Raw genomic sequence first — 57671 nt, 5'->3', positions numbered from 1 at the left:
CCTGCTCGAGGACGCACCGCTCGGCTGGCTGCTGGAGCTCGGCTTCCCGACCATCTACCGCTGCAACGTCAACAATCTGGTGACCTCGGCCGTGGGCGTCAACGACGGCTTCAAGGACGCCTGGATCGCCGACTGAGCCAAAAAAGGCGATACGGCGCGGCCCACCACGGGCCGCGCCAGCCCTGATTTTGCTGCTGCCATCACCACAGGCTTACTGCCCGGGACCTCACCATGCTCTACGCCCGCCTGATCATTTCACGACTGTTGAAGGCCGCCATCGTGCTGCTGCTGATCGTCGTGTTCAATTTCGTGCTGATCCAGCTCGCCCCCGGCGACCCGGCGGCCATCCTGGCCGGGGAAGCCGGCGCCGCCGATGAAGCCTTCATCGCCCAGCTGCGCGAGCAGTTCGGGCTGGACCAGCCCATGTATGTCCAGCTGTGGCACTACGTGTCCGGCATCCTGACCCTGGACTTCGGCTACTCCTACCGCCAGCAGATGCCGGTGCTGGACCTCATTCTCGACCGCCTGCCCGCCACCCTGCTGCTGACCGGCACCGCCTTCGTGCTGTCGCTGGTGCTCGGCATCCTCGCCGGCTCCATGGCCGCGATGCGCGTCAAGAAGGCCTCTGGCTCGCTGATCATGGCGCTGGCCCTGCTGTTCTACGCCACTCCGCTGTTCTGGGTGGCGCTGATGGCGGTGGTGCTGTTCTCGGTGTACCTGGACTGGCTGCCCGCCTACGGCATGTTTACCGTCGGCGCCAACCTGGAAGGCCTGGCCTACGCCCTGGACGTGGCCAAGCACCTGGTACTGCCGGCCACCACCCTGGGCCTGTTCTTCATGGCCATCTATACGCGCATGACCCGCGCCTCGATGCTCGACGCCGCCCAGCAGGACTTCGTCAAGACCGCCAAGGCCAAGGGCCTGGCGCCGAGGGTCATCCAGCGCCGCCACATCCTGCGCAACGCCCTGTTGCCGATCATCACCCTGGCGGGTCTGCAGGCCGGCCAGATGGTCGGCGGCGCCATCCTCACCGAGACGGTGTTCGCCTGGCCGGGCATCGGCCGGCTGATGTACGAGGCGCTGATGCAGCGAGACTACAACCTGCTGCTCGGCATCTTCTTCTTCTCCGCCGCCCTGGTGATCCTGTTCAACATCGCCACCGACCTGGTCTATCGCCTGGCCGATCCACGCATCAAGGGGGCCGCCGCATGAGTTTCTTCGCCCGTTTCGCCCAGAACCGAGGCGCCCTGGTGGGACTGATCATCCTGTGGGCGATCATCCTGATGGCCGTGCTGGCCCCGGTGCTGTTCCCCGAATCCCCCTGGCGCATGGTGCAGCGCCCCTTCCTGCCACCGCTGGCCCAGGACGGCTTCTGGCTCGGCACCGACACCATGGGCCGCAACGTCGCCGCCGGGCTGATGCACGGCGCCTGGGTGTCGCTGCTGATCGGTCTGGTATCCACCGCCGTGGCGCTGGCCATCGGCGTGCCTTTGGGCGCCATCGCCGGCTACTACGGTGGCCTGGTGGACGACGCTCTGATGCGCTTCACCGAGTTCTTCCAGACCATCCCCAACTTCGCCCTGGCCATCGTGCTGGTGGCGATCATGCAGCCCAGCGTGACCTCCATCGTGCTGGCCATCGCGATCGTCAGCTGGCCGCCGGTGGCCCGCCTGGTGCGCGCCGAGTTCATGTCGCTGCGCCATCGCGAATACGTCGAGGCGGCGCGCCTGGTCGGCCAGACCAACACCCAGATCATCCTGCGCCAGATCCTGCCCAATACCCTGTCGCCGATCATCGTGCTGGCCTCGCTGATGGTGGCCACCGCCATCCTGCTGGAGTCGGCGCTGTCGTTTCTCGGCCTCGGTGATCCCAACGTGATGTCCTGGGGCTACATGATCGGCGCTGCACGCACCGTGATCCGCCAGGCCTGGTGGCTGTCGTTCTTCCCGGGCCTTGCGATCCTGTTGACCGTGCTGGCGTTGAACCTGGTCGGCGAAGGGCTCGATGACGCCCTCAACCCCAAACTCGCACGGGAGCGCTGAGCCATGAACACCTTTGACAACAGCACCAGCGGCACCAGCGCTTCCACTGCATCGCGCAGCGAACCGGTGAAGGTGCCGAAGGGCGCCACCGCCGGCGATCTCTGTGGCGATCACAGCGGCGATCCCGCCCCGGAACCGATCCTGCGCATCGAGGGCCTGAGCGTCGCGCTGCCCGCCGGCGCCGATCGCGAATACGCCGTGGAAGAGCTGTCCTACGAAGTCAGCCCCGGCGAGATCCTGTGCGTGGTGGGCGAATCCGGGTCCGGCAAGTCCATGGCCGCCAACACCGTCATGGGCCTTCTGCCCAAGGGCGTGCGCCCGGTGGCCGGGCGGGTGATGTTCGAGGGCGAGGACGTGCTGACCCTCGACGAGAAGCGCCACCGGGCGCTGCGCGGCAAGAAGATCGGCATGATCTTCCAGGAGCCGATGACCGCCCTCAACCCACTGATGCGCATCGGCGACCAGATCGCCGAGGTGTTCGAGGCCCACGGCGAGCTCAAGGGCGCCGAGCGTCAGGCCCGGGCGCTGGAGCTACTCAAGGAAGTCCGCCTGCCCCAGCCCGAGCGGGCCATCCGCGCCTACCCCTTCGAGCTCTCCGGCGGCCAGCGCCAGCGGGTGATGATCGCCATGGCGCTGGCGCTGGAACCGAAGCTGTTGATCGCCGATGAGCCCACCACCGCGCTGGACGTCACCACCCAGGCGCAGATCCTCGAGCTGATCGCCGACCTGCAACGTCGCCACCATATGGCGGTGATGTTCATCACCCACGACTTCGGCGTGGTCGCCGAGATCGCCAACCGGGTGTGCGTGATGCGCCACGGCCGGATCGTCGAGATCGGTCGCCGTGACGAGGTGCTCGACAACCCCCGTCACGACTATACCCGGGCGCTGATCGAGGCCATTCCCAGCGACGCCGCACCGCCCGAGCGCGAGCCGATGGCGCCGACGCCGATCCTCGAGGTACGCGATCTGAATCGGGTATTCCGTTCCCGCGGCGGGCTGTTCAAGCCCTCCCGTGAGGTACGCGCCCTGGACGAGGTCAGCTTCACCCTGTCACGCGGCGAGACCATCGGCATCGTCGGCGAGTCGGGCTCCGGCAAGTCGACCCTGGGGCGCTGCGTCGTGCGCCTGGAGCGTCCCGACAGCGGCGAGATCCTGCTCGGCGGCGAAGACCTGTCCGCGCTCAAGGGCGACGCCCTGCGGCGCCAGCGCCACCGGGTGCAGATGGTGTTCCAGGACCCCTACGCCTCACTCAACCCGCGCACCCGGGTGGGCATGGCCATCGCCCAGGGCCCCATCGCCAACGGCGTGCCCCGCGACCAGGCATTGGCCAAGGCCGACGAGCTGCTCGAACTGGTGGGGCTTGGCGGCAGCGCCGACCGCTTCCCTCATGAGTTCTCCGGCGGTCAGCGCCAGCGCATCGGCATCGCCCGCGCCCTGGCACTGGACCCGGAGTTGATCGTCGCCGATGAAGCGGTGTCGGCGCTGGACGTATCGATCCAGGCCCAGGTGCTGGAGCTGCTCGAGGATCTGAAGCAACGCTTCTCGCTGTCGCTTCTGTTCATCACCCACGACCTGCGCGTCGCCGCCCAGATCTGCGATCGCATCATCGTCATGCAGAAGGGCCGCATCGTCGAACAGGGCAGCGCCCAGGAAGTCTTCACCCGGCCTCAGGCCGACTACACCCGCGAACTGCTTGCGGCCATTCCCGGCCGCGACAAGACCACCGATAACAAGACCAGCAAAGAGGAGACCACCCTCTGATGGCCGTCACCTCCCAGCAATTATCGCCTTCGCTTGCCACCCTGATCGAGACACTGCGCGAGCGCCTGGGCGCCGCCCAGGTGCTGACCGGCGACGACGTGGCAAGCCGCCAGGTGGACTGGCTGAGCGGGGCGCCCTGTCGCGCCGCGGCCATCGTGCGGCCCGGCACCCCCGAGCAGGTAGCAGAGGTGCTCGCCCTGTGTCACCAGGCCCGCCAGCCCATCGTCACCCACGGCGGCCTGACCGGGCTGGTCCACGGCGCCGAAACTGCCCCGGACGAGCTGGCGCTGTCACTCGAGCGTCTTGCCGCCATCGAGGAGATCGATCCGGTGGCCGGCACCATCACCGTGCAGGCCGGCGCGCCGCTGCAGAAGGTCCAGGAGGCCGCCCGCGAGGTCGGCATGCAGTTTGCGCTCGACCTGGGCGCCCGGGGCAGCTGCAGCATCGGTGGCAATATCGCCACCAACGCCGGCGGCAACCGGGTGATCCGCTACGGCATGATGCGCCAGCAGGTGCTGGGGCTCGAGGCGGTCCTGGCCGATGGCCAGGTGATCAGCGCCATGAGCCCGATGCTCAAGAACAACGCCGGCTACGACCTCAAGCAGCTGTTCATCGGCAGCGAAGGCACCCTGGGCGTGGTCACCCGGGCGGTGCTCAAGCTGCAGCCGGCGCTTGGCGACACCCGCACCGCGCTGGTGGCCTGTCCCGACTTCACCTCGATGACATCCCTGCTGGCGCGCCTGCGTGACAGCCTTGGCGGAAGCCTGGCCGCCTTCGAGGCCATGTGGCAGAACCACTTCGCCCTGATCACCGAACAAGAACGTCATCAGCCGCCGCTGGACACCGACGCGCCCTACTACGCCCTGGTCGAGTCCCTGGCCAACGATGAGGACCACCACCGCCAGCAGTTCGAGGCAGCACTGGAAGCGTCCGTCGAACAGGGCTGGGTGGTCGACGCCGTGATCGCCCAGTCGGAAAGCCAGCGCGACAAGCTATGGGCTATTCGCGATGATATCGAAGGCCTGGTGGAGGCACTCTCGCCAATCATGGCCTTCGACGTCAGCCTGCCGATCGGCGAAATGCAGGACTATGTCGCCGAGGTTCAGGCACGCCTCGAGGCCCGTTGGCCCCAAGTACGCCTGGCGGTGTTCGGCCATCTGGGCGACGGCAACCTGCACCTGTCGGTGGGTGTGGGCAGCGATGATCCGGACACCCGCCACGAGGTCGAGGCCTGCCTCTACGAGCCGCTGGCCCGGGTCATGGGATCGATCTCCGCCGAGCACGGCATCGGCCTGGAAAAGCGCGACTGGCTGTCGATCTCGCGAAGCCCCGAAGAACTCGCGCTGATGGCGACGCTCAAGCGCACCCTCGACCCCCATGGCCTGCTCAACCGCCACAAGGTGGTGCCCTGGTCCACCCCGCTGACATGACCGGACCTGACCTGACCTGACCTATTAGCATAAGCCGCTGTCGTAACGCTCTCGGAGTACCCTCTGACACGCCTTCGCCCCCTTCAAGCCAACTCCCACAGGACATCCCATGGCATCCGACACCCCCACCTTCGCCGACCACCTCTACTCCCCGGGACCGGACAACCCCTTCCCTGGCATCTGGGTGCTGAAGCGCCGTATCGGCAAGGAGATCCCCCACCGTCTGGGCTCCAACGAAGGCCTGGACATGCCCCATCGCGCCCTGCGCGAGCACTTCGGTGACGCCATGGTCGAGCACGTCTACTGCTACGGTGACTCCGAGGCCCTGGGCGTACGCGAACGCCTCGTCCGGCTGCACGGCTTCGACCTGGACACCCTGCTGGTGGACGCCGGCTGCGACAGCCTGCTGGCGCTGGTGCTGCGGGCCACCGCCCCCGCCGGTACCAGCGTGGTCAGCTCCGCCGGCACCTACCCGACCTTCGGCTACTTCGCCAAGGGCCAGGGCTGCCGCCTGATCGAGGTCGACTACGAGGAGACCGCCGACCACCTGGCGCCGGACATCGACGCCCTGATCGACGCCGCCCACCGCCACCACGCTCGGCTCGTCTACCTGGCCAACCCGGACAACCCCACTGGCTTCGTCCACGACGAGGCTACGGTCGCGCGGTTGCGTGACGCCTTGCCTGATGACTGCTGGCTGCTGCTGGACGAGGCCTACCACGACTTCCGCGACGACGCCGCCAAGCCGAGCTTTACTCGCGCTCTGCCTGGGGTGATTCGCTGTCGCACCCTGTCCAAGGCCCACGGCCTGGCCGGGCTGCGCGTCGGCTACGCCATCGCCGAGCCCGACACCCTGGCGCTGCTGATGAAGGTGCGCATCCACTACGCGGTGTCGACCCTGAGCCTGGCCGCCGCCGAGGTGGTGCTCGACCACCAGGACGAGACCGACGCCCACATCCAGGCGGTGCTGGAGCGCCGGGCGCGCCTCGCCGAGCACTTCAAGGCGCTGGGCGCCGACGTGCTGCAGAGCGGTACCAACTTTATCGGCATTCGTCTGGCCGACGCGGATCTGGCCAAGCGGGTCAACGCCGACCTGTTGGACGAAGGCAAGCTGATCGCACGCCCGGCTCATCCGGCCCTCGGCCATGTGCTGCGCATCACCGCTGTGGCCGATGCCCTCGAGCCTGGGCGGCTTGCCCGTCTGGAGCAGGCGGTGCGTGAAGGAGTCTGAGGCCTAGGCTGAGGCGATGGAGAAGTCAGTTTCCAGGCAAGGTTTCGATGACAGACGAGGTTTCCAAAGAAAGTACCGCCAGGCGACCGAAGCCGCCTGGCGGTAATGCTGGGGTGATGTAAGCGCCGTAGGCCCTATCGCATGCCAGCATAGCAAGCGGCTGGCCCGGGCCCTCGCCCCGGACCTCGCCACGGACCCTCAAGGTCGGTGAAACGCCACCGACGCCATCTTGCCAGGTGGACGCCGGCCTTCAGCTGGCGCTCTCCAGTATCGCTTCGTTCAACACCGCCTGGGGGAAGTGGCGGCGCAACATGCGATTCTGGAACTCGTCCACGAAGCAGGCGTTGATGATGATGATAAAGCGCTCGAAAGGGGCGCTTGGCTCGCATTGGGTAATCGCATCGACGCTATGGAACAGGCGATCGTCACGCAGATGCAGCACCTCCCCTGGCGCCAGCGTGACCCGGCCGACTTCCTGCTGGCCGGCCTTGTCCCGATACAGGGTGTTCACCGCCCCGCTCACGTTGTCGCGATTGAGCACCACGATGCTCAGGTACTTGCAGCCGTCGGCGTGGATGCCCTGCCCCTGCAAAGGATCCACGGTGCCGTCACCACGTACACCGGTGATCTGCATCAGAATGGGCGCGCGGCGCTCGAGCCCCCATAGCTCCGCCCAGGCCTTGACGAACGCCTTGACGTCCTCGCGCTCGGTAAACTCGGGCAACAGCGGCTCGTAGTAGCGCAGCCGATCCGCCATGCTGGCGGCGTCATTGAAGCGTCCCCCCTGGGCCATGGGGCACTCCCCCAGGGTTTCGACCTCACCCTCCTCGTTCAGGTGCAGCCAGGACATGCGCTTCCAGCGGCGATTGACGTAGGGGTCCCGCGGCAGGTCGCCGAGAAATGACTGCCAGGCGGACAGATCAATATGCGCCAGGCGCGTCTTGCTCCAGGACTGAGAAGCGACCTCCTCAAGGACAGAAAAATCCCAGTACCCGGATTCAGGAATCCAGTGCTCGACGTTGATCGCCTCGATGGCGGAAAGATGCCGACCTTGTGCGACCTTCTGCGCTGTATTCATGTCATTAACCTCGGTTTTGTGCATAAACATGTGCACTTCATGGATGTTGCATATGCAACACCGAGGATCATGTGGAGCGCCCACACAATGGTCAAACACCGCGAACGAAGAAACTTCGTTGACCAACTTGCTGCCAAAAGAGAGTATTTGCGAAGTTCGGTCCGATAATGAAATATCTCATTACGACGTTTCGCACTCGCTGCTAGCGACAATTTGTACGACACTGCCGATACATGCGGATTCGTTACTTCTGTTCGGGCACACCCTCTGGCACACCTCGCTGTCGCTACTCAGGAATTGACGCCATTGCACATCGGTGACAGATTCCACACACCGCGCTCGACCGCTGCCGATGCCGGCAGCGGCGGAGAGAACGCCCTCCCGCTGCCGTCCCTGACGCTCAGCGACTGGCGCTTTCGTGAACTGCTGATGAGCCTTTCGCGGGTCGCGGTGCAGGGGTATGACAGGGACAGGCGCGTCATCTACTGGAATGGCGCCAGTCAGGCGCTGTATGGCTACAGCGAGCAGGAAGCCCTGGGCAAGCGCCTGGAACAGCTGTTGATACCGGAGGCCATGGTGGACGCGGTGATCGATGCTCACCAGGCGTGGGTCCACCGCGGCGTGGAGATCCCCGCCGAAGAGCTCGAGCTCAAGCACCGTTCCGGCGCCAGCGTACCGGTCTTCTCCCACCACGTGATGCTGGGCCGGGAAACCGACAATCCGCTGATGTTCTGTATCGACATCGACCTGGCTGGTGAGCGCAAGGCGCGTCGCGATCTGGACTACATGACGCGCTTCGACCGCTTGACCGGCCTGCCCAACCGCCACGCCTTCGAAATCGAGCTCAAGCGGACCCTGGCAGAGTGTCGGCGCCACAACGACAGCCTGTTGATCCTGTTTGTCGACCTCGACCACTTCAACGAGATCAATGACACCCATGGCTACGACTGCGGCGACAAGGTCATCCGCCAGGCGGCCAACCGCCTGCAGGCCTTCCGGCGCAGCGATGACCTGCTCTGCCGCTTCGGTACCGATGAGTTCGTGCTGGCCCTGCCCCAGGTGGACGTGGCCACCGACGCCATACAGGTGGCAGAGCGCCTGCTGGAAAGCCTCTCCCGCCCGATGCGGGTGGACGGCCGCGAACTGAGAATCCACGCCTCGATCGGCATCAGCACCTTTCCCGACAATGGCAGCGAGGTGCAGGAACTGGTGGGCAGTGCCGATGCCGCCAAGACCCGGGCCAAACTCACCGGCCGCAACACCTACCAGTTCTTCAGCCCCGAGGCCCACGCGGCGATGGTGCGCCAGCACACCATCGCCGAACGCCTACAGCGCCTGCTCGACCGGGACGGCGGCGGCGAACTTGGCCTGGTCTACCAACCCCAGGTGGCTGCCGCCAGCGGGCATATCGACTCCCTCGAGGCGCTGCTACGCTGGACGACCCGGGACGGTGAAGCCATCTCCCCCGCGGAGTTCATCCCGGTAGCCGAGCGCAGCGAACTGATCAAACGCCTGGAGAACTGGGTGCTGCACAAGGTGTGCGAGCAGCAGCGCCAATGGCGCGCCGAGGGCAGCCGCCGAGTGCGCGTGGACGTCAACGTCTCCGGGCGTCACGCGGTCATGCCCGGCATGTTCGAGGCCTTCGCCTCCTGCGTTGCGTCGTACGGACTGGGGCCTTGCGAGATCGGCATCGAACTCACCGAGAATGTGCTGATCGAGGCCGGCCAGGACGTGCTGGACAGCCTGCGCCGCCTCTACGACCAGGGTTACAAGATCGCCATCGACGACTTCGGTACCGGCTTCTCATCGATGAGCTACCTCAAGGTGCTGCCGATCACCGCGCTCAAGATCGACCGCACCTTCGTCGCCGAGTGCACACATGACCCCAGGGACAGGGCAATCATGGAAGCCAGCATCTTCCTTGGCCACCGCCTCGGTCTCGAGGTCGTCGCCGAAGGCGTCGAAACCGATGAGCAGCAGGCGCTACTGCAGGAAATGCGCTGCGACCTGCTCCAGGGCTTCTACTACCACCGCCCCATGGATGCCGAACTGGCGGCGAGGCTGTTGCGTTCCGGAGGCTGCAGCCTCGCAGGTGCAGGGGCAAAGAGCCATTGACCCAGACTCTTTACCTGGGCCAATAAACAATACGCCCCGGGGGGCATATACCCTCGGGGCGCATCGTTTAGTGGGACGGCTCTTGCGCGACACTTGGTTAGCTTAGCTACCCGCGACCAGAGAATCACCGCGGCCCACGGCAAAGTACATCAGCCCGGCCTGGCGCACGCTCTCGGGGTCGTAGAGATTGCGGCCATCCACCACCACCGGCATCGATAGCTGTCCCTTGAGCCAGACAAAGTCCAGCGAGCGAAACTCCTTCCACTCGGTACAGATGACCAGAGCATCGGCCCCCTTGACGGCCTGAATGCGATCGCCCGCCAGCATGAGGTCTTCACGCTCACCATAGATGCGGCGAGTCTCGCGCATGGCTTCAGGGTCATAGGCCTGGACCTTGGCGCCGGCCTCCCACAAGGCTTCCATCAAGGTACGGCTGGGAGCGTCACGCATGTCGTCAGTATTGGGCTTGAACGACAGCCCCCAGATCGCAATGGTACGCCCCTTGAGGTCACCGTCGAAGGCGTTGGCGAGCTTGGTGAACAGTGTCTGCTTCTGACGCTGGTTCACTGCCTCTACGGCTCCCAACAGCTCGGCCTCGTAGTTCACCTCGCTGGCAGTGCGAGCGAGCGCCTGGACATCCTTGGGGAAGCAGGAGCCGCCGTAGCCGCAGCCAGGATAGATGAAGTGGTACCCAATCCGTGGGTCGCTGCCGATTCCGCGGCGTACCTGTTCCACGTCGGCGCCAAGGCGCTCGGCAAGATTGGCAACCTCGTTCATGAAGCTGATCTTGGTGGCCAGCATGGCATTGGCGGCATACTTGGTCAGCTCCGCCGCTCGCACATCCATGAACATCAGTTTTTCCTGCAGACGGATGTAAGGCGCGTAGCACTCCCTCATCAGCTGCTTCACCTTGTCGGAGTCGGTACCGACCACGATGCGCGCACCATGAGAAAAGTCCTCGATGGCCGCGCCTTCCTTGAGGAACTCAGGATTCGAGCAGACGTCCACGTTCAGGCTGACACTACGCTGCTCGAGCTGGGACTCCACCATCGCCTTGACCCGATCGGCGGTACCCACCGGCACGGTGGACTTGTCGACCACCACCTTGTCGTCCTGCATATGCTCACCGATGGCCTTGGCCACCGCCAGCACGTACTGCAGGTCTGCGCTGCCGTCCTCATCCGGCGGCGTGCCTACGGCGATAAATTGCAGCACACCGTGGTTGACCGCCTTGGCTGCATCAGTGGTGAACTTGAGCCGGCCCGCCGACACGTTGGTCTTGACCATAGGTTCAAGCCCCGGCTCGAATATCGGGATCTCACCGCCCTCCAGTCGAGCAATCTTTTCCTCGTCCACATCCATGCAGACGACATCGTGGCCAACATCCGCCAAGCACGCCCCAGTGACCAGGCCCACGTAGCCGGTACCAAAAATGGTGATCTTCATCCCTTGTCACTCACTCGCTGGAAGTTTTGATCGACCAAGAATAGCAACCCCGTCTTGTAAATGGCATGACCACACCACTGCCTGGATCAATTTGTAAGACCGAACTCCGCCAAGTGCACAACAATAGACAGCCGACGAGGAGCCAGGAGCCCATCCAGAGTTCGCTAGACGTCATAGAATCGGCGATACCAGTCAACAAAGCGGTTCACACTCTCTTCCACCGGCATCTGTGGGCGATAACCCCTCGCCTGGTAAATCTCATCAGTATCCGCCCAGGTACGCGACACATTACCCGGCTGCATATCCTTGTAGGGCCAGATGGCATAGCGCCTCCCTCCTGGCCCCACCTGAGCACTCGCCACGCCGGCTATGGTAGGATTCGCGACGATACCATCTCGCCAGCCCAGCAGGAGTCGCCGTGAAACATCAGCGTATTGCCTTTGTCATTGAAGACCTCTACGGCGGCGGCGCTCAAAAGTCGCTGCTGTACACGGCGGACCAACTGCGCCAGCGTGGACACGATGTCAAGGTGTTCACCCTTCGCGACAAGGTGGAACATCGCCTGCCTGAGGGGCTCGAGATAGAAAACCTGGATGTTGTCACGCGTCTGACCAAGGCGACATCCACCACACTGACAGAGAAGTGGCAGGCTAGAAAGATCGACAAGGCACTATCGGGCTGGCACCCGGAAGTCGTGATCTCCTGCTCCTGTGACAAGATTACTCGACACCTGGACTGGCCCAACCTTTACTTCTGGATCAAGTCCGACGTCAGCGCCAAGTTCAGCGACCAGGCAGCCCAAGCCAAGGCATTTGCCAAGGTGCGCCGTTTCTACAAGGGTCGCAAGGTGATCGCGGTGTCCCAGGGCGTCAAGGAAAACCTTGAACAAGTAGTAGGCCTCGAGGCCGAGACGGTCATCCCGATCTACAACCCTTACGAGCGGGAACCCTTTGTCGCGATGGCGGACGAGACCCTGAGCCTGCCTGCCGGAGTCGAAAAACACCGCTATCTGTTGTCGGTTGCCGCCATCGAGCCTCGCAAACGCCAGGACCGCCTGCTGCGCGCCTACCGTCAGGCACGGGACGAGCATGGCCTAGATGTGCCCCTGGTACTACTGGGCAAGGGCAAGCCGGAGAATGAACAACGGCTGACATCCATGATCGGCGAACTGGGGCTCGATGACCACGTCCACTGGTTAGGCTATACCGCCAACCCCTACCCCTACATTCAAAACGCCCTGGCCATGGTGCTGACCTCGGACGCCGAAGGCCTCCCACGGGTGCTGATCGAGTCATTACTTCTGCACACCCCGGTGATCAGCGTCGACTGTCCCAGTGGCCCAAAGGAGATCCTGACCCAGGAACTCACGGACTTCCTGGTCGCCAGGGACGACGAAACAGGGCTTGCCAGCGCCATGGCCCGCATGGTCGAGGCGCCCATCACCATCGAACCGCGTCATTATCAGCAGTTTCTCAGGGAGAACGTGCTGCCGAAGTTCGAGGCCCTGCAGTTGGAGACGTCCTGAGTCATGCAGTTGCTTGATATTCCCTTCAACGATCGAAGTCGGCGCTACCTGATGTTCCATACCAGGAACCTGCCAGAGCGCCTTGAACTTTCTCAGACCACTACCACCGCCGCCTTCGAGGCGATGGGCTCCAGCCGCTTTTTCGTTTCACAGGATGGCAGGATTCTGGCCAAGGTAGTGCCGGACAAGTTCTTGAAGAAACTCGAGCCCTTCAAGTGGTTGACGCGCGACTACCTCGAGAAACGCTGGTTGGCACAGTCGGATGCACGCAAGGAATACCAGAGCATGCGCATCCTCAAGCGGGCGGGGCTGAAAACGCCACGCTTTCACGGCTGGGGATTGAGCCTCAATCCGCTCAATAGAAACGCTTCACTGCTGTTGATGGAGAGGGTCAGAGGAGCAACAACGGCAGGAGACGTGTTCGACCGGCTTCCCCGCCCCCAACAGGAAGGCTTTCTGGATAAGTTCAGCAAAGAGGTGGCCCAACTGGCCCAGGCGGGCTTCGTTCACCGGGACCTCCACTTCAATAACCTACTGATCGATGAAGAAGGCGAGTTCACCTGGGTGGACGCCCATGTCAGGCCCCTGCCTCGCAAACTGGCCAAGAGGTGGAGTTCTCTGGAACGTTCACTGACACCAGACAAGCTACGTGGCCAAGCCAACCGGGACCTCGTCTCTGCACGAATCCGCCACTATCTGGATCAATTCGAAAAGGCTCGAATATAGGACAGCACGTAGCGCTTGACCCAACGAGACGTCAGCTCGACCTCACCTTTGCGCGCGCCACGCCGTACGGCCTTGCGGAACTCGGAATAGCGCGAGGTGCGATAGAGAGCATTGAGATACGTAGACACACCCCGCTTGACCAGCAGATCTAGCAGTCTTGGCTCGACCTGCTGCACTACCTCGGGGTTGGAACACACCGCATCGACAAATCGATATTCCTGCTGAACGATACGCTCGTGGTGGTTTCGCGCGCGCATGCCCCCGAGGTCATACATCCGGGAGCAAGCCTGGCCGCTGTACCTGGCATTGACACGACATAGCACCCGAATAAAGAACTCGACATCTTCCTTCTGGCGAAGATCCTCGCGGAACCCTTCCAGTTCCCAAAACAGCTCCCGTGGCAACATGAAAGCGTTGGTATGCAGCCAGCCATGGCCTTTCAGATAATCACTAATCGTAATGGCACCGCCCTTGGCGATGGGGCCCGGGAAAGCCACCTCCTGCTTGCCCGCCACGATATTTCCGCCGAAGGCGATTCCCTCGAATTCGGGATCCTCCTGATAGACGGCGACCCGACTTGCGATCGCGCCGGGAAGCAACTCATCGTCAGAATCGAGAAAGCAGATCCAGTGGCCCTTCGCCAGGCGCGCCCCCGTGTTGCGAGCGGCACTTTGCCCAGCATTGCGCTCAAGCTGCACGACCTTAAGCCTCTGGTCGTCGTTGGCCAGCGCACGTAGTACCTCGACCGTATCGTCGGTCGAGGCATCGTCGACCACGATACACTCGATCTCTTGGTACCCCTGTGAAAGGACTGTACCAACCGCCCTGACCACCGCGTGACAGCGATTGAAGGACGGAATAATGACGCTGACGAGAGAAGGCTCCACGGACAGTCCACCATCTGGCTCATGATTTGGCGCCAGATCATACCAACATTGTGCCGTTTCACCCAGCGGCCTCAGCCGCTCTATGTCGCCTAAGGGGGATAGCCTACCTCTTTACGGATTTTTACTATATTGCGGCCCTTCGCTCGTCGGCTGTCACGCTCTCAGATCCAGGCTCGCTTTCCCTTCCCCCACCGTGCAGCGCTAGATAGCGCTTCACAACATTGTCGAGGCGAAAAGGCTCACACTGCTGCTCACTGACAACGGGCGTTTTCTCGACCGCGCGAGCGATAGCCACGCCAAACGCCTCGATATTGCCAAGTGGCACCAGCCAAGGGGACAAGTCCCCGGTCAGCAGCTCCGACGGGCCGGTCGGGCAGTCGACGCTGATGACCGGCGTCTGACACGCCAACGCCTCCAGCAAGACGAGCGGGAACCCTTCGTAGTCGGAACTCAAGAGCAGGGCTCGGGCCTGTTTCATGTAGGGGTACGGGTTCCCCCTATACCCGACGAGCACTACCTGGTCTTCCATTCTCCGTTCACGGACCATTTCTTCTACATCGGCCAGGCCACTGCCACCTCCCACCACTACCAGCGGTAACGCCACACGGCTTGCCTGGTAAGCATCCAGCAGGCGATCGAGGCGTTTTTGGCGATTGTCCGTGCGGCCGACGTACACCAGATAGTCCTCCGGTACATCGGTGACGGTGGTACTGGCCAGGTCACGTACATTTTCGATGGCGATCGGATTATGGATGGCCTCGCCACGAGATGGGGTGATGTTGAAGTGTCGGATCAAGCGATCCAGCATCGCCTGGGACACAGTCACCAGTTTTCGGCCGTGATACAAGGAGCGCACCTTGTGTTTCTTCAGCAGACGAGCAAGACCCCGCTTGTTCCCCAGAAAACCGATCACCGGGTCAGAATGGAGGCAATACCAGGCAGCGTCCTTCAACCGAGACCGAGACACGACCTGGTGCGCGTGGTGCAGGTGCGCGTACACCAGATCATAGTGGGTCCCATTGGCCGCCAACCATCCATCAAGCAGCCTCGCATGACGTCGATAACGCAACCACTTGCCGATGCGCCCCTGCCCCCGGTAAGGCAAGGTGCTCACCTCAACCTCGTCTGGCAAGGGATGCGCTTGGCGTTCACTCAGGATCAACAGGGAAACGTCGGCGCCAGCGGCGACCATGCCATCGATCAGATCCTTCACCACCACGGGCGCTCCGCCCGACTCCAGATGATCAACGACGAACAAGATAGATAGAGCGGAGCCCTTGAGCATGCGGAAGACATCCTTGAAACAACGATATCTCCCATCATCCACTGCACCTTATCCTTTGTAGCTCCTATAACTGACTGAAACGCGCGTCTGAAGGACGCCCGGTGCCAGTCTGCGCGTTCGAGCGAAAGTGACGCCCAGCCCCCTCGTTTCCTCCATGAACGATCACACTACGTGCGCTGGCTCAACCCTCGATAAAAGCCTCCGCAACCCGCTGGGGCCGGAAGTCGTCGAGCCAGGCCTCGTCCACGTCAGGCTTCGGCCCCTCAAGCGCTTCCACGATCCCGGCGGCCAGCGCTTCTTCACCAGGTTCAACCAGGCAGTCTTCGAGTTCTCCCTTGAGGATGTCTCGGACGCCACCGGGGCAATCGACAGACAGCACTGGCGTGCCACAAGCCAATGACTCGAACAGCACGATGCCCATACCTTCAAACCGGGAGCTCAGGACGAATAACCGGGCGTGGCGCATCCAAGGGTACGGATTCTGTTGATTGCCGACGAAGAGGACCCGATCGGCAATATCCAGCTCTCGCGCAAGCGCCTCCAGCGTCTGCCTTTCCTGGCCATCGCCGACCAGCACCAACGGCAACATAACCCCGGATCGAGCGTAAGCGCGCAGCAACAGATCATGGCCCTTGGCAGGCACCAGACGCGCTACATTCAGCAAGTAAGGCTCTGCAGGAATGCTGGCATTCGGTTCCAGCATTGCTTCACGAATGGTCTGCACCGGACACGGGTTGGGTATGACGTGCAGAGACCGGGGACGAAACTTCCATAGCCGCTGCGCCTCGCGCAGACTGTCAGCCACGCCCTGCGATACAGCCACCAGGTCACGGTGATGGTACAAGCAGCGTGAATACAACATACCGCGTCGACTTTTGCCGTTCAGATGGAAAATGTTTTCGAGCACGTAGCGAGCGCGCTTGTCACGGAAGCTCCACACCAGTTCGAAAGTGCCTATCCCCCTGAAAATGATTCGATCGACCTTGCCGTACTTGCGTTCAAACCGCCTGAGCCAATGGCAAAATACGACGCCGCCCATCACCCCATTGCCAAGGAAAAGTGCCTTTCCCATCAGCGGGTTGAGCAGCAATCTTGCGATGACTTCCAGGCCATAGCCGATCAACGTCAGCCTGTTGCGTGCCTGCAGCGGTAGATGGTGAACCACAACCTCATCGTGTTGGGGTACAAGCGGCTCCTTCACCTTGCAAAAGCTGACCAGATGACTCTCGTGCCCCGCTTCGTGGAAGGCATCGGCCAGGTTCACCGCCACCCGCTCCATGCCTCCCACCTTGAGGGACCTGACCACCACCAAGGTTCTCATCAGCGTTGCCCTTGTGTTCATTCGTCCATTTGCGTCTTTCAGACCACAAATTTTTATGCAGGTTCAGGCTAATGTTTAAAAACCTCATGAACTAGCCGCTCAAATACTCACTTATGCGCACTTGCTGCCAACCTTGCTCCATCTTGGCTGCTAGGCTTTCTAAAGGGAAAGCTCCGGTACAGGTACACGGGAATGACGGCAAAGAAGCGCATACTTCTCGTGCTGAGAAGAATGGGTATGGGTGGTATCGAACAAGCGACGAAAACGCTCGCCATGGCACTTGACCAGCAGGGCCACGACGTCCACTTGCTGATACTGAAGGGACCCTTGCCCCCACTGGACGAACCTGGCTATCAGATCCACCACTACGATGTGGATCGAGAAAGCCGCACGGGCCTTGGCCGCCTCAATCATCTTGCCGACAAGGCGATTCTGTCACCTTTGATCAAACACTCCGGCTTCGTCTGGCGAGGAAAGCGTTGCTCGAACGAGTTCAAGCGCTGGTTGAAGGCCCAGGAAGAGAAATGTGGGCCCTTCGATCTGATCTTGATTCGCGGGCAAGGCGCCTTTGAAAACCTTTGGGCCTTCAATGACTACCGCACCTGGCGAGTCGTGGAAGCCGTGACGGGTCGCTTTGCATATTCGGCGAAGGGAAGATGGCTCACTCGGACCCTGTATCAGGACAAACAACTATTATTCGTTTCCAGAGGAGTCCAGGAAGAAGTCGGCGCTTACCTTGCAAGGCAACAGGTATCCATTGCACGGACAGCGCTTCTCTACAACGCCGTGCCTGTCGAACTTATTCGCAAAAAAGCTCTGGAGCCCCATAGCCCGAACATTGCCTCTCCTTACATCGTGCACGTTGCGCGACTGGTGCCGGTAAAAAATCAAGAACGACTGCTCAAGGCCTACCATATCGCCATCAATCAAGGACTTGACCAGGATCTGGTGATCATCGGCGACGGTTCCGAGAGGCGCAGGCTCGAAGATCTCACGATAACCCTCGGACTGGCGTCCAGGGTCCACTTCCTGGGGCAACAGGAAAATCCTTACCCCTGGGTCAAGGGCGCTCACGCACTGGTTCTCAGTTCCAACTTCGAAGGCCTTGGTATTGTATTGCTGGAGGCACTGTCGCTGGGCGTCCAGTGCGTGGCCTGCCGGGTGCCGGGCGGCATCGCTGAAGTCCTGACAGGCCCGCAAGAGAGGCTGCTTGCCCACCCCAGCGAGGAGGGGCTTGCGAAAAAGCTACTGGAAGCCAAGCATCAACCTGTCATGATAGAACATCAGATGATCGAAGTATTTGAGCCAAAGACTATCATTGCGCAACTCCTCGAGCTTGCCCCTATCGTCTCGGAAGATGCTTATGCCCACCCAGCGTGACCATCGCTTACCCTTGGCTCCCGACTGGCAATATCAGGTCAGCGTCGACAAGTCCGGTTCTATCGACACGACATCTCTCTTCACCACAACCTGTAGCGCGGACCTCACCAGAAACAACACCTGGATGCTGGCCGTTCGCTACAAAGCCTCCTCACGCTGGAAGGTGCCTGCTGTCACCGTCGGATGCGACGGTACGGATCTGTTTACCCAGTATTTCGAGCCCGGTGAGGCAGGCAGGCGACTGATCAACCTGACGGGGATCCACTCCCTGGCGAATCTTAAGCTGACGCTTCAGCATATGTCCGTTGAGCACGATGCAGACCTGCTCGGCTTCCAAAGGCCAGACGTCGGTACCGGCCCCATCCTGATCATCGCCCCCCACCCGGATGACGCGGAATTGGCGGCATTTGGTCTCTACCGTAAATATCCAGAGAATACCTGGATCGTCACACTGACCGCTGGCGAGCGGTTGAAGCGCCTCGATAAGCAATACTGGCCCGAGCTCGATGATTCGATTGGCGAAGCCGCGAAGCGAAAGGGCTTTATTCGCGCCTGGAACAGCGCCACCACCCCCTTGCTGGCCGGCGTCCCCGCCAACCAGCTCATCATGCTTGGCTACTTCAACGATACCTTGGCCGCGCTGCAGGATTCGCCAGATATCGACGTACCCTCGTATGCGGCAACACAGATGACGCCCGATACCTATCGCAGATGGAACAAGGTAGCGCTACCCAGTGACGGCAAGGCGCTCAACACCGGCCAACACCTCCAACAAGACCTCGCCGCCCTTCTAGACCAAATCAAGCCAGCCACCATCATTACACCCCACCCGGAGGTGGACCCGCACCCTGACCATATCGCCAGCACTCGACACCTGGTCGCCGCATTGCACCAAAGCGGCCATATCCCCGTATCGATCCTGCTCTACGCCAACCACCTGAAAAGTACCCGCGGCTTTCCACGAGGACCGGTCCACGCCGCCGCAGGCGTCTGGCCACTCGATATCACCGACTCAGCGTTTGGCGACTGGAAGCTGGCAAGCTTTCCATTGAGCCTTGAGGGCCAGAAACAAAAAACCCTGGCGCTGCACTCCATGCATGATCTTGGAGGCAGCCCAGGGCTTGAGCGACGGCTGAAACGCAGACTGTTGAGGCGACTAGGCGGAATACCGATGCATCAATGGAAAGAGTACGGCGCTCATGACTTCTTCCAGACTCATATCAAGGCGCATGAAAACTATATTGCAGTTACGGCGTCGACTTTACTCACTTACACATAGTGTGTGGAATCACAGCGTCCTACTAGGCTTTATACGAAAAATCGACGAGCGCTGGCACTTTTCGCACAAGCCCTGGCAAAACAGAACTAACCACCAACTACGTACCTACTCTCTCGCTCCACCGTCTTGCAATTGCCAGCGCCAATAGTGGGTGATTAGCCCCCCTACGATGATGTTGTGGGCATAGACACCGGTCCAGAAGGAGTTGTAGGACTCGAATTGATTGACCACCAGCCAATAGATAAAGAAGGAGGCGCCAAAAAGGGCCATGTCACCGGGTAGTATCCCGCCGCGCCAGGCTTGCCAGGTAGCATGGCCAATCCAGACGGCAAGCGCAGCGATAAGAGCCAGCCCCACTGCACCATATGCTACCCATATCTCGATAAAGTAATTGTGAAGGTGTCCATACTTCTCCTTCACCCGGTCCGGTAACCACTCGGTGTGGTCCATCACAAGGCCGCGCGCCTCGCCTCCCCATCCGACCAGAGGGCGCTTTTCTATCCATTCAAACGCAGCCTGCCAGGAATGGATGCGGATGCCAATACTGGTATATGGCACCTCCTCGATCTTGCCATCCAACAACATACCAATGACCGAGGACTCCTTGCTGACCCTTTCGAGTAGAGGTTCCTTGAGCAGGTTGCCCGCGCCTACGACCACGACAAGCAACACTGCAGAGGATGCCAAAAGGACACGACGACTGACGAACTGCCGACCATCCCGGCGCCTGCTGACCAACCAGACCAACAGCACAAGCGGCAGGACCAGGGCGAGAGCGAGCCAGACGGCGCGGGTTTGACCAATCATCACGGCGATAGCGGAGAGCCCGACAACCAGGCCCCAGCCAATGACGCGAGCAATACGCCACCGCCCTGGTGCCAGACAACGCGGAGTGAACACCGCCATACCAAGCAGCACAATGCCAAACAGCATGGCACCATGTTGACCGTTACGAACGCCGAAGCCTACGCGATGCCCGTCAAAGCCTTGCAACCACTCGTTCAGCCCGTCACCCTGAACGACGCTTGACAGTAGCAGGCCAATGACTGCCAGGCACCAGAGCACCAAGGTATTGCGAGTACTACCACCGAGCCACCAGGCGACGGCAATAAAAATGAAAAGCTTGGCCAGACGATCGATCTTGGGGTTATCGGCAACCCACTGAGGATGGTCCATGCGGCCCAGCCACCAGGACAGCACCTGCACGGCTATCGCCGCCAGCAATAACCAGAGAGCGCCTCCGCTACGGATGCCACGCCCGAGTATCAGCACAGACAACAGACCGAGCACCGCCATGACGGTCTCGGCGGACGAGCCCACCTCGGGCCAGAGCAACCTGAAAAACGCATAAACCAGAAGCGCGATTACACCCAAGGAAAGCAAGCTCTTGGGGCAGCGCCAGGCAACGGGATATTCCCAATAATCTTGTGGTTTCACGACGGCCCTCGACTGACGTCTTCAAGGCGCGTACTTTACCGAAACGTCCCTGTCGCGTACACAGCGGATTGATCTAGCCGCCCTGAATACCGTAAAACGGTATTATCACCCCATGAATTGCCCTGAGTTCGTCATGTTCTGTTCATATCAGGGAACTAGAAAGACCATATTGCCATCGCAAGCTTCCCCAGCAGTAATGCAGTTAGCGCACGATACTTTATGATGGCAAGGGCCTAGCGTTGTCTTGAGCAAAAAGAGTTAGCCACTTCTAACGGGAGGACTCCTCGACCTCTTCCACGACACTACGCGCAGCCGACAACTGGTAAGGCACGGTAGCTGGCCACTCGAAGGTTGCAGGCCACTGCGTAGGGTCCAGCTCACCAGCTTGCTGTTCAGGCATGCAGTCTTGCAGCGCAAGCGCGACCTTATCCAAGGCAGCATCCCCTCTGGCATTTCCTGCAGTCCGTTGCCACCACTCCCGGTGCACCGCCCGCACACGCACGGGAACCGACGGTAGACCTAGACGCTGAGCCATGGCCAGACGATGCAAACCTCGATTGATCTTGAGGATAGTCCCTTCCCGCGTGATGGCCACGCCCAGTTCATCCTTGCCACGTGAGCCATCAAAGCCCCTAATTGCCATATCATCGAGAAAGCTCAAATACACCTTTAGATACAGCAAGATACGGTCTTCGGAGTCCAGCAGTATGCCTTGCTGGTGTGAAGACCAGGGCCTGCCGCTGTCCAGCAGATTCTTGAGTTTTTCAAAGCGCTCTGTGGTTGTCAGATCGTCACGGTTCACATCAAGTTCGCTGATAAAACGGTAGCGCGAGCCAAACCGTAGATCAGCGCGCCTCAGGTCCCACTCGCCGTCCCAGACGAAGGCCGACGACGAGGGGCGTAACTTGTGGGGATAGCCCCGCCAGTCGGCACTTCGAATCAGTGCCCGTGGATTGACGTGAAGTGTCAGCGCTGCATCCAGATATTCTTCAATCGCCCTTCTGGGCAGCCCGCCCCTTTCGAGAGTCGCGGCGCCTGGCAAATTCGATCGCCACCACCCCAGCACTCGACGCTCAGCGGGCACAACAACAGCCCGTTGAAAGCCGCCCCTGACGGCTACCTGCAACCTGGCACGCCGAACCGGCCAACGCATGCTGGGGTCGAACAGGGGGGCAAAGGCTGGGTCACCCGCCGGCGCTATGGGTACCGCTTGCCCCTGTCGGGACGTTGTTGTCAACACTGTCTTATGCCACATATCTTACCGCGGTGCCCCTGCGCTTTCGTACGCGCGTAGTGCTCCGTACAGCGTGGCCAACCAGAACGCGAAGACCATGACGCCACTATTGTGGGCCATGAATACCTGGGACAGACCAAAATCCATATAAGCCACCGGCAGTAGAACTCCGGCCACAGCAATCGAGCGAACCTGAAGGTTCGGATCAGAAAAACGCTTCGCGAAAAGTCGCATAGGCACCAGGTACAGGGCAAGCAGAAGAATCAGCCCGATCACACCGCACTTGGCAAAGGTATCGATGAATTCGTTGTGCGCGTGTCCGTAACGGGTCACATAGGAATCGACGTTGCCCTGTTCGGCCAGCGCTTTCAGGCCGCGCTCGTACCCATTGTCTCCCCAGCCAATCAGCGGCTTTTCTATGATCAACTGTCCTGCTCCCCGCCACATCTCGAAACGCGCACCCACCGAGCTGTGGGAGTCCCCCTCCAAGACATAGCCCTGGACGTCTTCGATGGCGTGGCTCACGCGAGCCTTTACTCCCGTTTGCGGCAAGGCGTACACCGCACTTGCAGCCACCAGGATCAGTGCCCCGATCACAACCTTGAGGCGAACCGACAGAAAGCCGCCGTAGCCTTTATAGAGCACCAGCAGGATGAAGGGAAAGCCTACCCAGCCCCCGCGGCTCCCGGAAAAAAGCGACCCCAGGATCCCCATCAGCGCACCAAACAATAGAAAGCCGGTCCACCTCCGGTGATTTGTCTGCTGCAAGGACCACCCCAAGCCGGCGAGACACAGAACACCCATCAGCATGCTGAGATTGCCAAACTGGATCACAAAGGTGAAACCCTCTGCTCGCGACACCCCTTCGACCAACTTCTGCCACGCCGCCCAACTGCCTGAACCGATCGCCCCACAGGCCAACCCTGCCCACATCCAGCCCAGTCGCGGCGGATGTGTCATTACCCACAACAAGGCAGGTATCGCCAGAAGAAAGCGCGAGGGCTTATCAAGGCCACTGAGCCCTTGCCCGTCCATCCAGGCGCGCAGCATCCAGACCAACGAGAACACGGCCATGACAATGAGCAAGAGTTTGTCATTGTTAGTCAGAGAAGGGAGTTGCCACCGACAGAGCAACAAGATGCCTCCACCCAACAACAGCGCAGCGCCGAGGGAATATCCACTTGGCACGACCAGCGTCAAGGCGCCAAGGAGAAAGACAGCAAGGCTGGTATATCGATGCGTCGCAGGCATCTTTACGGCTGGTGAGGGATTCATCTCAATTCCAGGATTGACGGCGTGATCCAAAAGCGGCGCAGAACGAAAAAGGCCGGCACAAAGGCCGGCCATATTAGCACATTCGTCTAGCGAAACTCAGTTCTCGTACCCCTTCGGGTTCGCCGATTGCCAACGCCAGGTATCCGCCATCATGTCATCCAGCGTCTTCTCTGCGACCCAGCCCAGTTCATCACGCGCTTTGGTAGCATCCGCCCAAAACGCCGGCAAGTCACCAGCACGACGCGGCCCGACGCGGTATGGCACCGGTACGTTGTTCACGCGAACGAAGCTATCGACCATGTCGAGAACCGAGACGCCCTGCCCCGTCCCCAGGTTGAAGATCGCCACACCGGACTCATGGCGCGCTTCCAACGCCTTGAGATGACCAACCGCCAGATCTACTACGTGCAGGTAGTCCCGTTCACAGGTCCCGTCACGGGTCGGGTAATCATCACCGAAGATGGTCAACTCGTCGCGCCGTCCAACAGCCACCTGGGCGATAAAGGGCATGAGGTTATTAGGAATGCCCAAGGGGTCCTCCCCCATCTTTCCGGAGGGATGCGCACCAATGGGGTTAAAATACCGCAGCAGCGTCACCGACCACCGACTATCGGCCGCGACAAGATCCTCCAGCATCTTTTCCACCATCGCCTTGGACGTACCATAGGGATTGGAGGTGGTGCCACGAGAAGTCGTCTCGACGTAGGGGACAGGCGCCTCGCTGCCGTACACGGTGGCCGACGAACTGAAAACGATGCGACGAACCCCGGCGGCTTCCATCGCCTGGCACAGTACCAAGGTCCCGTTAACATTGTTCTCATAGTAGGCCAACGGCTTCTCTACGCTCTCACCCACCGCCTTCAGGCCAGCGAAATGGATGACCGCGTCGATGTGATGCTCGGCGAAAACCGCATCCATGGCCACACGGTCACGGATATCTGCCCGAACAAAGACAAGACTTCTACCGGTAATTTCTTCGGCACGGCTCAGGGCAACCTCGGAGCCGTTGCAAAGATTGTCTACTACAACCACTTCATGGCCGCTCTCCAGCAGTTCCACCACAGTATGAGAGCCAATATATCCGGCACCGCCGGTAACCAAAACGTTCATGACGATTCCTTGGTTCGCTTGCTACCGGGCATGCGGATGATAAAACCCACGCCATACCGTCAGGATAAGAATCTTGATATCGAGCCATAAAGACCAGTTGTCGATGTACCATAGATCATGCTCGATCCGCGCCTTGAGATCCGTATCCCCACGCCAACCGTGAACTTGCGCCCACCCCGTAATACCGGCCAACACCATATGTTTCTGCATATAGCCGGGTATTTCGTGCTTGAATTTTTCGACAAACATCGTGCGTTCCGGCCTTGGACCGACCAACGACATATCGCCTTTAATTACATTTATCAACTGCGGAAGCTCGTCAAGACTCGAGCGTCGCAGAAAGCGACCGACAGCCGTCACCCGCTTACCATTCGCGCCGCCCCACCTGACCCCCTCAGCTTCACTATCCACTGCCATACTGCGAAATTTAAGCATTTGGAAGCTTTCACCATTCCAACTCATACGTTCCTGACGATAAAAGACAGGTCCTCGAGACGTAAGCTTTATAGATGCAGCAATAATTATCATTATTGGAGATAGAAAGAATAAGGCCAGCCCGGCAAACACCTTATCCTCAGCGGCTTTGATAAATTTCGCGGTGCCGCTCATTGGACTACAGCTCATATCGAACAAATAGAGACCTGCGACACTTGATATATCATGATTAAGAAGCCGCAGCCCCTGCATATCAGGCATATAACGAACATTACCTGTATAATGCGCCAGGCTCCCCAAAATACTCTCTACTACTGAACCTCGTGAAAATGGCAAACAAATCCATACTTCATCAGTATGTACGGTAGAATCCAGTTCCGGATCAAATGCTCGGCAATCATCGAGCCCGATAGAATCGCAATTGGAAGCATCCATCAAGCGGAGCGAAACCACGTCAAACCCTGTTGATTTATCCTTTCGGAGCCTGTCCAAGACCGTTTGACAAGACGTAGTGTCTCCAATCAACGCGATGGTCTTCCTATTATGGCCAGATAACCGTATCCGATTAAGCAAAGGATAGGCAGCAGCACGTACGGAGACACAGAGAACTAGAGATAAAATCAGCCAATATGCTAGCCACTGTCGAGAAAAGCGGTCCCCGGTTTTGGAAAAGTAAAGGTATGCAAAAATAATCGCGCCGAGAACTGAAAATGCTCTCAAGATTCTTACCAACAACCGAATTCGTACTGAGCCTCGCCACGACCGATATATACCAACATATGAAAACACGATCATACCAAGGAGGGCTGCTGACAGTATCATCCACTGGTAACGCTCAACCATCATTTGAAGTGAGCCGAATCGAAACCAATATCCGAGTAAACCGCCGCCAACGATGGCCATAAAATCAGCCAGCCGTGCAGCTAAATGTGAGTAAGGGGCAAAACCAGAGATAGTCTTCACTGAAGAACACCAGGTAGAAATTTTAATAGATAATTATTATAAAGACAGCGGCTTTATCTATCCGTCAGCGTGACGAGCATAGATTAGTTCAGCAGCGTAGCATATATCTTCGTCGTCGTAACGAAATATATCCCCTGGAATTTGATAGGAATTCAACACATTTGAAATAATAGAAAATTTACTTTTTTTAAAACCTGATTTATAGGCCTGCTCTATAGTCTTTGCAATTTCGTCTGACGAAAGATTTTTTGTCTTATACACATACTCTGGCTTAGTAAAAAAGCTTTCACCAAGGCAAACACAGGGACGCTCGAATAGCAGAGCTTCAAACCCGACCGTAGAGTTAAACGTTAATACAACCGCGCTATTTTCTATAAGATGAGAAACCACACCTTCGCGTATAAAACTGAACCCTTTGGTATCGTAACGGGCTGTATCAAAAGGATGCACCTTAAACCAAACATCCCAGCTACTGTCTAGTTTTTCGGCAGCAGACGCAATAATATCGATCATCTCCTGCATGCCCGGAAACTCCTTTGAAAAGGTCAGCTGCGTGTCTCCAGGACGCTGCAAAGCGACCAAAAGAATCTTGCGATCGCTAGTATCAGGTAGGTAACCCTTATTCGGAAGAAGTTTTCGGCTACAAAATTCAACAAACAGGCCCAAATAATTCGACAATGAATATTTTTTGTGAAAAAGGTATCGTCTATGCGCTTTAAAGGCTATCTCAAAATACGCCCACAAAATAAAAAACAAAAATTTAGGAAGCAAATTTAACCTCGGCTTCCTTTTTTTGTTGAAATTAAACTTTCTAATGACATCTGTATCCAAACTATCATCATGTGTAATACTTCTAAAAATCGAATTTGCATTAGTTCCCCGTGAATCCACGGATGTTGTCACGGGCCTGAACGCACCTCTTTCTATGACCACAAAGGGAATAGTCATTTCCTTGCACAGAGTGATGCCAAGCGCACACAAAAGAAAACGCTCGTTATGAAAAATACAGAATGTGGGACTTTTCTGACGAAAAATGTCACGCAACCATTGCTCGTAAAAACGCTGGTTATCCTGTATATTCTTGCACCCCCATACTAAAGCATTTGCTGTAAGTTTTACATCACACCTTGGTTCTTGAATAACGTCTGGAGCTTGGTATACGTTTTTATCAAGGCGGGTAGTATAAATAGCATAAGCATTTGAAGAGAGGACTGCTTCGCAACGTTCACCTGAAATACGGGCCAGCTCTTCCCCCAGATCCTGCATATAATCACTGTACGCAGGATCAAATACCAATACTGTCATGTTGGATCTCTTTCAAGCATCAAAGCAGTGACGGCCTTTTTTTCTACCACTTGTAATCGTACAAGCTTTTTAATAAATCGATCAGATGCGGACATCATCCTCCGGCTTACAATGAGTGTTATCATCGCGAGTATAGGGTTTATTGGTGACCACAGAAGATAATCAAATATCATAAAAAGAAAAATCGCAAAAAAAGTCCCTTGGCACGTATATTCCACCAAGAATTTATACTTCAAACCAAAAACGACTCTTCTAAGGTAGAGATTTCGATACATCCAAGAAAAAACACCAACTATTAAGAACACCAACACCACTATAAATGTCGAAACCTTGATGTTAACAAAAACTAGTGCTGAAAAACATATGGCTGACAAGATAAAGTCCGAAAGAGACTCTGAGAACATCTTGTAATGGACAACTACATCTCTCGTTTTCGCTGAACTCCAAGTTTTTTCATCCTTCTGTCTGACTCCTCTTACTGTCTGCCCACCTTTACGCACTGCCACCTTGGAGCAATACAAGAAAAAAATAGAAAGCAGATAGGTAAACACCGTCATAAAAGACAGAATAATAACCCATTGGTGTAATGTACCGAAAACCATGTAAGGGGCCAGCGATTGCGGTATATGATCAGCCGACAAAAGCAATATTATTTTAAGCGGAATTATAAAAGAGACAACCTTTAAAACCTCCGAAGTAAAAAGGCAGAAGACAGCGATGGAGAAGCTCCATCCATACGTTTTCGAAATGAATTTAACATCTTTGAAATATCTAAAAAGAGAATAGTATAGCGTCTTAATAAAACTCATGGTATAGGTTCAACGCCGTAGTATATTAAGAATCTTTCTTCGAAGAAAAACTAAAAAAGTTTTCACCTTACTTGAGTTATACGTTCCATTCTCTCGCCAATCAACCAATTGATCCAATGCTTCTTCAGGTGACATGTATAGACCTGTTTTAAGGCTTACATAAGTCGGGTAGTAAATCAGTGCCCCGGCAACAAGCTGATCTAAGCCTAACTTTCTACTTCGGCGCGGATGGCTTTGCTTATCCTCAGTCAATCCCCAACCTGCATAAAAAGGACTACCATAGACAACGACACGTTTTCGACGGATCAAAGCCTCGAAACCAGCTAATGATGTCATCACGTGCACCTCGTCAACACAATCCAGCAATTGTGCCATGATTACATCAGTCAATATCTCGTCACAGTAATGACTCGCATCTTTTTCTCCCTTACCTTCCTCCCGAAAATTTGCGAGAACATCTGGATGCGGCTTATAGAGGATGTATGCATCGGGATTCTCCAAACGGACCCTCTTCAACAAGTCTAGGTTCGTACGAATATCCCCCGCACCATACCGAATGGAAGCATCGGACTCTACCTGGCCCGGGACAAGAATAATTGGGCCATTCACCTCAGGGCGCAGCCAAGCTGAAGCACCAACATTATATTTGGTCACTTGGTCTTTTATTACACGCCGGCTTAGTGCGTTAGCCCTTCTTTCATCGGAAGACGAAAACTCTGCCGTATTCAAAAAGACTTCGAGAGCAGACGGCTTCCTGGCATCATAATAGATCCCTCTATCGTCTATGACCCAAGAGAGTGGTCGGGCCAACTTAGCCCCTAGCCCAATTGAACGTATAAAGGCATCTTCCAATCGAACCACCTTGTAGTCGTTCTCATTTAGTGCTTCACCTCCTGGATACTCGTGTAGCGGCTTGCTGCCCCAAACGACCAAGGTGGAACCAACAGGAATAGATTTCCTATTACCCGCGGCAATACGGTAAACTTGAGCGCCTTGAAAGTAATTGTGTAATACTGGAAACTTCCACCGAGTGAAACCTAAAGCATACATTTCCCCGATGAATGCAAAGCGCTGACGACGTTGACTTAAAATCCAGTCAATAACGGACTGCAGAGATGTTGGCGATGCAGATTCCGGGTGGCGATAGAAACACCCCCGTTCAAAATATCTTATCGCATCATCAAGTACATCGTCTGATAGGTTTTGGGATACAGCATAACAATCCTTACCCTTCAGTCGCGCGTCAATCGCTAACACCGACGAGTGCACCCATACAGAGTGAGCGGCATGCATGATCACCGAGACATGGATATCATTGCCCACAAACACTACGTCATTAGTGCCTAGCTTTCCTCTTACCCAATTGTGTAATGCTTCATCAAGACACCACACAGGAAGATAAACGACAGTTGAGCGTTTTATCTTCCTGTCTCGAATCTCCAAGATATCCTTCAGGACATCTCGGACTGTGCCATACCTCTCAATATCCCTTTCATCAACGACTATCAAATCATAATCAGCTGGTAGGCGCTCTCTCAGAGGCGGGGTATCATTTACCCAAGAAACATCTCCTTGGCTCCAGCTGTTTAGGAACTCTTTGACACTATCGACGGGATTAAATAACTCTTGTGCGTTACCCACAGGAGTGAGGCGTATCGACAGGTTTTCCTTTATTCTAAGGTGTTTGACTGTATACGGGGCCAAAGGCCCCGGCTCAACAATGTAGAGTGGTAGTCCTAGGTCCTTGGAATATTGTACCGACACCCTGTCCTCGCAGGAATCGGTAATAATCGCATCGGCTTCGTCAACCCCTTCTAAGGGGGCTACCGAGCGAATAAATTCCTCGAGCTTCCAACGTTTTAATATTTTTTTTGATGCGACGAACTTCATTGCGCTTTGAAACCCGTCAGTTGTTCATATCCATCAGCCGTCGCAATATTCGATAACTTCCCTTGAGCATCAAGGATAGCATCGGCAAGTTCCCTGAACGCTCCGTCTCCCCCGCGGGACGATAGAACCATATCCGCAGATTCCCGAATATAGTCTGGAGCATCGGCCACGCTCACCGATAAGCCACAGGCTTCAAAAGCCGGCAAATCCAAGGTGTCATCCCCAATGAAAAGAGTGTTTTCACAGGCCACATTTGCCTCTTCCATCAACTCTTTACATGCCAAGCGCTTATCTTTTGCACCCAACCGGACCCTTTCGATCTTGAGATCTGAAAGTCGTTTCCTCAATACGGCCGAATCTCTTCCTGACAAGACAGCCACTTTGATATCTGACATTTCCAAGACTCGTATCGCCAACCCATCGTGCACATGAAAGGTTTTTAAACTCTCGCCTTGGGTATCATAAACGAGACGTCCGTCAGTTAAAACACCGTCCACATCGGTAATTACCAATTTGATATCTGCAAGTGTCGGCTGTTGTGGGCGCGAATTCGTGACGCCAGACACTAGAGCGCGAACACGTTCTAGGCACTCAGGGGTATCCACGCCCGCCGCTGCTTCTTCGACTTCGACGGTACGTATCTTGAATCCCGCGTGTAGTAGCCTCAATTGCTCAAGCTTTTCCGCTGCCTCCAGCATCGGTTGTTCCAACTCGCCATATTGGTCTAGTACCGAGCGTCGATAACTATATATCCCTATGTGCTTCCTAAAGCTCGCACCATCACCATCTCGGTCATAAGGAATTGCAGAACGGCTAAAATATAAAGCATCTCCCTTGGCATTCACTACCAGTTTCACCGAATTCGGGTTTCGCGCCTCTACTGAGTCAATATTATGATACAAGGTAGCCACATCTACCGATTCGTCAGCAGCCATACAGTCGATTAACTTTTCGACATCTTCTGGACGAAATAGAGGCTCATCGCCTTGAATATTGACGAAGATATCTGCATCAAAGGCTCTAGACACTTCGACGAGACGGTCAGTCCCCGATTGGTGATCTGGATCGGTCATGATTGCCTGACCACCGAAGCCCTCGACGGCACTCAACACACGCTCATCGTCTGTAGCAATAATGACACCGGCAACACCATTAATAGTGGTTGCTCGTTCGTAAACATGCTGGATCATTGGCTTCCCACCAATGTCCGCTAGCGGTTTCCCTGGCAACCTGCTGGAGCCATAACGGGCAGGAATCACAATGCGAACGTTCACAATCCCGCCCTCCTACTAAGAGATGTCAACAGGTGCAAATGATTTCACCAAATCGTCTACCGCTTTAATCTGCTGCAGGAATGGCTCCAGTTTTGCCAGAGGTAAGGCACTCGGACCGTCGCACTTAGCCCTGTCAGGGTCGGGGTGTGCTTCAAGAAAGAGGCCGGCAAGCCCCGTCGCCATGCCTGCCCGCGCCAACTCTAGCGCCTGAGCTCGCCTCCCACCAGAAGCTTCACCTAGAGGATCTCGGCATTGCAGTGCATGAGTGACATCGAAAATTATGGGGCAATTGTTCGTCACTTGTTTCATGACACCGAAGCCCAGCATATCGACAACCAGATTGTCGTATCCGAAGTTAGATCCGCGTTCGCACAAGATCACCTTATCGTTACCGCACTCAGCAAACTTCTCGACAATATTCTTCATCTGGTGTGGGCTGAGAAACTGTGGTTTCTTGACGTTAACTGGCTTTCCGGTCACCGCGATAGCTTTGACGAGATCGGTCTGGCGCGCGAGGAATGCCGGCAATTGGAGGATGTCCAGCACTTCCGCTGCTGGTGCTGCTTGCTCCACCTCGTGCACATCCGATATCACAGGTACACCGAACGTTTCCTTTACTTTCTGAAGGATTCGCAGCCCTTCCTCCAGTCCCGGGCCTCGAAAAGAATGAATCGATGAGCGGTTAGCCTTGTCGAATGAGGCTTTAAAGACATAGGGAATACCCAGCCGGGTCGTTACATCCACATACGTCTCGCACGCTCTTAATGTGCTATCAAGGTCCTCTATAACGTTGATACCGCCGAACAGAGTAAAAGGCGCGTCATTCTTAACACTATCGACAAACATAGCTATCACCTCAAGACCAACTGAAATTTACTGAGAGTACTCTTTATCTTCTAAAGCAGACAACTCGGACTCTTCCAACTCAATCATTCTACGCTTAAAGTCAAGGTACTCTCTTACCGCTGAATAGTCGAAGTCACTGCGTTCATCCTCTTCAATTATGGCCTCGGAGAGCTCACCACCATTTGTATACAAATCCTTGAGTCTCTTCAATCTATCCAATGCGCCCTCTGGCGTTATTGATTTCTTTTCGATCGGATCAAAATACTTAGGATATAGAATATAGGCTGCCGCGAAAACTTCATCGACTGTAAGTTTCCGTGTCCTTCTTGGATTCGGCTGTCTATCATCAGTCAGCCCCCACCCTGAGTAAAACGGGCAACCAATTGTCGTTACGGGTATGTCACGTAATAATGCTTCAAAACCAGCTTGCGAGGTGATAGTGTAAACATGATCTATTGTTTTAAAAGACTCCGCCAATGGCACACTCAAGTCTTCAAGAACTAAGGCGAAAGGTTTTACGTTTTCGGGGTCCGAAACGGCTCGACGATGACCGTGCAGCACATCAGGATGTGGTTTGTAGATAATTTGTGCATCAGGATTTTCCAAAGCGGCCAAAGCAACTAGCTCATTGTTGGTCATCATTCGGTCGCAACCGTACTCAATGGATGCGTCTTCCTCTACTTGCCCGACAACCAAAATACGCTTCTTCGTTTTTTCGCCATATACTTCGTTTATATCATAGTCGCCGGAAAAGTTATATTTACTAACGCCACTAGACAGCAATTTTTCCTTTAACGCTCTTGCTCTAATCATCAAATCTTCGTCAGAATTAAAATCATAGGTGCTCAGCAAGCGTTCCAAATCTGACTCTTGGTTGGCATCAAAATACGCCGTACGACTGTCGAGAGACAGGGAGAAGGGTGGTGTTCTTGTCGAACCCAAACCGACGGATCTAACAAATCCGTCTTCTATAAACCAGCGTTTGACCCCAAGCAACTCAATTCCCTCTTTAACATCATCTCGAATCTGAAATCCCCACTGAAAAAATTCGAAATCCCTCTTTAAAATTCTTATTAATCCGATTTCCGCCACGAGCTCTACAAACGTAATATTGTATTTCATAAAGACTAGCTCGCGATCAGGAAACCAGTCCTTCACATACCTCTTCCAAGGAGAAAAATTAAGCACGTATGTAATTTTTTTGCTTTCTCTTTTTTCTTTCTTTACAGAAAACTTCTTGGATAATTTATACCAAAAAAAAGCAAGACCGACCAAGCACACAGCAATGGGGTTCTTCAACCCCCCAGCCACCATGTGGATTTTTCTATCGATCCCATATCTCTTAAGCTTAGCTTTTAAAGCCATCTATAAGTCTCTCTTGTCGACATTAACAGTCAAAATATCTCTAAAACACCGACAACATCACCATCGACATTCTTGACTAGCAGTGCCTTTATCTTATGAGAATGCATAAGCTCTTCCGCTTCAGCAATAAGCGCTTCTTCATGAATAGAGTGTGGCTTCTCAGTCATTAGGTCTTTTGCTTTTGAACATTCCCAACCCAAGTTTGAAAGGAGCCCACGTCGTATATCACCATCAGTGATTAGGCCGTGAAGCACTCCATCATCGATGACTGCTACCATACCGATGCGCCCTGTAGTCATCGCAATAAGACATTCCTGCAGCGAGGTCTCTTGGGAAACAGAAGGCACGGCCCGATGCATTTCATCCTTGACTCGTGTCAGCAGCTTTCTCCCTAAACTCCCACCTGGGTGATACCTGGCAAAATCAAGCGGCTGAAAGCCCCTGGCCTGAATCAGCGCAACTGCTAGCGCATCGCCCATTGCCATCGTCGCTAACGTTGAAGTCGTTGGCGCCAGGTTATTGGGGCAAACCTCACGCTCCACTCCCACATCCAGGAAGATCTCTGAATGCTGGGAAAGCGAAGATTTTTCTTCTCCGGTCATCGCGATGATTCGATTCCCGAAAGATTCCAAACTAGGAATCAATCGTAGTACTTCCTCTGTTTCCCCACTATAGGACAGTAGAATCACTAGGTCATGGGGGGTGATCATCCCAAGATCACCATGAAAAGCCTCGCCAGGATGCATAAAGAAACTAGGCGTGCCGGTGGAAGCAAAAGTCGCTGCCATTTTTTTTCCAATTATCCCCGACTTTCCCATTCCGGAGATAATCACTCTACCTTTGCACTCGAGAATGGCTTCCACAGCCTCTTCAAATTGGCCATCAAGCTTCTTAGCCATCTGCTCGATCGCTAAAGACTGGGCTACCAACGATTGTTTTGCAATACTGATATGTTTCATTGATCGAGCTTTCCTTTTTTCACTTCTCCTCAAGCTGTGCTCGAGGCTTTAACACATAATGTTCTTTCAATAACGCCATATAATAGACTTTATTGAACGTCATATACTGTATCGAGTTTCATTAGCATGCTGCCAAGGGTTGCTTTCCCCGAAGCATTGCCGTGAACCAAGTTAATTCTTTCAATCACCGCGTTGCTACTTCGCACGAAGCTCATTAAATCCGCTTGATCTGCATGGGCAGAAAACCCTGAAATCGTCTCAACCTTGGCGACAACAGGCACTTGATCACCGTCCAATGAGACCTGATTCCCGCGTCTAGCACACTGAATCTGGCGACCGGGAGTCCCTTCCCCCTGGTACCCGACAAACAATACGGTGTGGCGAGAATCGGGAAGAAGGCGCTTCAGATAGTTGACAACCCTGCCCCCAGTCACCATGCCGCTGGCGGCGATGACGATGGCCCAGGTGTTGGTGGTGGCGAGGTGCTCAACCATGGCGAGGTGGTCGTCGTGGCTGTCAACGGTGATGAGGCCATCGAAGCTGAGGGGGTGGCGGCCTTGATCGAGCCGAGCCTTGGCTTCGCTGTCCCACCAGGGCTTGAGGTCTCGGTATACTTCGGTGAAGCGGGCAGCTAGCGGGGAATCGACAATGATCAGGGGGCGCTCGCCTTTTTCTCCTTCCTGTCGCTCGTGCAGAAGGGTCTCGATTTCGTAGAGCAGCTCCTGGGTGCGGCCGATGCTGAAGGCTGGAATGACCACGCTACCGCCCTCGCGCTGTGCACGATAAATCGTTTCCTTGAGCTGTGCGCGCCGCGTCCTGCGACCTTCATGCCTCCTGTCGCCGTAGGTGCTCTCAAGCACCAGTACGTCGGCCCGCTCCAGCGGAGTGGGATCCGGCAACAGCGGAGTACCGGGCGGCCCCAGGTCCCCCGAGAAGACGTAGCGATTATCCAGACAGGCGCGCTGGTCCTCAACATCAATTTCGACGTATGCAGAACCGAGTATATGCCCCGCGTTCTGTAGACGCACCTTGACCTTGTGACGCGCATCGTCTAGCAAGCTTTTCCAAGTGCCATAAGGACTTGGCTCAAGATGCATCTCGACTCTATCAAGAAATCGTTCGATCAGCCTGCGATCACGGGTAAAACCAATCTTGAGGGCATCCTCGATCACCAGCGGCAGCAGCCGGGCGCTCGGCGGGGTACAGATGATGGGGCCTTCGAACCCAGCCGCCATCAGGTAGGGCAGACGACCGATGTGATCGATATGGACATGGGTCACCACCAGGGCGATGACATCGTCGATCGGGAATTCGATCTGGTGGCGCTCGAAGCTGGACCGGCCTTTCAGGTCGCCTCCTTGAAACAGCCCGCAGTCGATCAGGATGGCGTGGTCGGGAGAGATCTGAAGCCGATGGCAGCTGCCGGTGACGCCGTCGGCGCCACCGTGGTGCACTATCTTCGGGAAGGCCAAGCGTTTAACTCAGTTATGGTGTACCAGAGCCACTGTCATCATCGCTTGAGTTACTAGCAATATTATCAAGATCCACCAACTTAGGTATTTCCAACTTCACTGGCACACTTTCGTCAGCATAGCTATCGTTTGCAGGCTGTGCTTCGAGAGAGCCCTCTGTGTCTGCATCAGGTGCATCGTAGGCCACTTTCGACCCGTCGCATGCACTCCAAGTGTATTCGTTCTCCAACTCACCAGCATTTTTGTCCGCCACACCGATCACACCGCTAATCGACAACGCCGTCCTCGCAGCTGCCAGCTCTTCCTTGCAGGCATTGACCGCGGCGCGCTTCTGAAAATTGGTGTACTGCGGTATGGCGATGGCGGACAGCAACCCGATGATCGCCACCACCACCAACAGCTCTATCAGGGTAAAACCGCCCTGCCCTGCTGGTGTCACGGTGCCGTTCTTCTCTGCGTGACTGATGCTACTGATGCCTTCCATGTCTACTGCTCCCTGTTGGCTTCTTTTCATTTGCACGATGAGGTGCTGACTAAACGGTCGAACGAGGTGGAATGAGAAACGCTGAGCCAGCGATCGCGCCCTGTCTCGCCGCCCTTTCGACATCTAAGGCATCTTACGCGGCGCTGCGGGCGCCTCTGAGGGCTATACGACCAAACCTTGACCGGTGACGGGTTTACGGGACAAAACCGTCTCCGCGGCCTCTATGGGCGTTCTGTCGCGGGGTAGACTGGCGGCTAGATCCAAAGTGTCACCGACGGGAGCTATCGAGCCGACCGTGAGGCTCGCTTCCAGGGAGGGTGCAGTGCAGTTTGATCAGGGGTTCGGAAACGGCTCGCCGCAGCGTCCAAACAGTGGATTGGCCCAACGACTGGTGTCACAAGGATTATTGAGCCCTCCGGCGGCGCTGCGGGCTGAACAGGAGGCCCAGGACAGCAACAGCACGCTATTGCGCTACCTGGTGGAGCATGAGCTGGTCAGCGTCGGGCCAGCGACTCAAGCAGCGGCAGAAGAATACGACCTGCCATTTGTCGATTTACGGGAGCTGGAACCGAGCGAACTGCCGGCGCTCTCTTACTTCCCCGAAGCCCTGCTACGCGAGCATTCGGTGCTGCCGCTCAGCCTCGATGATCATCAATTGCATGTGGCGGTACCCTACCCTTCTACTCTTGCTCGCCTGGGTGAACTGCAGTTCGTCACCGGCAAGAGCTTGAAGCCGGCTCTGGCGCCACTGGATCAGATCCGAATGCTGCTCGACACCTACCTAGGTGCCGATCGCCCCGATGATGGCGCCATCGCCGTCGCTCTGGGCGCGCTTGGTGCCTCAGGCGCGAACACTGCGGGCGCCGACGAGCGGACGGGGAAGATGCATCCGTCACGGCAGTCGGATCTGGCTTCTGGCCAGGGCGTGGCTTTCGACACTGAACAGGATGCAGATCTAGACGAGGAGCTCCATGCCGGGCTGGGTTCCGGGCTCAGCTCCAGCCTGAACGACCAGGCCGATGACGCGCCGGTGGTGAAGTTCGTCAACACCATCCTGCGTGACGCGGTCAGAAAGCGTGCCTCGGACATCCACTTCGAGCCCTTCGAGGAGTCTTTTCGAGTGCGCTTTCGCATCGATGGCCTGCTCCACGAGGTGGCCCAGCCACCGCTTAATCTGCGCGGGCGCATCGCCTCGCGCCTCAAGGTGATGGCGCGGATGGACATCTCGGAACGCCGCCTGCCCCAGGACGGCACCATCAAGGTCCAGCTCGACGATGGCGAGGACATCGACTTCAGGGTCAACTCGCTGCCTACCGTCTATGGCGAGAAGATCGTGCTCAGACTGCTGGGCTCCAGGTCGGCACGCCTGGGTATCGAGCAGCTCGGCTTTTCACCGGAACAGCGCCGGCTGTTCGAGACCGCCCTGGCAAATCCCCAGGGAATGATTCTGGTCACCGGTCCCACCGGCAGCGGCAAGACAGTGACGCTGTACACCGGCATCCACCAGCTCAACGCCGTCGAGCGCAATATCTGTACCGCCGAGGATCCGGTGGAGATCAAGCTGCCGGGCATCAACCAGGTCAACGTGGCGCCGCGCATCGGCCTGGATTTCGCCAATGCGCTGCGCGCCTTTCTGCGCCAGGACCCAGACGTGGTGATGGTTGGCGAGGTGCGCGACCGAGAAACCGCCGAGATCGCGATCAAGGCTGCCCAGACCGGCCACCTGGTGCTGTCCACGCTGCACACCAATTCCGCCGCCGACACCCTGTCGCGGCTGGCGAACATGGGCATCGAAGCCTTCAACATCGCCAGCGCCGTCAGCTTGATCGTTGCCCAACGCCTGGCCAGGCGCCTGTGCAGTCTGTGTCGATCTCCCGTCACCCTTCCCACCGAGGTGCTCATGCAACAGGGTCTAACTCAGGCCGAGGCCGACACCGCCCAGCTTTACGAGGCCGTGGGCTGTCGTCACTGCACCCAGGGCTACAAGGGGCGGGTCGGGCTTTTCGAGGTGGTGTCTGTGGACCAACGCATGCGCCGGTTGATTCTGGAAGGGGGCAGCGCCGATGACTTCGACGCCCTGGCCCGAGCCCAGGGCTACCCTAACCTTCGTCGCAGCGGCCTTGATCGGGTGCTCGAAGGCGTGACCAGCCTGGCCGAGGTCTGCCGCATCACCGCCGCTTGAGGCCGCCGCCCTTCCCTCCACCATTTGAGTCCACCGACACGTGCCCTTTCGTCATCGTTCGCCTTCGAAGGCTCCGCCTGCCTCTTCGTCCCTGTCGTCGTCCTCGCCGGCCTCTCCTCCTAGGCCCCCCGGGCAGGTGGGTGGCTACACGCCCGACGCGACGCAGGGGGAAACAACCTCTTCTGCCTCCAGCGGATCAGGGCCCTACGCTGGCCACAGCCACCTTTCTGCCGGATCAAACGGGTCAAGCGGGTCACGCGACCACCTGCGCAGCGCACGCCGTTCCGCCCCCCCGCATCCGCGCCAGAGGTGCTGGCACTGGAAAGGCGAGGATCGCCAGGGCCAGCGGCGCAGCGGGGTACTGCTGGCAACTGGCCGTCCCGAGGCCCAGCGCCAGTTGCATCAGCTTGGTGTTGTTCCGCGCAAGCTGCGCCAGGGCGGCACGCTTGCGCGCTTCGAACGCCAGATATCGCCCCGGGATCTCACCCTGTTCTCGCGCCAGCTGGCGACTCTGCTGACCGCCGGCGTGCCTTTGCTGCAGGCCTTTAACGTGCTGGGCGAAAGCCTTTCAAAGCCAGCCATGCGGCTAGTCGTTCAGGCGCTGGGCATGGACGTCAGCGCCGGGGCTAGCCTGGCCCAGTCACTGGCCCGCCACCCGCTTACCTTCGATGCGCTTTACGTCAACCTGGTCGCCGCCGGTGAGCAGTCGGGTACGCTGGAACGCATGCTCGAGCGCCTTGCCGGTCATCTGGAAAAGCGCGAGCGATTAAAGGCGCGGGTGCGCAAGGCGCTGTGGTATCCCTCGACAGTGGTGGCGGTGGGTATCGCGGTCAGCGCGATCCTGCTGATCAAGGTGGTGCCCCAGTTCGAGCAGATGTTTGAGGGCGTCGGGGCGAGCCTGCCCCCGCTGACACGCCTGACCATCGAGCTTTCGGAGTTCGCCCAGCAATGGTGGCTGGTGCTGCTGGGAAGCGCAGGCGCAATGGCTGGTGCAGCGAAGTGGTGGATCAAGCGCTCGGCCAGGGCGCGCTTCGGCGCTCACGGCCTGGCGCTAAGGCTACCCGTGGTTGGGACGATCCTGGAAAACGCCTCGGTGGCACGCTTCTGTCGCACCCTGGCCACCGCCTTCGCCGCGGGCGTGCCGCTGGTGGAGGCGCTGAAGACCGCCGCCGGCGCCTGCGGCAATGATGTCTACCGCCAGGCGGTGGCGGCAGTACAGAGCGAGGTCGCCAGTGGCCAGCGACTCCACCTGGCGATGCGGGGGACGAGACGCTTCCCGACGCTGGCGCTGCAGATGGTAGCCATCGGCGAGGAAGCCGGTGCCCTGGACAGCATGTTGACGCGAGTAGCAGACCACTTTGAGCGCGAGGTGGACGATCGCGTCGACACCCTGACCAGCCTGCTGGAGCCGCTGATCATCGTGGTGCTGGGCGTGGTGGTGGGTGGCCTGGTGCTGGCGATGTATCTGCCCATCTTCCAATTGGGTAACGTCATCTGACCAAGCCCTGAGCTGACGAGCGCGTCTCTCAGTGATACCTGCATCGAGGTCAGGATAGGCTCGCTAGGCCGGCGCGATCCGTCGGCGCGCTTAGTCGTGCAGCCACACCGGCGTGCCGGGCGTCGCTTCGTCGAACAGCCGCAACAGGTCGTCGTCACGCAGGCGAATACAGCCATGGGAGTCGGCCACCCCCATGGGCTTGTCCGGCGGGGTGCCGTGAAAGTAGATATAGCGGCGCTGGGAATCGACGTCGCCGCCTCGATTGGAGCCCGGCTCCAGACCGCTGAGCCAGAGGATTCTGGTCAGGATCCAGTCGCGCTCTGGCTGGGCCTGGCCTAGCGCCTCGCTGTAGACCTCACCGGTGGGACGACGGCCACGAAAGACGCAGCCCACAGGCTGCCCGTCACCGATGGCCGCACGGATCTGGTGCCAGCCCAGCGGGGTCTGGCCGCTACCCTCTTGCTGGCCGGTACCGGCAGCACCGGTGGACACCAGGCATTGCCAGGCGAGGTCTTCACCCCGCCATAGCGTCAGCTGCTGGCGGGCGGTGTCGACCTCCACCCACACGCCCTCGCTGGGGGGAAGCGCTGCCAGTTGTGGGGTTCGCATGACCCTGACTCCCTTCTCGGCTTATGCAGTTGGCTCGCGCGTCGCCGCTGGCATCGTCGGCGCCGGCTCCGGCAGTGGCGCCTTCAGCGCCGATACCACCACCGGCATCATGCGACGCACCAGGTCGCGCACCGAGACGTGCTCGTCGTAGTCCTTCTCGGCGATGTCGCGCAGGGCATCGAGCCCTGACAGAGTAAAGATCACGGTGCCCAGCGCAAAGTGCAGACGCCAGAATCGCTCGGAGTCCGGCAACTCCGGCGTTGCCTTGCGCACCAACGCCACGAAACGGGTGAACACGGTGCCGTACTGGTCCTGAATATAGCGACGCAGATGCCCCTGGGCCTGACTGTAGGCCAGCCCCAGCAGGCGCATGAACACCTTGAGGCTGTGCCGCTCGGCCGGTACCTCGAGCACGGTGCGGGCCATGGTCTCGAGCAGCACCTCCAGCGGAATCACGCGATCGCCGTAGCCGCGCTCGAGCTCATCGATAGCGGCATGGAAGCGATCGGAGAAGGGATCCAGGTAGCGGGAGAACACCGCCTGGATCAGCGCCTTCTTGGAGCCAAAGTGGTAGTTGACGGCGGCCAGGTTGACCTTGGCCTTGCCGGTAATGTTACGCAGCGACGTTTCCGCGAAGCCGCGTTCGGCGAAAAGCACCTCGGCGGTGTCCAGGATGCGCGTCACGGTATCGGTCTGGGCCATTCGCGGGCTCCGTCCAGTCTTGTCAAGGGCAGTTGGAAACAATTGTTTGAATACTGGCTTGAGTGTAAGGGAGCCGCCCTTCTCGCACAATCAACCCTGGCTACACCCTGTTTCAAACGAATGCATCAGGCGACTCTCCCGCTACCCCCCGCTACGTAGTGCCCTGACATACTTTCCTCGATCTCTCGCGATTTTACTGGATGTACATCCATACTGTACACTTCACCAAGGGCGAGCATTGACGCCCCCAGCACTGGCACGCGCCGGCAGCAAGCCGCCGCCAAGCCACCCTGTTCCATCGCCGCCCGTGGGAGGCCGCATGACACGTCCCCTGACCCCTCGCCAGCAAAACGTCTATGACTTTATCGTCAAGACCATGAACGAGCTGGGGTACCCGCCCACCCGCGCGGAGATTTCACGCGCCCTTGGCTTTCGCTCCCCCAATGCTGCCGAAGAGCACCTTCGGGCGCTCGAGCGCAAGGGCGCGATTCGCGTAATTCGCGGCACCTCTCGCGGCATCCGCCTGCCGGCTCAGGAGGCAGACTCCGGCGCCGCCAACGAGTCGCCCCAGGAAGCCAGTCCCTCGCAGGGCCTGCCGATCATCGGCGAGGTCGCCGCCGGCAGCCCGATCCTCGCCGCCGAGCACATCGACCGCTACTGCCCGCTGCCGCCGGACTACTTCACCCCCCGCGCAGACTACCTGCTGCGCGTACGCGGGCTGTCGATGAAGGACGTCGGCATCCTGGAAGGTGACCTGCTGGCGGTGCATCGCACCGAGCGCATCCGCAACGGCCAGATCGTGGTAGCACGCCTGGAGGATGAGGTGACGGTCAAGCGCTTCCAGCGTGACGGCCATCAGGTCACGCTGGAGGCCGAGAACGCCGACTTCGCGCCCATCACCCTGGACCTGCGCCGCGACAGTCTGGATATCGAGGGCGTCGGGGTTGGGGTCATTCGCGGTGGCAACGGCCAGGCCCTGGGCTAGTCGCCGTTTTCACCGACGTCGTGCCAGCACCTGCCCGCCCATGCCAGCACCCGTACGCAAGATTCTGCATGCCGACTGCGACTGCTTCTACGCCGCGGTCGAGATGCGCGACAACCCTGCCCTGCGGGACATTCCGCTGGCGGTGGGCGGCGCGCGCAAGGGCCGCGGCGTCATCACCACCTGCAACTATCCGGCGCGCAAGTTCGGCATCCATTCGGCGATGCCGACCGCGCGAGCTCTGCGCCTGTGCCCGGAACTGACGCTGGTTCCGCCGGACTTCGACAAGTACCGCGAGGTGTCGAGGCAGATTCAGGCGATCTTCCATGAGCTAACACCACTGGTCGAACCGCTGTCGCTGGACGAGGCCTATCTGGACGTCAGCGATGTCGAGGGATTCAAGGGCAGCGCCACCTGGATGGCCCGCTGGCTGAAGGAGGAGTGTCTGGCGCGCACCGGCATCACGGTGTCGGTGGGGGCGGCACCGTCCAAGTTCCTGGCCAAGATCGCCAGCGACTGGGACAAGCCGGATGGGCTGACGGTGATACCACCCGACCAGGTAGAAAGCTTCGTGCTGGCCCTGCCGGTGCGCAAGCTGCACGGCGTGGGGCCCGCCACCGGCGCCCGCCTGGACGCACTGGGCATCACCACCTGCGAGGAGCTGCGGGCACAGCCCATTGACAGACTACTGGACGAGTTCGGCAAATTCGGGCGACGCCTCTACGAACTCGCCCGCGGCATCGACGAGCGTCCGGTCAAGGTGGAGCGCGAACGCAAGTCGATCAGCGTCGAGAGCACCTACGGCCGGGACCTGCCGGACCTGGCCGCAGCCCAGGAGGCGCTGGTCACCCTCTGCGAGAAGTTGAAGGCACGCATCGACCGCAATGGCCGCCCGCCCCTGGCCGGTGTGTTCGTCAAGGTGCGCTTTGACGACTTCACCACCACCACCCTGGAGTCGAAGGGCCTGGAGCCGGATCTGGCCAGCTACCGCCAACTGCTCGACCAGGCCTGGCAACGCGCCCACCGCCCGGTGCGCCTGCTGGGCGTCGGCGTGCGCCTGGTGCCACAGGAAGCCAGGCAGCAGCTGTCATTGCCGTTTTGACGTCTGAGAACCCAACGCCACTGGCATGCCAAGCAGGTAGCGTCTCAGCACGCGGTGCTCTTCGGGTGTGATCGAGTCGGGCCACAGCCAGTGGGTATGCCCCTGCCAGCGCAGGGAGATCAGCCTGGCGCCGACGCTTTCGCAGGACAGCTCGATCTCGCGCCAGTCAGCGTCGTCCGAATAAAGCCTCCCGGACCTGTCCGCAGCTGACGCCAACGGACACCACTGCCAACGCCCAGGCACCGGGGCCCTGGGCTTGCCCCACCAGCGCGCAAGCGCCTGACTCAGGGCGCGCAAAAGGCGTCGCTGCCGACGCTGCCATACGGAAAGACCCGCCTCTTCCGCTTGCTCGTCATCCACGGCGACCAGCGGTGCCACAGATGTCACTGCTGGCTCACTCTCGACCAGGCACCTTAGCTGACCCTGAAACGGATGGCGGTGGGCGTGAATCAGTCTGCTGCAGAGAGCTGCGGTGAGTACAGCCCCCACCGGCGAGGGAGTGGCGCCGGCGACGACCAGAGCGAAAGTCGCCACCAGCGCCCCCTGGAAGAGATGCTGCTGCTCAGAGGCCCCGATTGTGACCGTGACCGCTGGTCTCGGCATAGTCCACGATCATCTGCACGATACGGCGACGGCTGGGCTCTTCCGGCCACTCGCGACGCATCAACCACATGAACAGGTCCTGGTCCTCCTCGGTGATCAGCAGGCGATAGGCGGCCTGGTCGGCCTCGTCGAGTTCATCGTAGCAATGCTCGAGAAACGGCAGCAGCAAGAGGTCCAGCTCCCACATGCCACGGCGGGAGTGCCAGTGCAGGCGCTTGCGCTCGGCCTCGAGGCGGGAGGCCACGGAAGACGGTTGATCCAAGGGGAACCTCGTCAGGGATGGAATGTGTGGCCTCAGTATACCGCAGCACGATCCGCCAGGCAGCCGCCGGCGTATCCTGAAGGTGACCCGGCGCAAGATCATTGCCACGAATGTAGTGCGTTGTTTTCTCAAGACTTGAAAAGTATGCTATCTAAAAACAAGAGGCTGTGACGGATACGGCCTTCGCCACTGGCTTGGCCAGCGCTCAACACCCAGGTGGGACTCACGGAGACAACCGATGACAAAGTCCGAACTGATAGAGCAGATCTCCATGCGGCAGCCGGAGCTGTCGATCAAGGACGTCGAGGCTGCGGTGCGCCTCATTCTGGATGACATCACCGATACCCTCGCCGATGGTGGGCGGGTCGAGATACGGGGTTTTGGCAGTTTCTCTCTGCACTATCGGGAGCCCCGGGTCGGCCGCAACCCGAAGACCGGTGAAGCGGTGGAGCTGGAAGGCAAGTTCGTGCCACACTTCAAGCCCGGAAAGGAGTTGCGCGAACAAGTCGACGCCAGCCGTGCGCTGGGCTACTGAGTTCGCTGACAACCGCTCTCTCCGTTCTCTTTGTCTCACTATGGGAAGTCACACATGCGTTGGCTAAAAAGCCTGATCATGGCCATCATTCTGCTGGCGGTACTGGTCATCGGTATCCTGTTCGCGACCAACAACCAACAGGCCCTGCCGCTGAACCTCATCTGGTTCGAATTGCCCGAGGCCTCCCTGTCGGTGTGGCTGCTGGCCTCCCTGGCTGTCGGTGTGCTGCTTGGCATGCTGGCGATGAGCGGCGTCTACATTCGGCTGCGCGCCCTGCTGACTCGCGCCCAACGCCACAATCAGCAGCAGCGCAAGGAACTCGATCGTCTTCGCGTGCAGGAGATGAAGGAACTTCCCTGAATGCCCGATCTTCTGCTGCTGGGCCTGCTGGTCGTCGCCCTCGCCATTGGCTGGGCGCTCGGCCGGCGGGAGAGTCGACAGCAAGAACGCCCCGCCCCAAGTCTTCACCGCGACTACTTTGTCGGTCTGAACTACCTGCTCAACGATCAGCAGGACCGGGCCATCGAGACCTTCATCTCTGCGTTGGAGGTCAACAGCGATACCATCGAGACCCACGTCACCCTGGGCAACCTGTTTCGCTCTCGCGGTGAGGCCGATCGCGCCGTCAAGATTCACCAGAACCTGCTCGCACGTCCTTTCCTGGACGGCCACCAGGGAGCCTGGGTTCAGCTCGAGCTGTCCCGGGACTTTCTGCAACTGGGTCTGCACGATCGCGCCGAACGGCTGCTGAAGGGGCTGGTCAAGGAAGAAACCCACGCCGAAGTACGCCACCACGCCAAGCGGCTGCTGGTGGACCTGTTCGAGCGCGAGGGCGAATGGCAGCAGGCGATTGACGAGGCCGTCCCCCAGTTGACCCGACGCCATGATGACCTGCGTCGGGCCGCTGCCCACTGGCACTGCGAACTGGCCGAAGAGGCGCGATCATCCAACAGCCACGGCATCGCCAGAAAGCACCTGAAACAGGCGCTTTCCATCGACGAGCGCTGCATCCGTGCCAACCTGATTCAGGCAGAGCTGTGCCACGACACCGGCCAGTACCGTCAAGCGCTCAAGCATCTGGATCGCATTCCCCAGCAGGACGCCGACTTTATCCCGACGTTGCTGGAGCCGCTGGAACGCACCTATCAACTGCTTGATGATGCCGAGGGACTGATCGAGCACCTGCACCGCCTGCTCGAGCTGAACCCCTGTACCAGCGTGATGCTGCTGCTGGCGCAGACGCTGCGTCGGGTGCGCGGTGATGATGAGGAAGCGATCGCACTGATCACCGATCAGCTCAGGAAGGAGCCGAGTCTCGGTGGGGTTGACTACCTGATGGGGCTTTACCAGCGCAGCGAGGCAAGCGAAGGCGATCCCCGTTTCGACCTGCTGCGCCAGCACACCCAGCCGCTGATCAAGGCGCTACCCCGCCACCGCTGCCGGCGCTGCGGCTTCTCCGGTGAACACCTGCACTGGCAGTGCCCCAGATGCAGGAATTGGGGCACCACCAAACCCATCACCGGTATAGAGGGAGAGTAGCGGTCAGCCCTCCTTCAACTCCTTCTCGATCGCCTCGAGCGCGGCCATCGGGTCTTCAGCTTGAGTCACTGGCCTTCCCACCACCAGGTGCGTGCTACCGGCGTCCATGGCCTCGCGTGGGGTCATGATCCGCCGCTGATCGCCGGCCTGGGCAAAGCTTGGGCGAATGCCCGGGGTGACCTTGAGGAAGTCTTCGCCACAGGCGGCCTTGAGACGCGCCGACTCCTGCGCCGAGCACACCACGCCGTCCATCCCGCTGGCCCTGGCCAGACGTGCCAGGTGCTCCACCTGCTCCTCCAGGGCAACCGAAACGTTGGTGGCTGCAAGTTCCTCGGCGGTCATGCTGGTCAGCACCGTCACCGCGATCAGGTGGGTCGCAAGGCCCTGCTTGTCGAGCCGTTCTCGCGCCGCTTCCATCATGCGGGCGCCGCCGCTGGCATGAACATTGACCATCCACACGCCTTGCTCTGCCGCCGCCTGAACGGCAGCCGCCACGGTATTGGGAATATCGTGAAACTTGAGATCGAGGAAGACCTCGAAACCCCGGCCATGCAGCGCTTCGAGCACATTGGGGCCGCTGCGGGTGAACAGCTCCTTGCCGACCTTGAGACGACAGCGCTCGGGGTCCAGTCGATCCGCCATGCACAAGGCAGCGTCCAGGGAGGGGTAGTCGAGTGCGATGATCAAGGGCGATGAGGTAGTCACGGAGGCCTCCGGCACAGTGGGATCGAAAGGCGCACCTGCGGCCTGCATGACGTGAGCCAAGCCGGCCCGGTCGCTACACACCGGATCCGGAGCGCCAAAACGCCGCAGTATATCAGCCCAAGCGACTTCCGCGCGGCCCTCTCGCCTCACTGGAATATCTAATTTCACTGATACTTTTATAAGTAATTTCTTATAACAGGATCCGTTGGTCGGCGCCTAAGGTGAAAGTCGAGACCCAACGGCATCACGTCGAACGGACTCGAAGGGGCAAGCCCCTACGTCATGAAGACGACTTTCAACACCAAGGAGATGTCCGATGCAGACCCACAACGCACAACAGGCTGTTCGCCATCCATCGCTGAACGACAAGTCAAACACCCTCCCCGGGAGCAAGCGGTCCAGACTCTGGGCCATCGCACTACTGGCTCTGACCTGGATGTTGCTGGCCCAGCCGGTCATGGCCGAAGAGCGGCTGAGTATCGAGCCGATCAACGTCAACGAGGCCAGCGTCGAACTGCTGGCGGAACTCCCCGGTATCGGCCCCGGCAAGGCCAAGGCCATCGTCGAAGACCGCCAGGCCAACGGCCCCTTCACCACCATCGAGGACCTGACTCGAGTCAAGGGCATCGGTGACGCCACCGTCGCTCGCCTCAAGGATGAAATCAGCCTGCGCTAGACACCGGCTGCAACCTAGCCCTCCGCCGCGCTGTGCGGCGGAGGGCTTGTGGGCGTGAGGACAACTGAACACCTCAGACAACGGGCTCTCCAGACAACCAAAAGGCCATGACGGGCCATCACCTGGAACGCTCGATTTCCTCTCGCAGCTTGGTGACCAGCTCTACCGAAATCTCGGCCACTTGCGCGATCGTCTGGTCATCCAGCGAGGTCTGCTGAATCATATTGCGGGCTACGTCTTGCCTGCCTTCCTGACGTCCTTCCTGACGTCCTTCCTGACGTCCTTCCTCGCGCCCTTCCTCGCGCCCTTCCTCGCGACCTTCCCGACGGCCCTCCGCCAACCCCTGCTGCTTCCACTGCTCAGGCCACCGCTTGGCTCTTTCTGCCAGCATATTGTGCACCTCGCTCAATTCATTCAGGGCCTGCCATCCGCCCTGTTCATCATTTGACACCCAGTTTGGCAATAGTACTCGCTTGATCCAGATGACGAAGTGTCGACGCAAATCTGTCTGCTCTGGCGTCTGCAACCATTTCACCAGCAATCCGATCAGCTCGACCGCATCTTCGGGACTCCGGTGATGCTCCAGCTGGAAGATGGCCGACACCACATTACGCGCTTCGCTGGAGAACTGCTGGTCGGCAACGAGGGCGCCTTCATCCAATAGCAGAAAGGACAGATCCGGTCGGTATTGCGCCAGGCTGCCGGGCCCTGCCTGAATGAGATCTCGAACGGTGACCGGCGCGCTCCAGCGACGCTCTCCATTATAGAGCACGATAGGCAACACCGGCGGTAGCTTGCCCGACCGAGTCAGCTGTTTCTGCTTGACCAGATCCTGGTAGAGCAGCCCGACGTAGGTCATGGTGCGAAGCGCCATGAAACGATCCACCGTGCTCTGAAATTCCAGCAGCAGGTAGACGTAGCACCACTCATCACCGAAGCGCGCGCGCCAGATGACGTCGTTTTCGCGATCACGAAGGTCATCAGTGACGAAGCTGCCGCTGACCCGCTCCAGCGAGTCGAGGTCCAGCTTCTCGATCCAGTCTTCGCCGATAAAGCCGGTCAGCAGGTCTCGGATCACCCTCGGCTCGCTGAACAACAACTTGTAGCTTTGATCATGCTGCTTTTTCATGGCGCCCTGACCCGGCCAGCCGGCCAGCCTCTCCCATTGCCTGGATCTAGAGCCGCAGCCCCCCGTCCACTTCCATCACGCGGGCGGTGAAGTAGTCGTTATCAAAGATGAAGGCAACGCTCTCGGCGATATCGGCAGGGGCGCCAAGGCGGCGCAGGGGCACGCCTGCGGTCAGCTTTTCGAGCATGTCGTCACGCATGGACGCGGTCATCTCGGTCTCGATAAAGCCAGGTGCCACCGCGCCCACGCGAATGCCGTGACGAGCCAGTTCCTTGCCCCAGGTGACGGTCAGGGCGGCAACGCCGGCCTTGGCCGCCGCATAATTGCTCTGGCCCATGTTACCGGCACGCGAAATGCTCGAGATATTGACGATGACGCCCCGGCGGTCATCCTCGATCATGGCCTTGGCGGCGGCACGCCCGCACAGGAAAACACCGGTCAGATTGACATCGATGACCGCCTGCCACTCGTCCAGCCCCAGCGTCTTTTCGACCTTGCCGTCGCGCGCCTTGACCAGCAGGCCGTCGCGCAGGATACCGGCGTTGTTGATCAGACCGTCGAGCGGCCCCATATGCTCGCGGATGTCCGCAAAGGCTTCAGTGACAGAGGCCTCGTCCGCCACATTGGCGACAAAGGCTCTGGCGGTGATGCCGGCATCGAACAGACCATTGACGGCCTGGTCCAGCTGGTCGTTGTCGGTGTCGATCAGTGCGACCCGCGCTCCACGGCGCCCCAGATGGTGCGCCATGGCCAGGCCAAGCCCACGGGCTCCGCCGGTGATGGCGATAAGTGCATCGTCGAGTTGCATGCGGTTTCCCCTTGCAAGACGCGTCGTACACGCGCGTTTCAGATGGTTTTTCTGTCATGGCACCCAAGGCATAGCGCCAAAGGCGTGGCAGCCCGTACCTGCCGCCAGGCAAAGCGGCCGCGTGATACATCAAAGCACCACATATGAGCCCACTAACCATTGGTGCACTGCATCATGACAACCTTTCACAACCCCCGCCACTCTTCCTTGGTCTAGCGCAAGCCTGCGGAAAGCCCCGCACTCGAATCAGGCAATAAGAGAAGATACTTGCCAGGTGGTGCAGCGGAAACCGTAAGCCCGACTACGCGAGTGGCCGCACCAGTGTCGGCAAGGCGCAGTCAGCAAAAGCCATAGCAACGCTTGAACTCCGAGGTGGCCACCCCCATCTTGAACGGAGATCACAACGCGGAGCTGACATGCCCTTTCTTCTTATCTTCACCATCTTCGCCCTGCTCGACTTCGCTGTACTCTTTTCGGTGGGTAGCGAAATCGGTCTGCTTTCCACCCTGGCGCTGGTGCTGGCCACTGGCTTCATCGGTCTGCACCTGATCCGTCGCGAAGGCGTGGCCACCTTCGCACGCGCCCAGGAGCGGATGTCCCGCGGCGAGATCCCCTCCTCGGAACTGATGACCGGTGCCGCGCTGATCTTCGGTGGCGCCCTGCTGATGGCGCCGGGTTTTCTGTCTGACGCACTCGGCTTCATGTGCCTGATTCCCAACGCTCGCCGCCTGCTGGGCAAGGCGCTGGCCAAGGTCGGGGTGCGCATGAAGGGCTTCCAGATGGGAGGCACCCATTTCGGTGGTACCCAGGAAGGGGGCTTTGCGGGCCCGAAGGCCAATGGCGATGGATGGGACGAGGCTTCCGGCCGTCGCCGGGATGACACCAGCTGGCGCGAAAGTTCGGCCGGCGATGAAGAACCGCTGGAGGGCGAATTTATCAGCAAGGATGAGCGACGCCGCTAGGGCTTGTCGCATCATCACCTGGTCTCTCGCATCGGCACCCTTCGGGGTGCCGATGCCGTTTCATGGGCCCCGTCAGCCTTGGATGCAAGAAGACAAAAAAATTTTCATCCAAGCCCTTGAAAGCCCCCACTCCAGCCCCACTTACCAGAGCAGCACCAAGCTTCGGTGAGGGAGCACGCTCCCCCGCCATTGACAGGAGGGCCGACAAGGGCCTGCCACTTCATCGGCAGCCCGGCAATGACCTCCAGCTCTCGCCGAGTCGCAGGGCGTCACGACGAGAGTGAACAATGAACCGCCGGGGTGGATGCCCCGGCCTTGCAAAACCATCAGGAGAACGTGAGCAATGAACATCCGTCCCTTGCACGATCGCGTCGTCATCCGTCGCGTTGAGGAAGAGCAGAAGACCGCAGGCGGCATCGTGCTTCCGGGCAACGCCCAGGAAAAACCGACTCGTGGCGAAGTTCTCGCCGTCGGTAACGGCCGGATTCTCGAGAGCGGCGACGTGCGTCCTCTGGACGTCAAGGTCGGCGACACCGTGATCTTCAAGGATGGCTTCGGCGTCGAAAAGCAGAAGATCGACGGCGAGGAAGTCCTGATCATGAGCGAGTCCGACATCCTGGCGGTCGTCGAGGGCTAAGCCCTGCCCCGCAGACTCACTCGTTTCAACGTTCACTTTTGACGCTTAGATTCTAAGGAAGTACAGAAAATGGCAGCGAAACAAGTCAAGTTCTCTGATGATGCCCGCAAGCGCATGGCGCGTGGTGTCGATGTCCTGGCCAATGCCGTCAAGGCTACCCTGGGCCCGAAAGGTCGCAACGTGGTGCTGGAGAAGTCCTTCGGCGCGCCGACCGTGACCAAGGACGGCGTCAGCGTCGCCAAGGAAATCGAACTGAAGGACCGGTTCGAAAACATGGGCGCGCAGATGGTCAAGGAAGTGGCTTCCAAGACCTCCGACGTGGCCGGTGACGGTACCACCACCGCTACCGTGCTGGCCCAGGCCATCGTCGCCGAAGGCCTGAAGGGCGTGACCGCCGGCATGAACCCGATGGACCTCAAGCGCGGCATCGACCAGGCCGTCGTCGCTGCGGTCAAGGAAATCCAGGCTCTGTCTGTGCCCTGCACCGACTCCAAGGCCATCGCCCAAGTTGGCACCATCTCCGCCAACGGCGACTCGCGCATCGGCGAGATCATCGCCGAGGCGATGGAGAAGGTCGGCAAGGAAGGCGTCATCACTGTCGATGAAGGCCGTGGCTTCGAAGACGAGCTGGACGTGGTCGAGGGCATGCAGTTCGACCGCGGCTACCTGAGCCCGTACTTCGTCACCAACCAGGACACCATGGCGGTGGAACTGGAAGATCCGTTCATCCTGCTGGTGGACAAGAAGATCTCCAACATCCGCGAACTGCTGCCGACCCTGGAAGCCGTCGCCAAGGCCGGCAAGCCGCTGGTGATCATCGCCGAAGACATCGAAGGCGAAGCGCTGGCTACCCTGGTGGTCAACACCATGCGTGGCATCGTCAAGGTTGCCGCCGCCAAGGCGCCTGGCTTCGGTGATCGCCGCAAGGCCATGCTGCAGGACATCGCGATCCTGACCAACGGCACCGTGATCTCCGAGGAAGTGGGTCTGAACCTCGAGCAGGCCACCCTGGACCACCTGGGCACCGCCAAGCGCGTGACCATGTCCAAGGAAAACACCACCATCATCGATGGTGCCGGCAACGATGGTGACATCGAAGCACGCGTCAACCAGATCCGCGCCCAGATCGAAGAGACTTCCTCCGACTACGATCGCGAGAAGCTCCAGGAGCGTGTCGCCAAGCTGGCCGGCGGTGTTGCCGTCATCCGCGTCGGTGCCGCTACCGAAGTCGAGATGAAGGAGAAGAAGGCCCGCGTCGAGGACGCCCTGCACTCTACCCGCGCCGCGGTCGAGGAAGGTGTCGTGCCTGGCGGTGGTACTGCCCTGATCCGCATCCTGACCAAGATCGCTGGTCTCAAGGGTGACAACGAAGACCAGACCCACGGTATCGCCATCGCTCTGCGCGCCATGGAAGCACCGCTGCGTCAGATCGTCACCAACGCTGGCCAGGAAGCCTCCGTCATCGTCAACCGCATCAAGGACGGCGAAGGCAACTTCGGCTACAACGCCCAGACCGGCGAGTACGGCGACCTGTTCGAAATGGGTGTGCTGGACCCGGCCAAGGTGACTCGCAGCGCGCTGCAGTCCGCTGGCTCCGTTGCTGGCCTGCTGATCACCACCGAAGCCATGATCGCCGACGATCCGGACGAGAAGGACGCTGCTCCGGACATGGGCGGCATGGGTGGAATGGGCGGCATGGGCGGCATGATGTAACGCCTGCCCCGGGCAGCTCCGGCTGCCCGACCCGCGCACCCCCAAGCGCACAAAGCCCTGCCTGATGGCAGGGCTTTTTTGTGTTCCACCATTCATCGAGCCGCCTCATCCAGAGGTTGAGGACTTTTCAATTTATTCCCGCCCCCGGGACATGATTCACTATCGGCTGGATCAACTTGCAGGCAACATCATGGATTTGACGCTACTGGACGGCGGCATGGGGCGTGAGCTCAAGCGTATCGGCGCCCCCTTCTCACAGCCCTTGTGGAGCGCCCAGGCGCTGATCGAAGCTCCCGACCGGGTCATCGAGGCCCACCTCAACTTTATTCGGGCCGGCGCCCGAGTGATTACTGCCAACAGCTACGCCTGCGTGCCGTTCCATCTTGGCGAGCGGCGCTATCGGGAAAAGGGGCCGGCACTCGCTTCTCTTGCAGCACGATTGGCAGCGCAAGCGGCAAGCCGCTGGCAGGATGAATCCGTCCAGCCACCACCGCAAGCCAATGCCCCTGAAGCCTCGCTTAGCGTAGCCGGCTGCCTGCCACCCGCCCTGGGCAGCTATCGTCCCGATCTGTTCGATCCCTGCCGCGCCAGGGAGATTACTACCGCCCTGTATCATGCGCAGGACCCACACGTGGATCTGTGGCTTGCCGAGACGCTATCGAGTCTTGCCGAGATCGCGGTCATGCAGGAGGTCCTGGCGGCATCCAAGAAGCCCCGCTGGTACGCTCTCACCCTGCAGGACGAGGTGTCCGATATCGCACGCCTGCGCTCCGGAGAGTCCGTCGCCGAGGCGACCCAACAGCTATGTCAGGGCGGCGCCGACGCCATCCTGTTCAACTGCTCGATTCCGGAGGTCATGGCGCAGGCACTGGTCGACGCCGGCGACGCCATGCAACGACTCAAGCTATCGCGCCCGCTGGGCGCCTACGCCAACAGCTTCTCGCCGATCGGCGATGCCCACCGGGCCAACACCACCTTGACGGCGGACCGGGAGCTGACCCCGGCAGGCTACCTGGACTACGCCAAACGCTGGCACTCCCTGGGCGCAAGCCTGATCGGCGGATGCTGTGGCATCCATCCCGCCCATATCGAGCGGCTTGATGAGTGGTGCCGAACACATCGCTAGTCACTGAAGCTGCAAAGTCTCCAGCACTCCCCCCCTCTCTTTGGTGCTCCAAGTGCTCTGACACCATCCTTCGCTTTGGGCGAAAGTGGCGGTATGGTGTCGCTCGTTTTCCCATCGACGGTTGCCGTGCTCCATGACTCAAGCCTTGCCCTTCGCCAATCTGCGCATCGTTCTCGTCCAGACCTACCATCCCGGCAATATTGGCTCCACTGCTCGCGCCATGAAGACCATGGGCCTGACCGATCTGGTGCTGGTCAATCCACGCGTCTTTCCCGATGAAGAGGCCACCCGCCTGGCCGCAGGTGCGGCAGATGTGGTCGAAAACGCCCGTGTGGTCGAACGTCTCGAGGACGCCATCGATGACTGTGTCAGGGTGGTCGGGGCCAGCGCCAGGCTGAGAAGCCTGCCACTGCCCCACTACGACGAGCCGGACGAGATGGCCCAGGCGCTGGTGAAGGACGCGGTGCACGACCCGGTGGCTCTGGTCTTCGGCCGCGAGCGCTTCGGCCTGACCAACGACGAAATCCGCCTGTGCTCGCATCAGGTCAGCATTCCGGCCAATCCCGACTACGGCATCCTGAACCTGTCCCAGGCGGTGCAAGTGCTGGCCTACGAGTTGCGCCGGGCCTGGCGCCGACTCCCCTGCCCTGATATCGATGTCGCCGTCGATAGCAATACTGACACGGATACCGACACCGACAACGTCGCCACCTCGGGGACCCCGTCCCGACTGCGCCAGCCCACCCGTGAGCAGGTCGCCCACTTTCAGGCACATCTGGGCCGGGTGATGCGCGACAGTGGTTTTATTACCCAGCCCCACGCGCGCACCGAGGAACAGCTCCAGGCGCTGTTCGCCCGGGCCACGCCCACGCGCAAGGAACTCTCGCTGCTGCGCGGCCTGCTGTCATCCCTCGAGGCACACCTGCCCCCTTCCAGCGACGATCGCCAGGACTGACGTCACTACAGCAAAAGGCCCCGCCTGAGCGGGGCCTGGATGGCCATGTCGGGGGTGGCGTCGATCAGCCTTCGATGACGCCACAGGCGACGCGGGCACCGCCACCGCCGAGCTTGGGCTCGTCGGAGTAGTTGTCACCACCGGAGTGAATCATTATGGCGTGACCTGCCAGGTCCTCCTCGCTGATGCGCGGCGCCAGGGTCGGCAGTGTCGCCTCGCCCTGCTGCCCCACCGCCAGCGCCGGCAGGTCACCCAGGTGGCCGTCACCGTAGGGGCCCTGGTGGGTGCCGGTGTCTTCCGGGTCGAAGTGGCCTCCGGCGCCAGCCGCCGCTACCGTCTCGCCATCCTTCTCGGCCGGCTCGCAGCTCGGGTTCACGTGAACGTGAAGGCCGTGGATGCCGGTGTCCAGACCCTCGAGGTCGGGGGTGATCCTGAGACCATGCTCACTATCCTCGAAACTGATGGTGCCGAGGGAGTCGCCAATACCGTCGGTGCTGACGCTGTGCATCTCCACCTCCGTGGCGGCGTGGGCGGTGCCTGCCACCACCAGGCCTGCCCCCAGCAAGCACGATCCGGCAAATACGCGTGCCTTCAACATCTTGTCGCTCCTGTCCATGTGTCGATCCTCTCCATCTGTGAACAAGTGTCCTGCTGCGCCCTGGGCTCGATAGCTCCTTCATCTTCCCAGAAGCGCCACGACCCACCGGTCGATGAGTCTCCCCCAGCGTGGACCATATCGACGGATCTGCACAACCCGTAGCACTCATGTCTCACTATTCCAGTGGCTCACACGTCGGTGTTCGGGCCGGGCCTGGCGCACAAAAAAACGCCCGCGCGAATAGCGCGGGCGTCTGGGCTTTCCGGCGGGCGATCACAGCGTCATCGCCGCCAGCCAGCCAAAGCCGATCAACGGAATGTTGTAGTGCACGAAGGTCGGCACCACGCTGTCCCAGATGTGATCATGCTGACGATCCACGTTGAGGCCGGAGGTCGGCCCGAGAGTGGAGTCCGACGCCGGGGAGCCGGCGTCACCCAGGGCGGCGGCGGTGCCGACCAGGGCCACCGTCGCCAGATCGGAGAAGCCGAACTGCACCGCCAGCGGAACGAAGATGGCGGCGATGATCGGGATGGTCGAAAACGACGAGCCGATGCCCAGGGTGATGAACAGCCCCACCAGAAGCATCAAGAGCGCCGCCAGGCCACGGTTGTCGCCGATGACCTCGACGCTGGCGCTGACCAGGGTCTCGATCTCGCCGGTGGCGGTCATCACGGCAGCAAAGCCGGAGGCCGAGATCATGATGAAGCCGATCAGGGCCATCATGCGCATGCCGCTGGTGAACAGATCATCGGCTTCGCGCCAGCGGAAGATGCCGCCCATGGACAACAGCGAAAAGCCCACCAGGCCACCCAGGATCATCGAGCCGGTATAGAGCTGGATGCCGAGCGCAGCGACGATCGCTACCACCGACATGATCAGGCCCAGGGTGTGAGGCTCCTCGATCTCGCTGTGGTCGTGGCCTTGGCCGTGGGCCGGGGTATTGCCAAGCTCCACCTCGTCATAGACCCGAGGCTTGCGGTAGGACAGGAACACCGCCACCAGAAGCCCGAGGAACATGCCGGCGACCGGCACCCCCATGGCCATGGGGACCATGGCGCGGTCGATCTCGAGGCCCAGTGCGGCGCCAGCCTCGTTGATGTTGGCCAGCAGGATGTCGTTGAGGAAGATCGCCCCGAAGCCTACCGGCAGCAACATGTAGGGCGCGGTCAGGCCGAAGGTCAGGGTACAGGCGACCGCGCGGCGGTCCATCCTGAGCTGATTCATCACCTTGAGCAGCGGCGGAATCAGGATCGGGATAAAGGCGATGTGGACCGGGATCAGGTTCTGGGAGGAGATCGCCACCAGCAGCACGCTACCGATCAGCAGGTACTTGACCGTGGCCTGACGGGACGCGCTGGACTCCTGCCCCAGCAGAGTGATCAGGCGGCGTGCCAGCAGGTCCGGCAGGCCCGAGCGAGAGATCGCCACGGCGAAGGCCCCGAGGGTGGCGTAGGCCAGCGCCACCTTGGCACCGCCACCGACACCGTCGTTGAAGGCCGCCAGGGTGTCCTCGATGGACAGACCACCGGCCAAGCCGCCCACCAGCGCCCCTACCACCAGGGCCAGCACCACGGAGACCCGCGCCAGCGACAGTCCCACCATCACCAGCACGGCAAGGATTACAGCGTTCATAGACGAATCCAGGTTTATGTTCGAGAGAGGGTTTGCGCAATCAAGGCTTGTCGGAAAAGCACCGGCGCTCGCCGGCTTTTCGTGCCGAGCCTGGTGCCTGGCGAGACGGCCTCGACTGCCGTACGCGACGGCGCCTGGGCATTTCGCCGGTAACAGGCGGCGCGAATGGTACCAGAAAAGTCCTGTGGCCGGGATGTCACCAAAGGGTCATGAGGCGGTTATCTGACTGACACACGCCTGGTCGATACTACCTCTGTGTTCAGGCGACACCGGGCAAGGGACACTGCCCCTCGAGCGTCACGGAGGCGACGGCGCGGGAAGCGCCAAGGGAGCAACACGGGCACAGGGA

The 57671-nt window shown here is 59.2% G+C and carries 52 protein-coding genes (1 of these 52 cut by a window edge); 24 read left to right on the top strand and 28 right to left on the bottom strand.

Annotated elements, in window-relative coordinates:
• The 6 genes from NKF27_RS08885 to NKF27_RS08860 form a co-directional block, all read left to right on the top strand.
• Positions 1 to 136: the 3' portion of an ABC transporter substrate-binding protein gene (locus NKF27_RS08885; RefSeq protein WP_253556437.1), read on the top strand. 1397 nt of this gene lie to the left of the window's left edge; only the last 136 of its 1533 coding nucleotides appear in the window; its start codon lies off the left edge, out of view; it ends in the stop codon at positions 134 to 136.
• 95 nt (positions 137 to 231) lie between these two features.
• Complete coding sequence (locus NKF27_RS08880) at positions 232 to 1212, top strand: ABC transporter permease (RefSeq protein ID WP_045993011.1); 981 nt, start codon at positions 232 to 234, stop codon at positions 1210 to 1212.
• Positions 1209 to 2042 carry an ABC transporter permease gene (locus tag NKF27_RS08875; protein WP_045993012.1) on the top strand — a complete coding sequence of 278 codons (834 nt, stop codon included), beginning with the start codon at positions 1209 to 1211 and terminating at the stop codon, positions 2040 to 2042. Before NKF27_RS08880 ends, NKF27_RS08875 begins: the two co-directional genes overlap by 4 nt.
• Positions 2043 to 2045: 3 nt before the next feature.
• Positions 2046 to 3806: an ABC transporter ATP-binding protein gene (locus tag NKF27_RS08870; protein WP_253556135.1), complete on the top strand. Its 1761-nt coding sequence runs from the start codon at positions 2046 to 2048 to the stop codon at positions 3804 to 3806.
• A complete protein-coding gene (locus tag NKF27_RS08865) occupies positions 3806 to 5236 on the top strand; it encodes an FAD-binding oxidoreductase (protein ID WP_253556134.1) in 1431 nt (476 codons plus the stop codon). Before NKF27_RS08870 ends, NKF27_RS08865 begins: the two co-directional genes overlap by 1 nt.
• A gap of 109 nt (positions 5237 to 5345) precedes the next feature.
• Complete coding sequence (locus tag NKF27_RS08860) at positions 5346 to 6467, top strand: histidinol-phosphate transaminase (RefSeq protein ID WP_253556133.1); 1122 nt, start codon at positions 5346 to 5348, stop codon at positions 6465 to 6467.
• Positions 6468 to 6717: 250 nt separating this feature from the next.
• Here NKF27_RS08860 and NKF27_RS08855 read toward each other — a convergent pair whose 3' ends face one another.
• Entirely contained in the window at positions 6718 to 7545 is an 828-nt protein-coding gene (locus tag NKF27_RS08855) for a 2OG-Fe dioxygenase family protein (protein ID WP_253556132.1), read from the bottom strand.
• 306 nt (positions 7546 to 7851) lie between these two features.
• Between NKF27_RS08855 and NKF27_RS08850 the strand changes: the two genes are divergently transcribed.
• Positions 7852 to 9660 (top strand): bifunctional diguanylate cyclase/phosphodiesterase, encoded by a 1809-nt coding sequence (locus NKF27_RS08850; protein ID WP_253556131.1) that lies wholly within the window; start codon positions 7852 to 7854, stop codon positions 9658 to 9660.
• A 102-nt stretch (positions 9661 to 9762) separates the two neighbouring features.
• Here the strand turns inward: NKF27_RS08850 and NKF27_RS08845 are convergent, their stop codons facing one another.
• Positions 9763 to 11106: a UDP-glucose/GDP-mannose dehydrogenase family protein gene (locus tag NKF27_RS08845; protein WP_253556130.1), complete on the bottom strand. Its 1344-nt coding sequence runs from the start codon at positions 11104 to 11106 to the stop codon at positions 9763 to 9765.
• Positions 11107 to 11524: 418 nt separating this feature from the next.
• Here NKF27_RS08845 and NKF27_RS08840 point away from each other — a divergent pair, with 418 nt between their 5' ends.
• The gene (locus NKF27_RS08840) at positions 11525 to 12631 is read left to right on the top strand and encodes a glycosyltransferase (protein ID WP_253556129.1); all 1107 of its coding nucleotides are present in this window, start codon (positions 11525 to 11527) and stop codon (positions 12629 to 12631) included.
• Between the two features lie 3 nt (positions 12632 to 12634).
• A complete protein-coding gene (locus NKF27_RS08835; protein ID WP_253556128.1) occupies positions 12635 to 13357 on the top strand; it encodes a lipopolysaccharide kinase InaA family protein in 723 nt (240 codons plus the stop codon).
• On the opposite strand, the gene NKF27_RS08830 is transcribed toward NKF27_RS08835, so the two are convergent.
• The 3 genes from NKF27_RS08830 to NKF27_RS08820 all read right to left on the bottom strand — a co-directional run bounded on the left by NKF27_RS08830 (position 13333) and on the right by NKF27_RS08820 (position 16850).
• The gene (locus NKF27_RS08830) at positions 13333 to 14244 is read right to left on the bottom strand and encodes a glycosyltransferase (RefSeq protein WP_301271186.1); all 912 of its coding nucleotides are present in this window, start codon (positions 14242 to 14244) and stop codon (positions 13333 to 13335) included. The two genes, NKF27_RS08835 and NKF27_RS08830, sit on opposite strands and share 25 nt — an antisense overlap.
• Before the next feature lie 124 nt (positions 14245 to 14368).
• The gene (locus NKF27_RS08825; protein ID WP_253556127.1) at positions 14369 to 15529 is read right to left on the bottom strand and encodes a glycosyltransferase; all 1161 of its coding nucleotides are present in this window, start codon (positions 15527 to 15529) and stop codon (positions 14369 to 14371) included.
• Between the two features lie 181 nt (positions 15530 to 15710).
• Positions 15711 to 16850, bottom strand: coding sequence for a glycosyltransferase (locus tag NKF27_RS08820; RefSeq protein ID WP_253556126.1), 1140 nt, complete (start codon positions 16848 to 16850; stop codon positions 15711 to 15713).
• A gap of 192 nt (positions 16851 to 17042) precedes the next feature.
• Here NKF27_RS08820 and NKF27_RS08815 point away from each other — a divergent pair, with 192 nt between their 5' ends.
• Entirely contained in the window at positions 17043 to 18230 is a 1188-nt protein-coding gene (locus NKF27_RS08815; RefSeq protein WP_253556125.1) for a glycosyltransferase, read from the top strand.
• The gene (locus NKF27_RS08810) at positions 18214 to 19509 is read left to right on the top strand and encodes a PIG-L deacetylase family protein (RefSeq protein ID WP_253556124.1); all 1296 of its coding nucleotides are present in this window, start codon (positions 18214 to 18216) and stop codon (positions 19507 to 19509) included. The genes NKF27_RS08815 and NKF27_RS08810 overlap by 17 nt, the downstream gene beginning before the upstream one ends.
• Before the next feature lie 105 nt (positions 19510 to 19614).
• On the opposite strand, the gene NKF27_RS08805 is transcribed toward NKF27_RS08810, so the two are convergent.
• From NKF27_RS08805 to NKF27_RS21160, 14 genes are all read right to left on the bottom strand, one after another.
• On the bottom strand, positions 19615 to 20946 hold the full coding sequence (locus NKF27_RS08805; protein ID WP_253556123.1) for an O-antigen ligase: 1332 nt from the start codon (positions 20944 to 20946) through the stop codon (positions 19615 to 19617).
• Between the two features lie 268 nt (positions 20947 to 21214).
• The gene (locus tag NKF27_RS08800) at positions 21215 to 22012 is read right to left on the bottom strand and encodes a hypothetical protein (protein ID WP_253556121.1); all 798 of its coding nucleotides are present in this window, start codon (positions 22010 to 22012) and stop codon (positions 21215 to 21217) included.
• A 192-nt stretch (positions 22013 to 22204) separates the two neighbouring features.
• Positions 22205 to 23455, bottom strand: a complete 1251-nt coding sequence (locus NKF27_RS08795) for an O-antigen ligase (protein ID WP_253556119.1) — start codon at positions 23453 to 23455, stop codon at positions 22205 to 22207.
• A gap of 96 nt (positions 23456 to 23551) precedes the next feature.
• A complete protein-coding gene (gene galE, locus NKF27_RS08790) occupies positions 23552 to 24565 on the bottom strand; it encodes a UDP-glucose 4-epimerase GalE (RefSeq protein WP_253556117.1) in 1014 nt (337 codons plus the stop codon).
• Positions 24566 to 24586: 21 nt separating this feature from the next.
• A complete protein-coding gene (locus tag NKF27_RS08785; RefSeq protein ID WP_253556115.1) occupies positions 24587 to 25963 on the bottom strand; it encodes an undecaprenyl-phosphate glucose phosphotransferase in 1377 nt (458 codons plus the stop codon).
• Positions 25964 to 26020: 57 nt separating this feature from the next.
• Positions 26021 to 27268 (bottom strand): hypothetical protein, encoded by a 1248-nt coding sequence (locus NKF27_RS08780; protein WP_253556113.1) that lies wholly within the window; start codon positions 27266 to 27268, stop codon positions 26021 to 26023.
• Positions 27265 to 28077: a hypothetical protein gene (locus NKF27_RS08775; protein WP_253556111.1), complete on the bottom strand. Its 813-nt coding sequence runs from the start codon at positions 28075 to 28077 to the stop codon at positions 27265 to 27267. The genes NKF27_RS08780 and NKF27_RS08775 overlap by 4 nt, the downstream gene beginning before the upstream one ends.
• A 9-nt stretch (positions 28078 to 28086) precedes the next feature.
• Positions 28087 to 29967, bottom strand: coding sequence for a hypothetical protein (locus NKF27_RS08770; protein ID WP_253556109.1), 1881 nt, complete (start codon positions 29965 to 29967; stop codon positions 28087 to 28089).
• Positions 29964 to 31241: a 3-deoxy-manno-octulosonate cytidylyltransferase gene (gene kdsB, locus NKF27_RS08765; RefSeq protein WP_253556107.1), complete on the bottom strand. Its 1278-nt coding sequence runs from the start codon at positions 31239 to 31241 to the stop codon at positions 29964 to 29966. The genes NKF27_RS08770 and kdsB overlap by 4 nt, the downstream gene beginning before the upstream one ends.
• A 15-nt stretch (positions 31242 to 31256) precedes the next feature.
• A complete protein-coding gene (gene kdsA / locus NKF27_RS08760; RefSeq protein WP_253556106.1) occupies positions 31257 to 32087 on the bottom strand; it encodes a 3-deoxy-8-phosphooctulonate synthase in 831 nt (276 codons plus the stop codon).
• A 27-nt stretch (positions 32088 to 32114) separates the two neighbouring features.
• Positions 32115 to 33452, bottom strand: a complete 1338-nt coding sequence (locus NKF27_RS08755) for a hypothetical protein (RefSeq protein WP_253556105.1) — start codon at positions 33450 to 33452, stop codon at positions 32115 to 32117.
• Positions 33453 to 33481: 29 nt separating this feature from the next.
• On the bottom strand, positions 33482 to 34411 hold the full coding sequence (locus tag NKF27_RS08750; protein ID WP_253556104.1) for an SIS domain-containing protein: 930 nt from the start codon (positions 34409 to 34411) through the stop codon (positions 33482 to 33484).
• 89 nt (positions 34412 to 34500) lie between these two features.
• A complete protein-coding gene (locus NKF27_RS08745) occupies positions 34501 to 35883 on the bottom strand; it encodes an MBL fold metallo-hydrolase (protein WP_253556103.1) in 1383 nt (460 codons plus the stop codon).
• 13 nt (positions 35884 to 35896) lie between these two features.
• Positions 35897 to 36367, bottom strand: coding sequence for a prepilin-type N-terminal cleavage/methylation domain-containing protein (locus NKF27_RS21160; protein WP_301271185.1), 471 nt, complete (start codon positions 36365 to 36367; stop codon positions 35897 to 35899).
• 322 nt (positions 36368 to 36689) lie between these two features.
• On the opposite strand from NKF27_RS21160, the gene pilB reads away from it, so the two are divergent.
• Positions 36690 to 38549 (top strand): type IV-A pilus assembly ATPase PilB, encoded by a 1860-nt coding sequence (pilB, locus tag NKF27_RS08735; RefSeq protein WP_253556102.1) that lies wholly within the window; start codon positions 36690 to 36692, stop codon positions 38547 to 38549.
• Between the two features lie 397 nt (positions 38550 to 38946).
• Complete coding sequence (locus tag NKF27_RS08730; protein ID WP_253556101.1) at positions 38947 to 40047, top strand: type II secretion system F family protein; 1101 nt, start codon at positions 38947 to 38949, stop codon at positions 40045 to 40047.
• Positions 40048 to 40137: 90 nt separating this feature from the next.
• On the opposite strand, the gene NKF27_RS08725 is transcribed toward NKF27_RS08730, so the two are convergent.
• Both NKF27_RS08725 and NKF27_RS08720 read right to left on the bottom strand, forming a co-directional pair.
• Positions 40138 to 40656 carry a L,D-transpeptidase gene (locus NKF27_RS08725; protein WP_253556100.1) on the bottom strand — a complete coding sequence of 173 codons (519 nt, stop codon included), beginning with the start codon at positions 40654 to 40656 and terminating at the stop codon, positions 40138 to 40140.
• Between the two features lie 21 nt (positions 40657 to 40677).
• Complete coding sequence (locus NKF27_RS08720; RefSeq protein WP_108447770.1) at positions 40678 to 41358, bottom strand: TetR/AcrR family transcriptional regulator; 681 nt, start codon at positions 41356 to 41358, stop codon at positions 40678 to 40680.
• A 319-nt stretch (positions 41359 to 41677) separates the two neighbouring features.
• On the opposite strand from NKF27_RS08720, the gene lexA reads away from it, so the two are divergent.
• Together lexA and dinB are read left to right on the top strand one after the other, a co-directional pair.
• Entirely contained in the window at positions 41678 to 42343 is a 666-nt protein-coding gene (lexA, locus tag NKF27_RS08715) for a transcriptional repressor LexA (protein ID WP_253556099.1), read from the top strand.
• A 40-nt stretch (positions 42344 to 42383) separates the two neighbouring features.
• Positions 42384 to 43442, top strand: coding sequence for a DNA polymerase IV (gene dinB, locus NKF27_RS08710; RefSeq protein WP_253556098.1), 1059 nt, complete (start codon positions 42384 to 42386; stop codon positions 43440 to 43442).
• Here the strand turns inward: dinB and NKF27_RS08705 are convergent.
• Together NKF27_RS08705 and NKF27_RS08700 are read right to left on the bottom strand one after the other, a co-directional pair.
• Positions 43428 to 43829: a hypothetical protein gene (locus NKF27_RS08705; protein ID WP_253556097.1), complete on the bottom strand. Its 402-nt coding sequence runs from the start codon at positions 43827 to 43829 to the stop codon at positions 43428 to 43430. The two genes, dinB and NKF27_RS08705, sit on opposite strands and share 15 nt — an antisense overlap.
• 175 nt (positions 43830 to 44004) lie before the next feature.
• Complete coding sequence (locus tag NKF27_RS08700; protein ID WP_253556096.1) at positions 44005 to 44307, bottom strand: succinate dehydrogenase assembly factor 2; 303 nt, start codon at positions 44305 to 44307, stop codon at positions 44005 to 44007.
• A 238-nt stretch (positions 44308 to 44545) separates the two neighbouring features.
• On the opposite strand from NKF27_RS08700, the gene NKF27_RS08695 reads away from it, so the two are divergent.
• Genes NKF27_RS08695 through lapB form a run of 3 tightly spaced genes read left to right on the top strand, consistent with a single transcriptional unit; the run spans position 44546 to position 46381 of the window.
• On the top strand, positions 44546 to 44842 hold the full coding sequence (locus NKF27_RS08695; protein WP_045994571.1) for an integration host factor subunit beta: 297 nt from the start codon (positions 44546 to 44548) through the stop codon (positions 44840 to 44842).
• 54 nt (positions 44843 to 44896) lie between these two features.
• Entirely contained in the window at positions 44897 to 45202 is a 306-nt protein-coding gene (locus NKF27_RS08690) for a lipopolysaccharide assembly LapA domain-containing protein (protein ID WP_253556095.1), read from the top strand.
• The gene (gene lapB, locus NKF27_RS08685; protein WP_253556094.1) at positions 45203 to 46381 is read left to right on the top strand and encodes a lipopolysaccharide assembly protein LapB; all 1179 of its coding nucleotides are present in this window, start codon (positions 45203 to 45205) and stop codon (positions 46379 to 46381) included.
• A gap of 3 nt (positions 46382 to 46384) precedes the next feature.
• Here the strand turns inward: lapB and pyrF are convergent, their stop codons facing one another.
• Positions 46385 to 47086, bottom strand: coding sequence for an orotidine-5'-phosphate decarboxylase (gene pyrF / locus NKF27_RS08680; RefSeq protein ID WP_253556093.1), 702 nt, complete (start codon positions 47084 to 47086; stop codon positions 46385 to 46387).
• 316 nt (positions 47087 to 47402) lie between these two features.
• Here pyrF and NKF27_RS08675 point away from each other — a divergent pair, with 316 nt between their 5' ends.
• The gene (locus NKF27_RS08675) at positions 47403 to 47762 is read left to right on the top strand and encodes a ComEA family DNA-binding protein (protein WP_367399259.1); all 360 of its coding nucleotides are present in this window, start codon (positions 47403 to 47405) and stop codon (positions 47760 to 47762) included.
• Between the two features lie 118 nt (positions 47763 to 47880).
• Here the strand turns inward: NKF27_RS08675 and NKF27_RS08670 are convergent, their stop codons facing one another.
• Together NKF27_RS08670 and NKF27_RS08665 are read right to left on the bottom strand one after the other, a co-directional pair.
• Complete coding sequence (locus NKF27_RS08670; protein ID WP_253556091.1) at positions 47881 to 48891, bottom strand: Rpn family recombination-promoting nuclease/putative transposase; 1011 nt, start codon at positions 48889 to 48891, stop codon at positions 47881 to 47883.
• Between the two features lie 46 nt (positions 48892 to 48937).
• A complete protein-coding gene (locus NKF27_RS08665) occupies positions 48938 to 49699 on the bottom strand; it encodes an SDR family NAD(P)-dependent oxidoreductase (RefSeq protein WP_253556090.1) in 762 nt (253 codons plus the stop codon).
• 416 nt (positions 49700 to 50115) lie between these two features.
• Here NKF27_RS08665 and NKF27_RS08660 point away from each other — a divergent pair, with 416 nt between their 5' ends.
• From NKF27_RS08660 to NKF27_RS08640, 5 genes are all read left to right on the top strand, one after another.
• The gene (locus NKF27_RS08660) at positions 50116 to 50661 is read left to right on the top strand and encodes an FxsA family protein (protein ID WP_253556089.1); all 546 of its coding nucleotides are present in this window, start codon (positions 50116 to 50118) and stop codon (positions 50659 to 50661) included.
• Positions 50662 to 51004: 343 nt separating this feature from the next.
• Complete coding sequence (locus NKF27_RS08655; protein WP_045994577.1) at positions 51005 to 51298, top strand: co-chaperone GroES; 294 nt, start codon at positions 51005 to 51007, stop codon at positions 51296 to 51298.
• A 69-nt stretch (positions 51299 to 51367) separates the two neighbouring features.
• Positions 51368 to 53011: a chaperonin GroEL gene (groL, locus tag NKF27_RS08650; protein ID WP_253556088.1), complete on the top strand. Its 1644-nt coding sequence runs from the start codon at positions 51368 to 51370 to the stop codon at positions 53009 to 53011.
• Between the two features lie 190 nt (positions 53012 to 53201).
• Positions 53202 to 54137, top strand: a complete 936-nt coding sequence (locus NKF27_RS08645; RefSeq protein ID WP_253556087.1) for a homocysteine S-methyltransferase family protein — start codon at positions 53202 to 53204, stop codon at positions 54135 to 54137.
• Positions 54138 to 54270: 133 nt separating this feature from the next.
• Positions 54271 to 55092, top strand: coding sequence for an RNA methyltransferase (locus tag NKF27_RS08640; RefSeq protein ID WP_253556086.1), 822 nt, complete (start codon positions 54271 to 54273; stop codon positions 55090 to 55092).
• A 64-nt stretch (positions 55093 to 55156) separates the two neighbouring features.
• Here NKF27_RS08640 and sodC read toward each other — a convergent pair whose 3' ends face one another.
• Together sodC and NKF27_RS08630 are read right to left on the bottom strand one after the other, a co-directional pair.
• Positions 55157 to 55690, bottom strand: coding sequence for a superoxide dismutase [Cu-Zn] SodC (gene sodC / locus NKF27_RS08635; RefSeq protein ID WP_253556085.1), 534 nt, complete (start codon positions 55688 to 55690; stop codon positions 55157 to 55159).
• A 273-nt stretch (positions 55691 to 55963) separates the two neighbouring features.
• Positions 55964 to 57322, bottom strand: coding sequence for a Na+/H+ antiporter family protein (locus tag NKF27_RS08630; protein WP_253556084.1), 1359 nt, complete (start codon positions 57320 to 57322; stop codon positions 55964 to 55966).
• Between the last annotated feature and the right edge of the window lie 349 nt (positions 57323 to 57671).

The sequence above is a fragment of the Halomonas sp. DN3 genome, from assembly GCF_024137905.1.
Taxonomy (GTDB): domain Bacteria; phylum Pseudomonadota; class Gammaproteobacteria; order Pseudomonadales; family Halomonadaceae; genus Halomonas; species Halomonas litopenaei.
The sequence above is the reverse complement of the archived record's forward strand: the minus strand, read 5'-3'. Positions and strand labels throughout refer to the sequence as shown.

Coding starts and splice junctions, on each gene's coding strand:
- NKF27_RS08880 (WP_045993011.1), top strand. CDS start 232: ATGCTCTACGCCCGCCTGATCATTTCACGACTGTTGAAGGCCGCCATC.
- NKF27_RS08875 (WP_045993012.1), top strand. CDS start 1,209: ATGAGTTTCTTCGCCCGTTTCGCCCAGAACCGAGGCGCCCTGGTGGGA.
- NKF27_RS08870 (WP_253556135.1), top strand. CDS start 2,046: ATGAACACCTTTGACAACAGCACCAGCGGCACCAGCGCTTCCACTGCA.
- NKF27_RS08865 (WP_253556134.1), top strand. CDS start 3,806: ATGGCCGTCACCTCCCAGCAATTATCGCCTTCGCTTGCCACCCTGATC.
- NKF27_RS08860 (WP_253556133.1), top strand. CDS start 5,346: ATGGCATCCGACACCCCCACCTTCGCCGACCACCTCTACTCCCCGGGA.
- NKF27_RS08855 (WP_253556132.1), bottom strand. CDS start 7,545: ATGAATACAGCGCAGAAGGTCGCACAAGGTCGGCATCTTTCCGCCATC.
- NKF27_RS08845 (WP_253556130.1), bottom strand. CDS start 11,106: ATGAAGATCACCATTTTTGGTACCGGCTACGTGGGCCTGGTCACTGGG.
- NKF27_RS08835 (WP_253556128.1), top strand. CDS start 12,635: ATGCAGTTGCTTGATATTCCCTTCAACGATCGAAGTCGGCGCTACCTG.
- NKF27_RS08825 (WP_253556127.1), bottom strand. CDS start 15,529: ATGCTCAAGGGCTCCGCTCTATCTATCTTGTTCGTCGTTGATCATCTG.
- NKF27_RS08820 (WP_253556126.1), bottom strand. CDS start 16,850: ATGAGAACCTTGGTGGTGGTCAGGTCCCTCAAGGTGGGAGGCATGGAG.
- NKF27_RS08815 (WP_253556125.1), top strand. CDS start 17,043: ATGACGGCAAAGAAGCGCATACTTCTCGTGCTGAGAAGAATGGGTATG.
- NKF27_RS08810 (WP_253556124.1), top strand. CDS start 18,214: ATGCCCACCCAGCGTGACCATCGCTTACCCTTGGCTCCCGACTGGCAA.
- NKF27_RS08795 (WP_253556119.1), bottom strand. CDS start 23,455: ATGAATCCCTCACCAGCCGTAAAGATGCCTGCGACGCATCGATATACC.
- galE (WP_253556117.1), bottom strand. CDS start 24,565: ATGAACGTTTTGGTTACCGGCGGTGCCGGATATATTGGCTCTCATACT.
- NKF27_RS08780 (WP_253556113.1), bottom strand. CDS start 27,268: ATGACAGTATTGGTATTTGATCCTGCGTACAGTGATTATATGCAGGAT.
- NKF27_RS08775 (WP_253556111.1), bottom strand. CDS start 28,077: ATGAGTTTTATTAAGACGCTATACTATTCTCTTTTTAGATATTTCAAA.
- NKF27_RS08770 (WP_253556109.1), bottom strand. CDS start 29,967: ATGAAGTTCGTCGCATCAAAAAAAATATTAAAACGTTGGAAGCTCGAG.
- kdsA (WP_253556106.1), bottom strand. CDS start 32,087: ATGTTTGTCGATAGTGTTAAGAATGACGCGCCTTTTACTCTGTTCGGC.
- NKF27_RS08755 (WP_253556105.1), bottom strand. CDS start 33,452: ATGGCTTTAAAAGCTAAGCTTAAGAGATATGGGATCGATAGAAAAATC.
- NKF27_RS08750 (WP_253556104.1), bottom strand. CDS start 34,411: ATGAAACATATCAGTATTGCAAAACAATCGTTGGTAGCCCAGTCTTTA.
- NKF27_RS21160 (WP_301271185.1), bottom strand. CDS start 36,367: ATGGAAGGCATCAGTAGCATCAGTCACGCAGAGAAGAACGGCACCGTG.
- NKF27_RS08725 (WP_253556100.1), bottom strand. CDS start 40,656: ATGCGAACCCCACAACTGGCAGCGCTTCCCCCCAGCGAGGGCGTGTGG.
- NKF27_RS08720 (WP_108447770.1), bottom strand. CDS start 41,358: ATGGCCCAGACCGATACCGTGACGCGCATCCTGGACACCGCCGAGGTG.
- lexA (WP_253556099.1), top strand. CDS start 41,678: ATGACACGTCCCCTGACCCCTCGCCAGCAAAACGTCTATGACTTTATC.
- dinB (WP_253556098.1), top strand. CDS start 42,384: ATGCCAGCACCCGTACGCAAGATTCTGCATGCCGACTGCGACTGCTTC.
- NKF27_RS08695 (WP_045994571.1), top strand. CDS start 44,546: ATGACAAAGTCCGAACTGATAGAGCAGATCTCCATGCGGCAGCCGGAG.
- NKF27_RS08690 (WP_253556095.1), top strand. CDS start 44,897: ATGCGTTGGCTAAAAAGCCTGATCATGGCCATCATTCTGCTGGCGGTA.
- lapB (WP_253556094.1), top strand. CDS start 45,203: ATGCCCGATCTTCTGCTGCTGGGCCTGCTGGTCGTCGCCCTCGCCATT.
- NKF27_RS08675 (WP_367399259.1), top strand. CDS start 47,403: ATGCAGACCCACAACGCACAACAGGCTGTTCGCCATCCATCGCTGAAC.
- NKF27_RS08670 (WP_253556091.1), bottom strand. CDS start 48,891: ATGAAAAAGCAGCATGATCAAAGCTACAAGTTGTTGTTCAGCGAGCCG.
- NKF27_RS08665 (WP_253556090.1), bottom strand. CDS start 49,699: ATGCAACTCGACGATGCACTTATCGCCATCACCGGCGGAGCCCGTGGG.
- NKF27_RS08660 (WP_253556089.1), top strand. CDS start 50,116: ATGCCCTTTCTTCTTATCTTCACCATCTTCGCCCTGCTCGACTTCGCT.
- NKF27_RS08655 (WP_045994577.1), top strand. CDS start 51,005: ATGAACATCCGTCCCTTGCACGATCGCGTCGTCATCCGTCGCGTTGAG.
- groL (WP_253556088.1), top strand. CDS start 51,368: ATGGCAGCGAAACAAGTCAAGTTCTCTGATGATGCCCGCAAGCGCATG.
- NKF27_RS08645 (WP_253556087.1), top strand. CDS start 53,202: ATGGATTTGACGCTACTGGACGGCGGCATGGGGCGTGAGCTCAAGCGT.
- NKF27_RS08640 (WP_253556086.1), top strand. CDS start 54,271: ATGACTCAAGCCTTGCCCTTCGCCAATCTGCGCATCGTTCTCGTCCAG.
- sodC (WP_253556085.1), bottom strand. CDS start 55,690: ATGTTGAAGGCACGCGTATTTGCCGGATCGTGCTTGCTGGGGGCAGGC.
- NKF27_RS08630 (WP_253556084.1), bottom strand. CDS start 57,322: ATGAACGCTGTAATCCTTGCCGTGCTGGTGATGGTGGGACTGTCGCTG.